General features: G+C 63.7%; 52 protein-coding genes and 1 pseudogene (1 of these 53 cut by a window edge). 9 read left to right on the forward strand and 44 right to left on the reverse strand.

From position 1 onward, the window contains the following. The 3 genes from EN990_RS01050 to EN990_RS01060 all read left to right on the forward strand — a co-directional run. The coding region (locus EN990_RS01050; protein ID WP_127388229.1) for a transporter substrate-binding domain-containing protein at positions 1-711 on the forward strand (711 nt) is incomplete at its 5' end. A 21-nt stretch (positions 712-732) separates the two neighbouring features. Beyond that, positions 733-1,455, forward strand: a complete 723-nt coding sequence (locus EN990_RS01055; protein ID WP_127368494.1) for an amino acid ABC transporter permease — start codon at positions 733-735, stop codon at positions 1,453-1,455. Between the two features lie 123 nt (positions 1,456-1,578). Beyond that, positions 1,579-4,044, forward strand: coding sequence for an FAD-dependent oxidoreductase (locus tag EN990_RS01060; RefSeq protein WP_127368495.1), 2,466 nt, complete (start codon positions 1,579-1,581; stop codon positions 4,042-4,044). A 195-nt stretch (positions 4,045-4,239) separates the two neighbouring features. Here EN990_RS01060 and EN990_RS01065 read toward each other — a convergent pair whose 3' ends face one another. From EN990_RS01065 to EN990_RS01095, 7 genes are all read right to left on the reverse strand, one after another. Then, the gene (locus tag EN990_RS01065; RefSeq protein WP_127385269.1) at positions 4,240-5,529 is read right to left on the reverse strand and encodes an FAD-dependent oxidoreductase; all 1,290 of its coding nucleotides are present in this window, start codon (positions 5,527-5,529) and stop codon (positions 4,240-4,242) included. Further along, on the reverse strand, positions 5,522-6,271 hold the full coding sequence (locus EN990_RS01070) for an ABC transporter ATP-binding protein (protein WP_127368497.1): 750 nt from the start codon (positions 6,269-6,271) through the stop codon (positions 5,522-5,524). The genes EN990_RS01065 and EN990_RS01070 overlap by 8 nt, the downstream gene beginning before the upstream one ends. Further along, a complete protein-coding gene (locus EN990_RS01075; RefSeq protein WP_063168748.1) occupies positions 6,195-7,025 on the reverse strand; it encodes an ABC transporter ATP-binding protein in 831 nt (276 codons plus the stop codon). Before EN990_RS01075 ends, EN990_RS01070 begins: the two co-directional genes overlap by 77 nt. Continuing rightward, complete coding sequence (locus tag EN990_RS01080) at positions 7,022-8,017, reverse strand: branched-chain amino acid ABC transporter permease (RefSeq protein ID WP_127368498.1); 996 nt, start codon at positions 8,015-8,017, stop codon at positions 7,022-7,024. The genes EN990_RS01075 and EN990_RS01080 overlap by 4 nt, the downstream gene beginning before the upstream one ends. Then, positions 8,017-8,967: a branched-chain amino acid ABC transporter permease gene (locus EN990_RS01085; protein WP_224620706.1), complete on the reverse strand. Its 951-nt coding sequence runs from the start codon at positions 8,965-8,967 to the stop codon at positions 8,017-8,019. The genes EN990_RS01080 and EN990_RS01085 overlap by 1 nt, the downstream gene beginning before the upstream one ends. Positions 8,968-9,117: 150 nt before the next feature. After that, positions 9,118-10,233: a branched-chain amino acid ABC transporter substrate-binding protein gene (locus EN990_RS01090; RefSeq protein WP_027160952.1), complete on the reverse strand. Its 1,116-nt coding sequence runs from the start codon at positions 10,231-10,233 to the stop codon at positions 9,118-9,120. Between the two features lie 139 nt (positions 10,234-10,372). Beyond that, entirely contained in the window at positions 10,373-11,146 is a 774-nt protein-coding gene (locus EN990_RS01095) for a GntR family transcriptional regulator (protein ID WP_063168746.1), read from the reverse strand. A gap of 111 nt (positions 11,147-11,257) precedes the next feature. Here EN990_RS01095 and EN990_RS01100 point away from each other — a divergent pair, with 111 nt between their 5' ends. After that, a complete protein-coding gene (locus EN990_RS01100) occupies positions 11,258-12,010 on the forward strand; it encodes an NAD(P)-binding domain-containing protein (RefSeq protein ID WP_063168745.1) in 753 nt (250 codons plus the stop codon). Between the two features lie 28 nt (positions 12,011-12,038). Here EN990_RS01100 and EN990_RS01105 read toward each other — a convergent pair whose 3' ends face one another. The 7 genes from EN990_RS01105 to EN990_RS01135 all read right to left on the reverse strand — a co-directional run bounded on the left by EN990_RS01105 (position 12,039) and on the right by EN990_RS01135 (position 18,266). Beyond that, on the reverse strand, positions 12,039-12,788 hold the full coding sequence (locus tag EN990_RS01105) for an SDR family oxidoreductase (protein ID WP_063168744.1): 750 nt from the start codon (positions 12,786-12,788) through the stop codon (positions 12,039-12,041). Positions 12,789-12,806: 18 nt separating this feature from the next. Continuing rightward, a complete protein-coding gene (locus tag EN990_RS01110) occupies positions 12,807-13,733 on the reverse strand; it encodes a 3-hydroxyacyl-CoA dehydrogenase NAD-binding domain-containing protein (protein ID WP_127369410.1) in 927 nt (308 codons plus the stop codon). Continuing rightward, a complete protein-coding gene (locus EN990_RS01115; protein WP_127369409.1) occupies positions 13,730-14,599 on the reverse strand; it encodes a hypothetical protein in 870 nt (289 codons plus the stop codon). Before EN990_RS01115 ends, EN990_RS01110 begins: the two co-directional genes overlap by 4 nt. Before the next feature lies 1 nt (position 14,600). Beyond that, positions 14,601-14,924: an NIPSNAP family protein gene (locus EN990_RS01120; RefSeq protein WP_063168741.1), complete on the reverse strand. Its 324-nt coding sequence runs from the start codon at positions 14,922-14,924 to the stop codon at positions 14,601-14,603. Between the two features lie 63 nt (positions 14,925-14,987). Next, on the reverse strand, positions 14,988-16,304 hold the full coding sequence (locus EN990_RS01125) for an acetoin dehydrogenase dihydrolipoyllysine-residue acetyltransferase subunit (protein WP_127385268.1): 1,317 nt from the start codon (positions 16,302-16,304) through the stop codon (positions 14,988-14,990). 14 nt (positions 16,305-16,318) lie between these two features. Beyond that, positions 16,319-17,293, reverse strand: coding sequence for an alpha-ketoacid dehydrogenase subunit beta (locus EN990_RS01130; protein WP_027035434.1), 975 nt, complete (start codon positions 17,291-17,293; stop codon positions 16,319-16,321). Position 17,294: 1 nt separating this feature from the next. Beyond that, the gene (locus tag EN990_RS01135) at positions 17,295-18,266 is read right to left on the reverse strand and encodes a thiamine pyrophosphate-dependent dehydrogenase E1 component subunit alpha (protein ID WP_158515799.1); all 972 of its coding nucleotides are present in this window, start codon (positions 18,264-18,266) and stop codon (positions 17,295-17,297) included. Positions 18,267-18,369: 103 nt separating this feature from the next. On the opposite strand from EN990_RS01135, the pseudogene EN990_RS01140 reads away from it, so the two are divergent. Beyond that, positions 18,370-19,115 (forward strand): annotated as a pseudogene (locus EN990_RS01140) (SDR family oxidoreductase). Positions 19,116-19,155: 40 nt separating this feature from the next. Here EN990_RS01140 and EN990_RS01145 read toward each other — a convergent pair. From EN990_RS01145 to EN990_RS01160, 4 genes are read right to left on the reverse strand one after another with little or no spacing between them, the layout of a single operon-like run. Continuing rightward, the gene (locus EN990_RS01145) at positions 19,156-20,895 is read right to left on the reverse strand and encodes a cobalamin-dependent protein (protein ID WP_127369683.1); all 1,740 of its coding nucleotides are present in this window, start codon (positions 20,893-20,895) and stop codon (positions 19,156-19,158) included. A 4-nt stretch (positions 20,896-20,899) separates the two neighbouring features. Next, the gene (locus EN990_RS01150) at positions 20,900-21,697 is read right to left on the reverse strand and encodes an alpha/beta fold hydrolase (RefSeq protein WP_127385267.1); all 798 of its coding nucleotides are present in this window, start codon (positions 21,695-21,697) and stop codon (positions 20,900-20,902) included. After that, positions 21,697-22,473, reverse strand: coding sequence for an aspartate dehydrogenase (locus EN990_RS01155; RefSeq protein WP_127370338.1), 777 nt, complete (start codon positions 22,471-22,473; stop codon positions 21,697-21,699). The genes EN990_RS01150 and EN990_RS01155 overlap by 1 nt, the downstream gene beginning before the upstream one ends. A gap of 11 nt (positions 22,474-22,484) precedes the next feature. Beyond that, on the reverse strand, positions 22,485-23,021 hold the full coding sequence (locus EN990_RS01160) for a cupin domain-containing protein (protein ID WP_127370337.1): 537 nt from the start codon (positions 23,019-23,021) through the stop codon (positions 22,485-22,487). Between the two features lie 150 nt (positions 23,022-23,171). Between EN990_RS01160 and EN990_RS01165 the strand changes: the two genes are divergently transcribed. Then, positions 23,172-24,776, forward strand: coding sequence for an FAD-dependent oxidoreductase (locus EN990_RS01165; RefSeq protein WP_206526334.1), 1,605 nt, complete (start codon positions 23,172-23,174; stop codon positions 24,774-24,776). Between the two features lie 227 nt (positions 24,777-25,003). On the opposite strand, the gene EN990_RS01175 is transcribed toward EN990_RS01165, so the two are convergent. From EN990_RS01175 to EN990_RS01260, 18 genes are all read right to left on the reverse strand, one after another. Continuing rightward, a complete protein-coding gene (locus tag EN990_RS01175; protein ID WP_127368980.1) occupies positions 25,004-25,816 on the reverse strand; it encodes an NAD(P)-dependent oxidoreductase in 813 nt (270 codons plus the stop codon). 3 nt (positions 25,817-25,819) lie between these two features. Next, positions 25,820-27,022 (reverse strand): pyridoxal phosphate-dependent aminotransferase, encoded by a 1,203-nt coding sequence (locus tag EN990_RS01180; protein WP_013530392.1) that lies wholly within the window; start codon positions 27,020-27,022, stop codon positions 25,820-25,822. Continuing rightward, positions 27,019-28,638, reverse strand: coding sequence for a hydantoinase B/oxoprolinase family protein (locus tag EN990_RS01185; RefSeq protein WP_127368981.1), 1,620 nt, complete (start codon positions 28,636-28,638; stop codon positions 27,019-27,021). The genes EN990_RS01180 and EN990_RS01185 overlap by 4 nt, the downstream gene beginning before the upstream one ends. Beyond that, positions 28,635-30,731, reverse strand: a complete 2,097-nt coding sequence (locus EN990_RS01190) for a hydantoinase/oxoprolinase family protein (RefSeq protein ID WP_127385515.1) — start codon at positions 30,729-30,731, stop codon at positions 28,635-28,637. Before EN990_RS01190 ends, EN990_RS01185 begins: the two co-directional genes overlap by 4 nt. Continuing rightward, a complete protein-coding gene (locus EN990_RS01195; protein WP_127367401.1) occupies positions 30,728-32,398 on the reverse strand; it encodes a thiamine pyrophosphate-binding protein in 1,671 nt (556 codons plus the stop codon). Before EN990_RS01195 ends, EN990_RS01190 begins: the two co-directional genes overlap by 4 nt. Positions 32,399-32,496: 98 nt before the next feature. After that, entirely contained in the window at positions 32,497-33,921 is a 1,425-nt protein-coding gene (locus EN990_RS01200) for an FAD-binding oxidoreductase (RefSeq protein ID WP_127388231.1), read from the reverse strand. Positions 33,922-33,981: 60 nt separating this feature from the next. Then, positions 33,982-34,740 (reverse strand): amino acid ABC transporter ATP-binding protein, encoded by a 759-nt coding sequence (locus EN990_RS01205; RefSeq protein WP_127385514.1) that lies wholly within the window; start codon positions 34,738-34,740, stop codon positions 33,982-33,984. A gap of 12 nt (positions 34,741-34,752) precedes the next feature. Then, positions 34,753-35,832, reverse strand: a complete 1,080-nt coding sequence (locus EN990_RS01210; RefSeq protein WP_064992567.1) for an amino acid ABC transporter permease — start codon at positions 35,830-35,832, stop codon at positions 34,753-34,755. A 3-nt stretch (positions 35,833-35,835) separates the two neighbouring features. Next, positions 35,836-36,999, reverse strand: a complete 1,164-nt coding sequence (locus tag EN990_RS01215; protein ID WP_127367975.1) for an ABC transporter permease subunit — start codon at positions 36,997-36,999, stop codon at positions 35,836-35,838. 79 nt (positions 37,000-37,078) lie between these two features. Continuing rightward, entirely contained in the window at positions 37,079-38,113 is a 1,035-nt protein-coding gene (locus EN990_RS01220) for an amino acid ABC transporter substrate-binding protein (RefSeq protein WP_127367976.1), read from the reverse strand. A gap of 86 nt (positions 38,114-38,199) precedes the next feature. Next, entirely contained in the window at positions 38,200-39,150 is a 951-nt protein-coding gene (locus tag EN990_RS01225) for a LysR substrate-binding domain-containing protein (RefSeq protein ID WP_013530401.1), read from the reverse strand. 70 nt (positions 39,151-39,220) lie between these two features. Further along, positions 39,221-39,970: an SDR family oxidoreductase gene (locus EN990_RS01230; protein ID WP_127367977.1), complete on the reverse strand. Its 750-nt coding sequence runs from the start codon at positions 39,968-39,970 to the stop codon at positions 39,221-39,223. Between the two features lie 12 nt (positions 39,971-39,982). Further along, positions 39,983-40,693 carry an SDR family oxidoreductase gene (locus tag EN990_RS01235; RefSeq protein ID WP_127367978.1) on the reverse strand — a complete coding sequence of 237 codons (711 nt, stop codon included), beginning with the start codon at positions 40,691-40,693 and terminating at the stop codon, positions 39,983-39,985. Between the two features lie 286 nt (positions 40,694-40,979). Next, positions 40,980-41,768 carry a FadR/GntR family transcriptional regulator gene (locus EN990_RS01240; protein ID WP_164753459.1) on the reverse strand — a complete coding sequence of 263 codons (789 nt, stop codon included), beginning with the start codon at positions 41,766-41,768 and terminating at the stop codon, positions 40,980-40,982. A 50-nt stretch (positions 41,769-41,818) separates the two neighbouring features. Next, positions 41,819-42,166 (reverse strand): RidA family protein, encoded by a 348-nt coding sequence (locus tag EN990_RS01245; RefSeq protein ID WP_013530405.1) that lies wholly within the window; start codon positions 42,164-42,166, stop codon positions 41,819-41,821. Positions 42,167-42,234: 68 nt separating this feature from the next. Beyond that, complete coding sequence (locus EN990_RS01250) at positions 42,235-43,041, reverse strand: SDR family oxidoreductase (RefSeq protein WP_063168722.1); 807 nt, start codon at positions 43,039-43,041, stop codon at positions 42,235-42,237. Beyond that, on the reverse strand, positions 43,034-43,846 hold the full coding sequence (locus tag EN990_RS01255) for a shikimate dehydrogenase (RefSeq protein ID WP_013530407.1): 813 nt from the start codon (positions 43,844-43,846) through the stop codon (positions 43,034-43,036). Before EN990_RS01255 ends, EN990_RS01250 begins: the two co-directional genes overlap by 8 nt. Positions 43,847-43,851: 5 nt before the next feature. Then, entirely contained in the window at positions 43,852-44,742 is an 891-nt protein-coding gene (locus tag EN990_RS01260) for a 2-hydroxy-3-oxopropionate reductase (RefSeq protein WP_064992566.1), read from the reverse strand. Positions 44,743-44,860: 118 nt separating this feature from the next. On the opposite strand from EN990_RS01260, the gene EN990_RS01265 reads away from it, so the two are divergent. Together EN990_RS01265 and EN990_RS01270 are read left to right on the forward strand one after the other, a co-directional pair. Beyond that, positions 44,861-45,619: an HpcH/HpaI aldolase/citrate lyase family protein gene (locus EN990_RS01265; protein ID WP_127367980.1), complete on the forward strand. Its 759-nt coding sequence runs from the start codon at positions 44,861-44,863 to the stop codon at positions 45,617-45,619. A 15-nt stretch (positions 45,620-45,634) separates the two neighbouring features. Beyond that, positions 45,635-46,852, forward strand: a complete 1,218-nt coding sequence (locus EN990_RS01270) for an FAD-dependent oxidoreductase (RefSeq protein ID WP_013530410.1) — start codon at positions 45,635-45,637, stop codon at positions 46,850-46,852. 179 nt (positions 46,853-47,031) lie between these two features. On the opposite strand, the gene EN990_RS01275 is transcribed toward EN990_RS01270, so the two are convergent. From EN990_RS01275 to EN990_RS01310, 8 genes are all read right to left on the reverse strand, one after another. Continuing rightward, a complete protein-coding gene (locus tag EN990_RS01275; RefSeq protein WP_063173765.1) occupies positions 47,032-47,763 on the reverse strand; it encodes an ABC transporter permease in 732 nt (243 codons plus the stop codon). A gap of 5 nt (positions 47,764-47,768) precedes the next feature. Further along, positions 47,769-48,476 carry an ABC transporter permease subunit gene (locus EN990_RS01280; protein ID WP_164753458.1) on the reverse strand — a complete coding sequence of 236 codons (708 nt, stop codon included), beginning with the start codon at positions 48,474-48,476 and terminating at the stop codon, positions 47,769-47,771. A gap of 77 nt (positions 48,477-48,553) precedes the next feature. Further along, positions 48,554-49,351: a transporter substrate-binding domain-containing protein gene (locus tag EN990_RS01285; protein WP_127367982.1), complete on the reverse strand. Its 798-nt coding sequence runs from the start codon at positions 49,349-49,351 to the stop codon at positions 48,554-48,556. A gap of 71 nt (positions 49,352-49,422) precedes the next feature. Continuing rightward, positions 49,423-51,432, reverse strand: coding sequence for a DUF2817 domain-containing protein (locus EN990_RS36560; RefSeq protein ID WP_127384594.1), 2,010 nt, complete (start codon positions 51,430-51,432; stop codon positions 49,423-49,425). Between the two features lie 22 nt (positions 51,433-51,454). Then, positions 51,455-52,981: an FAD-binding oxidoreductase gene (locus tag EN990_RS01295; protein WP_127367984.1), complete on the reverse strand. Its 1,527-nt coding sequence runs from the start codon at positions 52,979-52,981 to the stop codon at positions 51,455-51,457. After that, complete coding sequence (locus EN990_RS01300) at positions 52,978-54,099, reverse strand: aminotransferase class I/II-fold pyridoxal phosphate-dependent enzyme (protein WP_127367985.1); 1,122 nt, start codon at positions 54,097-54,099, stop codon at positions 52,978-52,980. Before EN990_RS01300 ends, EN990_RS01295 begins: the two co-directional genes overlap by 4 nt. Positions 54,100-54,141: 42 nt before the next feature. Further along, entirely contained in the window at positions 54,142-55,269 is a 1,128-nt protein-coding gene (locus tag EN990_RS01305; RefSeq protein WP_127367986.1) for a 2Fe-2S iron-sulfur cluster-binding protein, read from the reverse strand. Continuing rightward, positions 55,266-56,306 (reverse strand): aromatic ring-hydroxylating dioxygenase subunit alpha, encoded by a 1,041-nt coding sequence (locus EN990_RS01310; protein WP_013530418.1) that lies wholly within the window; start codon positions 56,304-56,306, stop codon positions 55,266-55,268. Before EN990_RS01310 ends, EN990_RS01305 begins: the two co-directional genes overlap by 4 nt. Positions 56,307-56,428: 122 nt before the next feature. Here EN990_RS01310 and EN990_RS01315 point away from each other — a divergent pair, with 122 nt between their 5' ends. Then, positions 56,429-56,989 carry the 5' portion of a LysR substrate-binding domain-containing protein gene (locus EN990_RS01315; RefSeq protein ID WP_013530419.1) on the forward strand. Its footprint extends 357 nt past the window's final position, so only the first 561 of its 918 coding nucleotides appear in the window; its start codon is at positions 56,429-56,431; its stop codon lies off the right edge, out of view.

Below are 56,989 nucleotides of genomic sequence, written 5' to 3' on the forward strand. Positions count from 1 at the left end.
CTGCAAGCCTGCGTCGATCCCACTTTCCCGCCGATGGAATTCATCAAGACGGCGGGCGAGGCTCCCGTTGGCGTCGACATCGACGTCATCAAGGCGCTGGCCGCGCACTGGAAGGTCGACGCCAATATCACGACGATGGACTTCAGCGGCCTGCTTCCCGGCCTGGAATCGAAGCGCTGCGACATCGTCATCAGCGGCGCTTTGCTGAAACCCGAACGGCTGGAGAAGCTGAGCGGCGTGCCTTATCTGAAGACCGGCGTCGTCATGATCGGCAAGGCCGACGATGCGTCCGCCTACAAGAGCTATGAGGATTTCTCCGGCAAGACCATCTCCGTCCAGTCCGGCACTTCCTATATAGGCCTGCTGGACAAGGTGAACGAGGACCTGGCCAAGGCCGGCCGCGACAAGATCACCATGCAGACCTATCCCAAGCAGACCGATGCGATGCAACAGGTGGTGCTGGGCCGCGCGGTCGCGACGATCAGCCAGGACACCGAATTCGCCTACCGCGACTTGCAGCAGCCCGGTGAGTTGAAGATCGTCTACTCGGCCGGCGCGCAGGATCAGTACGCGGCCTATTTCCGCAAGGATGAGGCTGACGCGGCGGCGGTCGCCGCTACTGTCAAGGAGCTTGCCGCGAACGGCACCATGAAGACCATCGCCGAGACGTGGAAGCTTCCGATGTCGACCATCAGTGGCATCGGTCAGTAACGGCGCGATCGGCAGGGTTCCGTGAGCTTTGACTTTGGCTTGTTCTGGTCGACACTTTTTTCCGGGACGTTCTTCAGGGCGGCGCTGGTAGCGCTCGCCCTGACAATACTCGCGCATGCGGCGGCGATCCTCCTGTCGCTGCCGCTTGCCTTGGCGCTCAACGGGCAAAACAAGGTGCTGCGCTGGGGAGCGACGGCCTATATCGCTGTTTTCCGCGCACTGCCGGCGCTTCTGCTGCTGCTGTTCGTCTGGAACGGCCTGCCGCAAATATGGCCGATCTTCCGCGAGACCTGGTTTTCGCCCTTCATCGCGGCCCTCCTGGCGCTGACGCTGAACGAGGCCGCCTATCAGGTCGAGATCAACAGGGCGGCGCTCAGCGCCGTCGAAGAAGGGCAGTTTCAGGCCGGCGCCGCACTTGGCCTGCGCAAGCCGCAAGTGTTCTTCCTGATCATCGTGCCGCAGGCGCTGCGCATCGCCCTGCCGCCGACCGTCAACGAGTTCATCACGCTGCTCAAGACCACGTCGCTGGCCTCGGTGATCTCATTGACGGAACTGATGGCGGTCACCCAGCAAAGCGTCGCCTCAACGTTCCGCTATGCCGAGTTCTACGCCGTCACCTCCCTCTACTACCTGGCGATGGTCTATGTACTGATGATCCTGCAGAAGCGGATCGAACGGCGCTTCGCCTGGGCCAAGCCCCACGCGGCCGGAAACGATACCGACAAAGTGCCCCATCACGCATGACGGGCACAAAACGGTGGGCCGCAGCGTGCGGCACGCCATTGACATCCATCGACGCGACGGCATGACGCTGCTCCGAAAGGGCGCCAGATGCCTGAGCCGCGCAGCAATTCAGGGGGACGCGTAATGTCAGGGGCTAGTTCAGAACAGATGCCGGAACAGGCTGATGTCGTCATCGTCGGCGGCGGCATTGCCGGATGTTCGGTCGCCTATCACCTCACCAAGCTTGGCATCACCGACGTCGTACTGTGCGAGCGCAAGCAGCTGACATGCGGCACGACATGGCATGCCGCCGGCCTGGTGACGCAGTTGCGGGCGACGCGACAGATGACGGAGCTGGCGAAATACACCGGCGAGCTGTTCGGCCGCCTCGAAGCCGAAACCGGACAGGCCACCGGCTTCATGCAGCGCGGCTCGCTGCGTGTCGCCAACACCGAGGCGCGCTTCGAGGAGCTGGCACGCGGCGCCTCGATGGGGCGCAATTTCGGCCTGCCGGTCGACATGGTCACGCCCGGCGAGATCAAGGAACGCTGGAGCCCGGTCAACATCGACGGCATCGTCGGCGGCTTCTGGTTCCCCAATGATGGACAGGTCAACCCCACCGACGTCACCATGGCCTATGTCAAGGGCGCGCGCACCGGTGGCGCCTGCATTCTCGAAAACACGCCGGTCACGAAAATCCTGGTCGAGAACGGCCGCGTTTGCGGCGTGGTCACCGACAAGGGCGAGATCCGCGCCGACAAGGTGGTGATATGCGGTGGCATGTGGTCGCGCGATCTCGCGGCACAGATCGGCGTGACGCTGCCGCTGCACGCCGCCGAGCATTTCTACATCGTCACCGAGACCATCCCCGGCCTGCCAACCAATTTGCCGGTGCTTTTCCTGGGCGACGAGTGCTCCTACTACAAGGAAGACGCCGGTAAGCTGCTGCTCGGCTGCTTCGAGCCGGTGGCCAAGCCGTGGGGCCATAACGGCATCTCGCCCGATTTCTGCTTCGACAGCCTGCCCGAGGACTTCGAGCATTTCGAACCGATCCTCGAAATGGCAACCAGGCGGGTGCCGCTGCTGGCGGATGTCGGCATCAAACTGTTCTTCAACGGACCGGAAAGCTTTACGCCGGATGACCGCTATCTGCTGGGCGAGACGGCTGAGGTCTCCGGCCTGTTCTGCGCCACCGGCTTCAATTCCGTCGGCATCCTCTCCTCGGGCGGCGTCGGCAAGGCGCTGTCGGAATGGATCCGCGACGGGCGCCCACCGGTCGATCTCGCCGATGTCGACGTGCGCCGCACCATGTCGTTCCAGTCGAACAAGAAATATCTCTACGACCGCACCACCGAAACGCTTGGCCTTTTGTTCGACATGCACTGGCCATACCGCCAGTTCGCCACGGCGCGCCACATCCGCAAGAGCCCGTTCCACGACCGCCTGATGGCGGTGGGTGCCTGCATGACCGAGGCCGCCGCCTACGAACGCCCTGGCTTCTTCGCTTTGCCCGGCATGAAGGCCGAGATCGACTATTCCTACGGCCGCCAGAACTGGTTCGGCGCCTGCGGCGAGGAAAGCCGCAACACGGCTGACAACGTTACGCTGTTCGACCATTCCTGCTTCGTGAAATACTGGATCGAGGGGCGTGACGCCTGCGCGGTGCTCAACCGCATCTGTGCCAACAATGTCGACGTACCCGCCGGCCGCGTCGTCTACACGCAATGGCTGAACGAGCTAGGCGGCATCGAAGCCGATGTCACGGTCACCCGCATCTCCGAAACCGCCTACATGGTCGTGACCATCGCCGTGTCGCAGCGGCGCGACCTGGCCTGGCTCAAGCGCCATATCCCGGCGGACGCGCATGTCTTCGTGCAGGATGTCACCTCCGGCCTGCCCATGCTGGCGCTGATGGGGCCGAAATCGCGCGATCTCCTGCGCGCCGTCTCGCCCGATGACTTCTCGGAGGCGGCGTTTCCCTTCGGCACCAGCCGCGAGATCGACCTTGGCTATGCGCGGGTGCGCGCCAGCCGGCTGACCTTCGTCGGCGAGCTTGGCTGGGAGCTCTACATGCCCGCCGAGTTCGCCGCCCATGTCTTCGACAAGCTGGCCGAGGCGGGCGCCGATTTCGGCCTGCGCCAAGGCGGCTACTTCGCCATCAATTCGCTGCGCATGGAGAAAGGTTACCGCCACTGGGGTCACGACATCGGCGAGGAAGACAGCCCGCTGCAGGCAGGGCTTGGCTTTGCCGTGGCGTTCGACAAGCCAGGCGGCTTCATCGGCCGTGATGCGCTGTTGCTGCAGAAGGAGGCGGGCAAGCCGCGCCGCCGCTTGGTGCAGTTGCGGCTGCAGGCCGAAGATGCGCCTCTCCTCTATCATCACGAACCGATCTGGCGCGGCGGCAAGATCGTCGGTTCGGTCACCTCCGGCGCCTACGGCCACCGCATCGGCGCCTCGCTCGGCATGGGCTATGTCGAATGCGAGGGCGGTGTCGACGATGCCTGGCTGGCAGCCGCCCCTCTGGAGATCGAAATCGCCTGGAAGCGATACAAGGCCATTGCGCAGCTCAAGCCGTGGTACGATCCGAAGGGGGAACGCCTGAGACCGTGACAGAACCTCCTTTTGGATCAGTCGGAGGCCCTAAGTCCCAGCCACGCTGAAGGTCCGCTTCGGCTTCCGCTGACGCCTGAAGCTACCAGTCCGCTTTCGGCCCAGTCGTGACCGAGCATGGGCTGTCTGATTGAGACTTCTGCCTCGGCCAGCTAGCCGCCGGCACAAAATCAGCATCGTCGGCCTATAATGTCATCAAGAGCTTCGATCCTTGAAGCGGTTCCAGAGATGCATGCGGTTCGCGACCTGCACGGCGACCGGATGGAACGGAACCGGTTTCATGTTGGTGACCGGCAAAGGCATCTGCTCGTCCCGGCGCCGGCCTGCCGCCCAGCGGCCGATTTCCTGGCCAAGAGACATTGCCAATGCCACGCCGCGGCCGGAATAGACGCCGCCAAACACGAGGCCGGGTGCCAGGCGATAGAGGCGAGGTCTGCGATCAGGCACCACGGCAAAGGTGCCATGCCAGTATTCCACGATCGGCGGTTCGCCGCCGAATGCGCGAAAAGCCTTGCCCAGCATGCTCGAGACCTTGGCGCGACCGCGGTCGGCCTCGTCAAACCAGAATGTATGCGTGCCGCCGCTCACCAGCCGGCCGTCGACGTCGTAGTGGAAATAGCGGATGTCGTTGCGCATGTCGGACACCGCGGGGTTGCCGACAAGGATCTGGGTGCGCAGGCCTTCCGGCAGTGGGTTTGTCGCGGCCTGGAAGACCTTGAACGGCATCAGTGTCTTCTTCAGCCCAGCCCAGAGGTCGCCGGTAAGCGCATTCGTGGCAAGCACCACTTCTGGCGCCGTGACGCTTCCCGTTGCGGTGAAGACGCGCCAGCCGCCTTCCACCTTCTCGATGCCAGACGCCGCGGCGTTCTCGAAGATGGTCACGCCTTCGCGCTCAAGGGCGCCGGCAAGGCCAATGGTCATGGCGAACGGATTGATGTGGCCGGAATTGTGCACCATCCAGCCGCCGAGATAGGGGCTGCCGATGCGCGCGCTGGCTTCGGCCCGGTCAAGCCAGGAGACATTGGCGCCGAAGGCTTTCCACTCTTCGTAGAACTGGCGCGCGCGGGCAAGCGTGGTGTCGGTGTGAGCGGGCTGGATCCAGCCTTCCTGAACCTGGTGGGCGTCTATGTTGAAGCGCTGCATCAGGCCGAAGGCTACGCCGGCCGCATCCGCAACCATGCGATTGTAGTGCTCACCGATCGTCTTGCCGTAGACCGCCTCGAACTCCGCCGGCGAGGCCTTGGAATGGTGGGAGATGACAAGGCCGTTGTTGCGGCCCGACGCTGCCGATCCGATCTCGTTGCTCTCAAGCAGGATGACATTGACGCCGCTGTCGCGCGCGCCAAGTGCCGCGGCCATGCCGGTGAAGCCGCCGCCGACCACCAGCACGTCCGTCTTCAGGTCGCCTTGCAGCGCCGGTGCGGCCGGGCGCCTGTTCGCGGTCTTGCGCCACAGATGCGGCGTCTTCCAGTCGACCTCAAACATGAAGGACGTCCTCGCTGGCGCCGCCGAGATAGTGTTCCCTCAGGGCCGAATGCGCGGCCATTTCCTGCGCCGGGCCATGCAGCTTCACCTTGCCGGTGTTGAGCAGGTAGGCGTAGTCGCCGCATTCGAGCGCCAGCTGAACGTTCTGCTCGACGAGCAGGATCGAAATGCCGTTGCGCGACAGGTCGAGGATGATGCGGAATATCTGGTGGACGATCTTCGGGGCAAGGCCGAGAGACGGCTCGTCGAGCATCAGAAGCTTCGGCTCGGCCATAAGCGAGCGCCCGATCGCCAGCATCTGCTGCTGGCCGCCGGACATGCGGCTTGCCATGCCGTTGCGCCGTTCCTTGAGCACAGGAAACAGCTCGAACACCTCGGCGCGCAACGCCTCGAAACTCTTCCCGCCGCGACCGATATGGGCCGCGACCAAGTTTTCCTCCACCGTCAGGCGCTGGAAGATCTGGCGGCCTTCCGGGCAGTGGGTGATGCCGAGACGCACGACCTGTTCGGGGCGCATCCCGGTGATGTCGCGGCCCTCGAACGCGATGCTGCCTGCGGTGGGCCGCGCCACGCCGGAAACGGAATTGAGCAGCGTCGTTTTGCCGGCGCCGTTCGGACCCAGGATGACGACGATCTCGTGCGGATCGACGTCAATGCTGATGGCCTCAAGAACGCCGACGCGCCCGTATCCCGAGCTGAGCCCGGCGATTCTGAGCAGCGGCCCGGATGTCGTCGATGTCATTGGCGGTTCCCAGATAGGCGAGTTGGACGTCGGTGCTTGCCTGCACTTCGGCGGGCGTGCCCCGGAAGAGCAGTTTCCCATGATGCATGACGATGATGCTGTCGCAGAGTGTCATGACGAGATCCATGTCGTGCTCGACGACGATCATGATCCGGTCGGGCGAACGCAACGCGGTGAGTTTTGCCGTCAGTTCCGCCGTCTCGTGGTGGTTCAATCCGGCGGCGGGCTCGTCGAGCAGCAGGACGCGCGGATTGGCGACCAAGGCGCGGGCGATCTCCAGCATGCGTTGTCGGCCATAGGGCAGGCCCCCGGCATCGACGTCGGCGTAGCCCTGAAGGTCAAAAAACCGCAGGATTTCCATGCATTTCTCACGCCGGCGCCGGCGCTGGGCGTTGGCATAGGGTGGCCAGATCACTTCCCTCCAGGCGGCCGCAACCTCGGCGGGATAGAAACAGACTTCAAGGTTCTCGATCGCCGACATCTGGTCGAAGAGGCGGATGTTCTGATAGGTGCGGGCAATTCCCGAATTGGCGATCTGGTATTTCTTGAGTTTGTCGAGACGCTTGCCGTCGAGCGTGATCGAGCCCGACGACACTGTGTAGGAACCAGCCGTCATGTTGATCAGCGTCGACTTGCCGGCGCCGTTCGGTCCGATCACGCCGTGGATTATGCCGGGAGCGAAGTCGGTCGACACGCCGTCGATGGCGACGACCTCGCCATACACCTTGCGAAGGCTCTGAAAGACCAGCGTCATTTTCCGAAAAGCCCTCGGATCAGTTTCTCCGGCCCGAAGCTGCGCGGCACGATGCCGGCCGGGCGCGCGATGATCAGCGAGATCATCAAAAGACCGAGGAAGAGGATGCGCCATTCGGCGAACTCGCGCAGCAGCTCCGGCAGCAGGATCAGGATTGCCGCGCCGGCGACGATGCCGAAGATGTTGCCGATGCCGCCGACCACGATCATCAGCACGATCAGCACCGATTCCTGCAGCGTGAAGCTTTCCGGGCTGACGAAACGCTGCGATGCGGCGAAGATCGCGCCGGCTATGGAACCGATCGTGGCCGAGGTGGCGAAAGCGGCAAGCTTGGCATTGGTGGTGTTGATGCCGATGCCGCGCGCGGCGTCCTGGTCCTCGCGGATCGCCGCCCACGCCTTGCCGAGGATGGAGCGCTCGAGCCGCCAGACCACGGTGCCGACGATGAGCACGGTGATCAGCAGCAGCCAGAAGAAGTCGATCGGCCGGGCAATCTGTATGCCGAGGATCGACGCCTTGTCCAGCCGGGCAATGCCTTGCGGCCCTCCGGTCAGCCAGTCGAGATTGTTGATGATGATGCGGATGATCTCGCCGAAGCCAAGTGTGACGATGGCCAGATAGTCGCCGCGCAATCGCAACACCGGAATGCCAAGCAATATGCCGGTGACCGCACCCAGGCAGGCGGCGACGAGCAGGATGAGCAGGAACGGCATATGCAGGCCGAGCTGCGGGCTTGCCAGCAGCCCATAGCTGTAGGCGCCGACCGCGTAGAAGGCGACGAAGCCGAGATCCAGCAGCCCGGTATAGCCGATCACGATGTTCAGGCCGATGCCGAGCAGGATGTAGATCAGCAGGCTGTTGAGGACACGGACATGGTAGTTGGGCAGGAAGGGCGTGGTCATGATCAGCGCGATCGCGATGGCGAAGACGAGCCAGGAGATGGTCCGGTTCGCACGCGGCCGGGCCGCGGCGAGAGTGTCGGCGGCGGCCATCAGAATTCCCTCTTGTACACGATGCTTTCCTCGGAGACGGCCTCGCCAAGTATACCGGCAGGACGGACCAGAAGCACGAGTATGAGGATCGCAAAGGCGAGAACGTCGCGATACTCGGTGCCGAGCACGCCGTTTGTGACAATGGGCAGCAGCGCGGTTCCCCACACTTCGATGAAAGCCAGGATGAAGGCGCCGAGCATGGCGCCGGGGATTGAACCGATGCCGCCGAGGATGGCCGCGGTGAAGGCCTTCAGCCCGATGACGGCGCCCATGCTGGGCGACATGATGCCATAGTAACTGGAATAGAGGATGCCGCCGGCAGCGCCGAGAAGCGGCCCGACGAAGAACACCATCGAGATGGCGCCGTTGACGTTGATGCCAAGCAGTTGTGCGGTCGGTCGGCTTTCCGATACGGCGCGCACGATGATGCCGATACGGCTCCGGTTGACCAGGACATGCAGGCCGAACATCAGCACGAAGGCGGCGATCAGGATGCCGATCTGCATCAAGGTGATGGTGCCGCCCATCACCTGATACCGGACGACGGGGAAGAAGCTGGGAAAGGCGACCGGCTGTGGGCCGGCCAGGATCTGCACCCCGGTGACGAGCGACAATGAGACGCCGAGCGAGGACAGCATCGGCGCGAGCCGGGTGGAGCTTCTCAGCGGTTTGTAGGCGACCCTTTCGATGCCGACGCCAATGAGCCCGACGAGGAAGATCGCCACGAGAAAGGCCGCGGTCAGCGCCAGCGCGCCCGACATCCCGACATCGCCGACCAGCAGGCTGAGCGCCAGAAACGCTACATAGGCGCCGAGCATGAACATCTCGCCATGGGCGAAGTTGATCATGCGCAACACGCCGTAGACCATGGTGTAGCCGAGCGCGATCAGGGCGTAGATCGAGCCGATGGTCAGGGCATTTACCGTTTGTTGAATAAGATTTCCCAGCATGGGCCGGCGTCCTGTGCCTGCAACCCCATGGACCGGTCGAACCGGGAAGGGGAATGGTCGACGTGGCCGCCCGTACTTGCGGCAGGCACGCCCGTCAACAGGTGAAGGAGCCGCTTCGCGCGTAGCGATGCGGCTCCGGCGGTCTGGCTGCTATTTCGAACCGACGAGATGGAAGCCCGTTCCCTCCACCTTGTAGAGGTAGGATGGGGCGACTTTGAGTTCGCCGGTTTCGTCGAATTCCAGCTCGCCGACGACGGTCTTCGCCTTGACTGCATGCAATGCTGCGTTGAGGTCCTCACGCGTGAGGCCTTTCGTCGTTTTCAGCACCTGTTCCAAAATCTGGCCCTGTACATAGCCGTAGATCGAATACGGGCCGGCTTCCTCACCATACTTCGCCTTGTAGAGTTTGGCGAAATCGGCGATCTCGGGGGAGGCATCCATCGGCGGCACCTGGATCGCGACAAGCGTGCCCTGGATATTGGCTTCGCCCGCCTGTTTGATGAGGTCCGGCGTGTAGCCGCCGTCCGGCACCATTAGCACGGCGGCGATACCTTGCTCGTGCATCTGCTTGGCAAACAGCGCAAGCTGCGGCATGACGGCGCCGAGATAGATCGCATCGGGCTTCTTGGACTTGATCTGGGCCAGCACAGCGGTGAAGTCCACGTCGGACGGCGCCACGGCAATGGTATCGAGGACCTTGCCGCCGCCGGTTTCGAAGTTCTTGGCGAAGATTTCGGAAATGCCCTGGCCGAAGACCTGCTTGTCGTTGACGATCACGGCAGTCTTGGCGCCGAGCTTGCCCAGCGCATATTCGGCTGGCAACAATGCGCCGGCCAGATCGTTGGCCACCGGGCGCACCATGAACTTGTAGCCCTGCTTGGTGAGAGACGGATTGGAGCCGAAGGTCATGGTCGGCAGCGTGCAGTCTTCATAGATCGGCAGCGTCGACTGGGCGACGCCGGAATTGAAGTTCACCAGGCCAAGCACGACCTTGTCATTGTCGCAGAATTTCTGGGCGACGAGCGTTCCCTCGCGCGGGTCGGCCTTGTCGTCCTGCTGGTCATAGGCAATGGTGACGCCATTGACGCCGCCATCGGCGTTCAGCCTGTCGACGTAGAGCTTGAAGCCATTGTGCCAGGTGCTGCCGAAATAGGCCTGCGCGCCCGAGAGCGGCGCGGACATTCCGACGGTAATCTGCTCGGCCATGGCCGGCGCTGCAAAAAGCGAGGCGCCGAGAAGAAGTGTGGCGATAGATTTTTTCATCATGGTTCCCCTTAGCTGCTGACTACGACAGGGGGAGGCCGTTGCGGTCTTCTTCCCCGTGTAAGCCCATCGAAGCAGACAAAGGGATCGTCGTCAAGAAAGTGTCGACACTATTGCGTTCAATTTTGTGCTCAGATATCGATTATGCGTCGCGAGCCCTTCGGCGACGCTTCAGCTCGGCGCCATTGTCGGGCGCGAAAACCTTGAGCAAGGCGTCCTTGAGCGCTTGCTGCGTGGCGGAGACGGTCATTTCGATATGTTCGCGCAACAGTTTCGCGCCGTTCTCGGCATCGCGCTTGACGGCAGCCTCGACGATGGCCGAATGGGAGGTGATCTGCGCCTTGTCATGCGAAGGATGTTCGATCTGGATGCGGCGGATGAAGCGGATGCGTGCATTGATGGAGCTGAGCTGGCCGACAAGTTCCGGATTTCCGGAGAGTTCGGCGATGAGCAGATGGAAGCCTTCGTCCTCGGCCAGGATGACATCCGGCGGCTGGTCCGGGTAGGCGTCGACGATCGCTTCCCAGTAGCTCCGCAGCCGGTCGATTTCGCTGTCGTCGGCGCGCTCGCACATCAGCTTGAAAGCAGCGCACTCGATGATCGAGCGGAACTCGTAGAGATCGAGCAGGCCCTCGGTGCTGAGGCTTCTGACGAAAAAGCCTCGATTGGGCGTGAGCGAAACGAAACCCTCGGAGGCGAGCCGGTTCAGCGCCTCGCGGATCGGTGTGCGCGAAAGGCCAAGGCCGCGCGAAAGCTGGACCTCGTTGATGCGCTCTCCGGGCTTCAGCTTGAATTCGACCAGGAGCTTGCGGATGGTGTTGTAGGCGCGTTCGCTGCTATCGGCAGCGCGGCGCGTCTCCGCTTCAGCGGCAAGGGACGGGTCGCTATCGGCACTGGTCTCGGCTCGTTCGGTCACGTCGGTTCTCATCTGATTTGTATGCAGGCTGTGTCGACACTTTGTAGAGCCGCCTTTCTTTCCCAACTTCGTGTGAATGGCAAGCAGCAGGTTCAAATCCGGGGGACAACAATGATTGTAGGCATTCTTGGGGTCGGGCATCTGGCGACGTCCATGCTGGCTGGGTTCTTGCGTTCCGGGCTTGATCCCGCGGCGATCGTGCTGTCGCCGCGAGGCAAGGCGGCGGCGCTCTCCGCCCGGCACGGTTTTCGGCTGGCAATCGACAATCGCGATCTCGTCGAACAGTCCGATGTCGTCATTGTTGCGGTGCGGCCCGTGCATGCGCCGGATGCGGTCGCTGGCCTGCCGTGGCGCACGGACCAAACAATGGTTTCGGTTTGCGCCGGCGTAGCGCTATCGCGGTTTGCTGTCGCGCCTGCGCGCGCGGTGCGCGCCATGCCGTTCACGGCTTCCGAAATCTGTGCCAGTCCGACGATCTATTTCCCCGACCTTGAGCAGGCGCGGGCGGTCCTCGACTGGCTTGGCCCCTCGATCGCTCTGGCCAGCGAAACGGACTTCGAGTTGGCGACGGTCAATGCCGCCATCTATGGCTGGGTGCAGGATCTGATCCGCAGGACGACTGAATGGTCGAGCGCGCGAGGTCTCGATCCGGCAATTGGCCGCCGGCTGACGGCGATGACGTTCGTGGCCGCCGGGCGGCTGATTGAGGAGAAAGACCAGCCGATGCATCAGATGCTCGAGGAGCTGGTGACACCGGGCGGCATCACCGAGCGGGGTCTGCAGGTGCTTTCGGCGCGCGGAGTGCCTGCGGCCTGGGAGGAGGCCTGCACGGCCGTGCTCGACAAATTGACCGAGCCGGACTGAGGCGCGGCGTCGCTGACGCCACGCATGCTCATCGTTGCGGCGCGGGCGGATAGGTATGGCCGCCGGGCGCCTGTTCGCTCGGCGCGACGGTCAGTTCGCTGATGTCGACATGATCCGGCATCCGCAGCGCGGTAGCAAGCACGGCGGCAATGTCGGCCGGGCCGAGCGGCCGCTGTTGCGAGTACATGCGCTTGCGCAAGCCCTCGCGGTCGCCGTCGAAGGCCTTCAGATAGAAATCCGTTTCCACACGGCCCGGGGCGATCTCGGTCAGCCGCACGCCGGTGCCCGCGAGATCATAGCGCAGGATGCGACCGGCCTGGGAAAGGCCGGCCTTGGCCGCACCGTAGGTCGTCGTGCCGGGAAAAACGCCGCTGGCAGCCGTGCTGGTCAGGTTGAAGATGTGGCCACGCTTGCGCGCGATCATGCCCGGCAGCAACATGCGGATGAGCTGCAAGGGTGCGGTGAGGTTCAGCGCCACCACCTCGGCTGTTTCCTCCGCGCTCTGTTCGTGCAGGGGGCGCACGGTCGCCAGACCGCCGGCATTGTTGACCAGGACATCGATTTCCGCCGCACCGAGCGCAGAAGCGATCGCCTCGTTGTCGCGCACATCGGCGACAAGCGGTTTCACGCGTGGCCCGAGCCTCTCCTGCAGGACCTGTAGCGCGCCACGGCTGCGCGCCAGCGCATGGACGGTCAATCCTTCCGCGATCAGGCTCTCGACGATCGCTGCGCCGATGCCTTTCGAGGCGCCGGTGACGAGGGCGGTGCGATAGGTCATGGCCATTCTCCGTGACGATTAGAGTGCACCGTGTGCGGCCACTGTTTTCAAAATGCCGACCAGGCCAGGCTCGCGCGCGGCCTTCAGATCCTCGTGGCTGCGCCCGCCTACCGCCGCATTTGTCGAAGCTGTGATCGAGCGGATGGTCTCGCTGTCAAGCTTTGCGTCGAGCAGCGTGTCCCAGATCGCCTGATAGGTCGGGCCATATTTGCGCAGGAAGTCCTCGATGCCATCGGCGTTGAGGCTGTTGGAGATGAACGAACCTTGCAGGGTCCATTTCGCGCCCGGCCCATACATGAAGGCACGATCCACGTCCTCGACCGAGGCGACGCCGTCTCGCACCAGAGCGATCGCCTCGCGCCACATGGCGCCCATCAGGCGCAAGGCGATATGGCCGGTCGCCTCCCGGTTGAGCGTTACCGGCTTCTTGCCGATGGCTTCATAGATGGCGCGTGCGCGGGCGATCGCTTGTGGATCCGATGTCTTGCCGCCGACGATCTCGACCAGCGGCATCAGATGCGCTGGATTGAAGGGATGGCCGAGCACGACGCGGCCGGGCAGGCGGCACTCGCCCTGCATGTCGGACACCAGCAGGGCCGAGGAGGAGGAGGCGATGACGACCTCGTCACCGACATGATCTTCGATCTCGGCGAGCAGCCGGCGCTTGAGGGCCAGGTCTTCCGGACCGTTCTCCTGCACGAAATCGACGCCTTGGAGCGTCTCGGCGAGCGTCGGAAAAAGATGGATCTCGCCGGGCGAGGGCGAGGATCCCTTCAACGCGTCTAGGTCGGCCATGAGTGCAGGCAGCACCTCGTTGAAAGCCGCTTCGCGCCGCTCTGTCGGGTCGAACACGCGCACCGCGTGGCCGGCATGGGCAAAGCAAGCCGTCCAGCGCTGCCCGATGACGCCGAAACCGACAATGCCGATGGTCAGTTTTTCCATCATCCGGCCCTCCTGCCGTCAAGCGCAGCGCGGAAGGCCTCGTTGAGGTCGTTCCACGGGATGAGAAGATCGATCCAAGCGCCGACCCGCCCGGTAGCCAGGATCGCCTCGTCCATCAGCGCACCGAACGGATAGTTGCCGTCCATCGCCGCCTTGAGCCGGAAAAGCAGGGCAGGCGTTTCCTCCATGTGGCAGAAATCGCGTAGCCGGGTCGCGGTCTTGTCGAGCGCGATTGCTGCCGCCTGGCGCAGCACCAATTCGTCCTTCCGGCCGCGCTCGGCGCGGATCCACCAGAGGAATTCGTGCAGCACCCGCGCTTCTGATTCCGCGGTGAAGACAGGCCCTGCCGGGTGCATGATGGCGCGTGACGCGGTGACCCGGCTGATGTCGGCGGGACAGAACACCCACAGCGCCTTGCGAGCGGCAATGATATCCTGTGGCAGCGACGATGGCGGCGAAGACTCGGACACGCCGCCATCCGACCGGACAAGCGTGCCTTCCAGGATGCGGCGGCCCTGGTCCTGTTTCAGTGTCGCGGCAAGTTCGGCAATGCCTTCCACCGGCGCGTCGAGATGGCCGAGAACGGTGATCTCGGCATTCTCCGCCTGAAGCGGCGCGAAGGTGATTTCGAGGAACTGCCGCACCGGCCAGTAGATGAATGCGCCGGCGGTCGCGGAAAGCACATGCGTAGCACCCTCGATATCCTCGACGAAGGGAGCATGCCAATAGATATGGCTGCCGGCGATCTTCGGCGTGTGCAGCTGCAGACGCATCGGCAAGGCCGAAAGCAGCGCGCGGCGCGTGCGCTCGGCATCGCCAGTCAGGCGCAGCGGCCAGCTGCGCCCCTCGGTCGAGAAAGTCAGGTCCATCTTATTTTCCCGGATTGAAGAACGAGACGGGTTTGAGGATCTGGTTGCGCATGTCGAGCAGATAGTCGGTCTCGATCACCTTGCGCCGGTAGGCCTGCCATTCCGGGTCTGCCTCCATGCGGTCGCGCCGCTCCTCCCGGTCGGCAAGGCTTTCATATCTCCACAGATGCACGGTGCGCGAGAGGTCGCCGATATGCGTCTGGAAGAAGCCGAAGGGCTCGCCCAGATAATGCCGCTGCATCGGCAGGCCGACGTCCTCGTAGAGTTTGAGGAAATGCGACAGCTTGTTGGGGCGGGCGGTGTAGGTGCGATGGTCGAAGATCATATCGGCACTCCTTCTGACATTCTGTCGTGGCGCCCTTGACGCGGGCGTGATGGTCTTGCCGGCTCAGCCGGCACTTCGCACCGTCTCGGCGATCAGCCGGGCGGTGAGCGCCGGTGCCTCTATCTGCGGTGCATGGCCGATGCCATCGAGAAGATGAACGGCAGTGAAGCCCGGCGCGCGGGCCGCATGGGCGACCGGAATGACGCGGTCGAGCCTGCCCCAGAGGAGCCGGGTCGGCACGGCAAGCTCTGCAAGCGCGCCCGCGAGATCGAACCCCTGCGTGCCGTCCGGGAACAGGCTTTCGGCCATCGCAGCGAGCGCGTCGCGATTGCCGGTCTTTTCCATCTGTCTGAGCGCGGCCTGCGCATAGCCGGTCGGTAAGGCTGAGGGGTCGCCGACCATCACCGCCAGCCACCGCTCCAAGGCCTGCACCGTGGTCGCGCGGGCAAGACCGGCGATGAAGCCGGCATTGATCTCGGGGCCAAGCCCGCCAGGGGCAAGGAGCGTCACAGAGCGCACCGTAAGACGGCCCAGCCGGGCGAGCGCGAGGGCCGCCGCACCGCCCAGGGAATGGCCGACGAGATGGGCATTGCCGACGCCCATCTCCTCCAGTTGGTCGCAGAGGAGGAAGGTGATCTCCTCGATGCTGCTTGCAGGTCTTACCGCTTCCACGCCATGGCCGGGCAAGTCGAGGCTGATCGTCTCGATCTCCGGACCGAGCAAGGGCACGACCTGCCGCCACACCGAGCGATCCGCCCCGAAGCCGTGGATGAGGACCACGGGCGCCGGCTGTCGGGTCAGCGTTGGCGCGGCAATGGATGGCGTCTGGGCCGTCGCCGGCGTTCGCTGGCCTGCGCTGTCATGTTCATTGGAGAGGGCGGCTAGGGTGGCATCGATGTCGCGCTTCTTGATGCGCCCGCGCGGGCCGCTTCCCGCAATGGCGGCAAGGTCGAGCCCGGCCGCAGCGGCAAGCCGCCGGGCCAGCGGGCTTGCGACTGCACGGCTGCCGGGCGGCCGGATGGAGGAAGGCGCTTCGCTGGTCACAGGATCGCGCGGATTGGTTTCGGCAGCCGTCGCCGTGGCCGGCGCGATCGAAGCGGATTGGCCAGCGATCAGCTTCTCGCCAACTATCGGTTTCTCGTCCGCGATCGTGCCGAGCACGGCGCCCACCGGCGCTTCCTGTCCCTCGGCGAAGAAGATCTCAGCCAGCCAGCCGTCGCGGTCGGCTTCGATTTCGGTCGCGGCCTTGGCCGTCTCGACGGTGACGACCAGATCGCCGGCCTTGACCGGATCGCCTGGCTTCACCGCCCAGGCGATCACCAGCACGGCTTCCATGTATTCGCCGCCGGCGCTGTCGATGCTGATCGGATGGGTCGCCATCGCCGCCGCCTCCGTCACTTCAGCGTCTTCAGCGCGGCGGTGCGGATCTTCTCGGCACTTGGCAGCATCGCCGTTTCCAGCGGCTCGGAATAGGGGATCGGCATGTCCGGCAGCGTGACGCGCGCGACCGGCGCGTCCAGCTCGTCGAAGGCGTGATCCATGATCGTTGCCGAAAGCTCGGCGGCGTAGCCGCAAAAGCGCCAGCCCTCGTTGACCACCACGGCATGGTGCGTTTTCGCGATCGAGGCGACGATGGCGTTGACATCCAGCGGGCGCAGCGACCGGAGATCGACGATCTCGGCCGAAACACCGTCGGCTGCGAGAAGATCCGCGGCTTTCAGTGCCTCGACCACCATCTTGGAGGTGGCGAATATCGAGATATCGCTGCCTTCGCGCAGGGTTGCCGCCTTGCCGAGCGGCACGGTCACATCGCCTTCCGGCACCTCGCCGCGGGTGTTGTAGAGCAGCTTGTGCTCGAGGAAGACCACCGGCTGGTCGTCGCGGATCGCGGCCTTCAGCATGCCCTTGGCGTCGGCGGGCGTCGAAGGAGCAACGACCTTGATGCCGGGTATGTGGGCAAGCATGGAATCGAGCGACTTGGAGTGCTGCGCGCCGGCGCCGGCGCCGCCGCCGCCCTGCGTACGCAGCACGAACGGCATCTTGACCTGGCCGTTCCAGATGTAATTGTAGATCGATGCCTGGTTGACCAGCGCATCGAGCGTCAGCGGCACGAAATCCGCATACATGATTTCCAGCACCGGCCGCGTGCCGGTCATCGCGGCGGTCACGGCCATGGCGGTCAGCGCCTGTTCGGAGATCGGCGTGTCGCGCACCCGCGTTTCGCCGAATTCCTCCATCAGCCCTTTCGTCACCTTGAAGACGCCGCCATAGCGTCCGATGTCCTCGCCAAAGACGAAGACGGAGGGGTCGGCCTGCATCTCTTCGCGCAGTGCCGCATTGAGCGCTTCGGCATACCGCATCATGGCCATGTCAGTGTGCCTCGCTGTAGGGGTTGCAGGCTTCGTCGAGCGAGAATTCGGGCATCGGGTCGGAGAGGGCCGCCGCGAATGCCTCGTCGACCTCAGCTCTGGCCGCCACCTCGATTGCCGCGAGTTTCGCCTCGCCGACGTCGCCCAAAAGCGCCTTGCGCGAGACGAGCAACGGGTCACGTTCCTTCCAGGCCGCAATATCCTCCGGCTTCTGATAGCCGCCCATGTCGGAAGTGGAGAAACCTTCGACGCGGTAGGTCTTGCATTCGACCATGCCGGGGCCTTCGCCGCGCCTGGCGCGCTCGACCATGGCCGACACGGCGCGGTAGACAGCCACCGCGTCATTGCCGTCGACGATCTCGGCCGGCATCGCGTAGCCGGCGGCGCGGATCGACAGGTCCTCGACCGGCGACTGGACTTCTGAGGGAACGGTCAGGCCGAACTGGTTGTGTTCGAGCACGAAGACGACCGGCAATTTCCACAGCCCCGCCATGTTCATGGCTTCGTGGCAGATGCCGGTTTGCGCGGCGCCGTCGCCAAAGACGCACATGGCGACATTGCCGGTGCCGAGGATCTGCATCGACAGCGCCATGCCGGTGGCGGCTGGAATGCCTGCGCCGACAATGGCATTGCCGCCGATCACGCCCTTTTCGGCATCGGCCACAAGCATGTGGCCGGCGCGCCCGCCGCAGGCACCGGTGGCCCGCCCGAAGATCTCGGCCACCACCGGGTGTACGGCCATGCCCTTGCCGATATAGACCGCGTGGCCACGATGGGTGGTGGCGACCTTGTCGCCGGCCTCCAGCACGGCGGTCGCGGCGACGCCGACGGCTTCCTGGCCATCGCAGCGATGGATCGGACCGCGCGTGCGTCCTTCCTTGTGAAGCGCCCCAAGGCCCTCTTCGAGATGCCGCACCAGCAGCATCCGGCGATAGATTTCCAGATGTTGTTCGACGGAAGGAGTGTTTTTCACCGATATCCCCGAGTTCGTGCCGAAATTAAATACAAAAGTGTCGACACTTTGCAAGCGCTTCTGCAAGATAGGGCAAAACAAGTTTGTGAAAAGGGGATCGATCATGCGTTTGGAGGGCAAGGCGGCCATCGTCACCGGAGCCAGCGCCGGTATCGGCGCGGCCGTCACGGAACTGTTTGCGAAGGAGGGCGCGCGCGTTCTGGTCGTCGATCGCGACGGCGCGCGGGCCGGCGAGGTGGCCGGCAGGACCGGAGCGCTGGCCTGGGAGGCGGACGTCTCGGACGAAGTCTCCGTGGCGACGATGGTGCGCCGCGCGCAAGAGGCCTTCGGCGGGTGGACATTCTGGTCAACAATGCCGGTTACGGCATACGCGGTTCGGTTGTCACCACCGCGGCGGCGGATTGGGACGCGCTCATGGCCGTGAACCTCAAGGGCGTCTTTCTCTGCTCCAAATATGTCATTCCCGTCATGGCCGCGGGCGGCGGCGGGGTGATCGTGAACACCGCTTCCAACGTGGCCCATGTCGGACTTGCCGATCGGGCGGCCTATGTCGCCTCCAAGGGCGGCGTCGCGGCGCTGACGCGTGCCATGGCGCTTGACCATGTTGCGGACAAGATCCGCGTCAACGCCGTGGCACCGGGTGTGACCTGGTCGAGCTATTTCGAAACCATGCTGGAAACCCATCCCGATCCTCAGGGGTTTGTCGCGGCATTGAACGCGCGCTCACCGATGAATCGCGTCGCGCAGCCGGTTGAAATCGCAAATGCAATCCTGTGGCTCGCCAGTGACGAATCCTCTTTCGCCACCGGCTCGATCCTGACGGTCGACGGCGGCATGACCGCCTGGTAAGGCACGCCCCTGTCGTTGCGTAAGACGAAGCCTGCCCGTTTCAGGCAACGGGCCGGATGGAACGCAGGGCACGCAGCATCTCGTCGAGGTCGGCGCAGGGCAGGCAGCCTAGGTCTGCTATATCCTTGGTCACGTCGACCGGCAGGCCCGAATTGGACTCCTTGGGCACTTCGTTCAATCGTCCGCCGATGAGCACCGGCAAGGCAAGTCCGCGTGCCGCCATCGCTGCTTTCACCGCCTGTGCATAACGCAGCGCCACGCCATTGTAAGTGCTGACGGCGATCGCATCGGCCCCGGTTTCGGCGGCGCGGGCGACGAGTGTTTCCGGGTCGACGGCCACACCGGCATCGGCGATGACGATGCCCAGGCCTTCAAGCGCCTGTTCGACGAGATATTTTCCGTGCTCATGCACGTCGGTCGTGCCGATGCAGACGGTCAGGGGTCTAGGGCTTTCCAGCGGCTTTTGCGTCGCGACCCAGGCGACGGCCTTGTGGTTGAGCTCGCGCGCCCATTCGGCATGGATCAGCGGCGTGCGTCCGCGGATGCCGTCCGCGCCCGGGCCGAACAGCGCCTCCATGCGCTTCGGCCCCATGCGGCGGATGGCGAACATCAGCGCGGCCGGGTCTTCGGTATCCACCCCGCGCTCGGCCAGCCCTTTCATGACGGCACCGGCAAAGCGACGCCCGCCTTCGACCAGCACATCGGCCATCGCCTCCACCCTGGCCCAGTCGAAGACGGGGTCGTAGAAGGGGGCGTGCAGCGTGAGCCGGTGCGCGAAGGTTTGTGCGTCGATGATCTCGTCGACATCGGGAATGCGCTGGTTCTCGGTTACCGGTACCGGATTGATCGCATGGCCGGAGGGCCATCGCCCGACAGCCAGTATGTCGGCCAGGAGATAACTCGCCAGGGTTGCGTAATTGCCTGCCGGGGTCGACTGGTAGGAAACGGTGTTGCCGAAGATCATGGTGCCCGGCGTATCGCTGACCCGCACCAGCGCGGCATGGAAGGCAGCGCGCGACAGTGGATCGCTGAAGTGGTGGCCGTAGCAATGGCCGAGCCGCGCGCCGATCAGATCCTCGACGATGTGCTTTTCGACGAGCACCATGCCGAGCGCGCAGGCCATGTCGATGAACAGTCCGGCGAAGCCGTCGTCGAGATTGGAATGGACAAGGATTTCGGCATCCTGGGCCGCGATCAGGCCGAGGGCGGTGACGGTCGCTTCGGTGGTCGCCACATCATCGTCCCAGTAGGGCAGCCGGAAGGTGAAATACTGCCCCAGATTGCCGATGGCCGTTGCACCGGCGGCGATGGCGGCGCGGGTGTTTTCCACAGCACCCGGCAGGCCGAGCATGAAGTCGCCGAAATGCGCGGCAGCGGGCGCGGCGTTGGTGATGCGGGCGAAATCCTCTGGGCCGGTGAGCACGATGCCGGTACCGCGCGCAGCCTTTGCACGCATGGCTTGGGGATATCCCATCGACCAGTCGAGTGTGATGCCGAAACGGTCGACCGTTACCCCTGCCTTGCGGCATTGCTCATGCACCTCGCCGATCGCGGCCACGGTGCGGTCGACGCTTCTGAAGCCGATATGGGCGTGCTGCATGACTCGCTTTTCGGCCGCTGCCTTGCGCTTCCATGCGGCTTCGGACGACATCCCAGTCTCGGTAAGGAAGCGGCAGCCGCCGAGGCGCCACTCGCGCGCCATGGCGCGCCCTTCGGCGAGGAGATCGACGCCAGGCTTGAGGCGCAGGTCGAGGAGGGCGGGAGCGATTTCAGCGGTCATGATACTAGCTGTCGGCCTTGGCAATGAAATGGCGAATGATGGCGGCAAAACCTTGGGGGTCGGCGAGGGGATGAAAATGCGCACCAGGAACTAAAACAAACCGGGCATCCGGTATCGAAGCGGCGATCGCCTCTGAAAGGGCTGATGGCGTCAGGATATCGCCGGTGGCCGCAATCACTTGAACCGGGGCGTCGATGCGCGGCAGATCGGCGAGGCGATCATGGTCGAGCAACATGCGAACGCGCGCAGCACTGACTGTCAGCGGCGCCAGGGTGCCAGGGGCGGCGGCGACGGCTGCGTCGAGTTCCCCGGCATGCGTTTCGAGGTAGGACGGTTCGTGGCAGAGCACATGGCCGAGGCGCTGATAGGTCTCGGCCAGGCCGGCCTCCAGCAGTTCGGCGCGAGCGCTGAAGAGCGTGCGGAAACGGCTGTCGGCTCGCGCCCAGGAACTGCTGATCGTGAAGCTCAGGCCAAGTTCCGAATGATCGAGCGCCAGCACCTGCGCGATGGCGCCACCAGTGGAATGCCCGACAATATGGGCGGGACCGCCCGTCTGCGCCAGCAGGCCGGCAATGTCGCTGGCGATCAGGGGAATGGAATAGGGGCGTTCGGGGCGATCGCTGCGACCGGCGCCGCGATGGTCGGTGACGATGACGCGATGGTCGGCCTCGAGAAGGCGTACCACGCCGGCCCAGAACCTTCCGTCACCGCCAAGTCCGGGGATGAGGATGAGGCGCGGGCCGGCGATTCCCGATGTCTGGTAGTGGATGCGGCAGCCATCGGCGGCGGTGAAGAAGGGCATCAGCTGAGGCCCTCCCTGTCGAGCAGCTCGCCGAGCGCCGCGACGAGACTGTGCGCCGTGAGCATCGAGGTCTTCGGATTGCTGGCTGAGGGCGTGTTGACGAGGCGGAAGGAAGCCGTGCCGGCGGTGCTCTCGACCTCGATTTCATGTGTGTTGCCGGCAGCCTTCGGATCGGCAACCACGCTTACGGTGACCTTGTCGATACCTGCAGCGAGCGCCACCGCGAAGGCGGCGTTGAGGTTTTTCGGATAGAGCTTTGCCGCTTGCGCGGGCGTGCCTTCGAAGAGGGATACCGCGTCGTCCTCGGCTGACAGGCCAAGGGTGGCAAGCTCGGTTATCCAGGCTGCCGGCGGCTTGCGCGAGGTGTAGCGCACTCGCGCTTCGGGAAGCGCGGCTATCGCCCTGAGGTAGTCGAGGCCGCCCAACGCGCCTGACGGCAGGACCAAGCGTGCGCCGCCGTTGCGTGAAGCATCGGTCAGCCTCGCGGCAAGGATCGGATCGGCGAACGCACCGATCGAAGCGATGATGGTCGGGATGCCGGCGTCGAGAAGCGCGGGCACATAAGCGGCCACCGCCTCCTGGCTTGCCGCCTCCACCACCGCCCGGGGGCGCGGACCGATCAGCGCGTCAAGCTGCGTGACAGTGCTGACATTCGCCGGCAAGTCGCGGCGGGTACCTTCGCGCATCAGCGCCACCCAGCAAACCGAGTCCACTGGGAAAGCTGAGACGATCTCGCGCGCGATCGTGCCGAAGCCGATGAGGCCGAGCGTCACCATCCGAGGCTTCTTCAGGGATTCTGCTTCAGGGGATCGAACTTGTCGGCGAGGTCTGCCCCGAACACCGTCTTGCGCTCGATTTCCAGGACGTTTTCGGGGCGCGGGAAATTGGACGGCACACGGTCACCTGGCTTGCGCGGCTTGCCGATCAGGCGAAAGAAATCCTCGAGCCCGTTCGGCACGATCAACCAGATCCAGCGCAGGCGCGTGTCGCCGTCGTTGATGAACATGTGTCGGACATTCTTCGGCAGGAACACCACGCTGTCCGGTTCCAGCGGATATTCCTTGCCGTCGATGACGGCGCGGCCATGGCCTTCGATGACATAGACCGTCTCTTCGTTGCGGTCATGCGTGTGTTCGCGCACATAGCCGCCGGGCGCTACCGACTGCGTGCCCAGCGCGAAGGGGTGCTCCATGCCGACGATGTGCGGCGCGAGCGCCACGTCGATATGGCCGTTTGCGGGAACCGGCTGCCAGTAGCTTTCGCGCGTTTCGGTTCCGGAAACATGGATGCCAGAGGGCGCGGGTGGAAGGTTGGTGTCGTCCATGGCTCTGCCTGTCGAATGGAGCTGCGAAGGTCGTTCGGGCGCGTTGCTGACCTGGAGAGGGTACAGCGCAAAAAGTGTCGACACAATAGTAGACAGATTAAATTTCGTGCCTCTATATAGTGCTGTGTCGATGATGGCAGGGGAATGCCGATGGGCGAGTACGATGTTCTGGTGATCGGTTCGGGATCGGCGGCCTGCTCGGCAGCGCTGCGGGCCGCCAAGGGTGGCCTCAGGGTGCTCGTCATCGAAAAGAGCGAATGGTTGGGCGGCACCTCGGCCATGTCCGGTGCCGGGGTCTGGATACCCGCCAACCATGTCGCGGCCGAAGCCGGCATCGCCGACAGCCGCGAGGATGCGCTCGCCTATCTGCGTGCGGTCGCGCCCGAAGGATGGGAGCAGAAGGAAGATGCGCTCTGGGGCGCTTTCGCCAAGGCCGCGCCGGACATGCTGCACTTTCTGTCCGTCAACACGCCGCTCGATTTTCGCTTGATCAACGAGCCCGATCCCTTTGCCGAAGCGCCGGGCGGGAAACTCTATGGCCGCATGCTCTCGCCGAGGCCGCTCAGCCGCCGTCTCCTCGGCAAGTTTGCGCGGAGTCTGCGCCGCTCCACCTTGCCGCACAGCTTTACCTACCAGGAGATCGTCGACCTCGATCTCTATCACCATCCCATCCGCGCCGGGTTCAAGGTCTGGCCGAAGCTTCTATGGCGATGGCTGACGAATTCCGGCGGCCAGGGCACGGCACTGATGACCGGGCTGATCAAGGGCTGCCTCGATGCCGGCGTCACCTTTCAGCCGGGAACGCGCGCCGTCACCCTGCTTCAGGATCCGGACTCACGCATCGCCGGCGCGGAGGTGGAGAGCAAGGGCCGGCGCACGAAGATCGTCGCGCGCCGCGGCGTCGTCATCGCAACCGGCGGCTTCGAATGGGACGCCGAGATGCGCGCACGCCACTTCCCCGGCGCCTTCGACCGGATCGGCAGCCCGCGCGGCAATGAGGGCGACGGCCAGAAGCTTGCGGCTTCCGTCGGCGCGCAATTGGACCGCATGGATCAGGCGAACGTCTATCCCTGCCTGCCGACGCGCTACCAGGGACAGTCGCACGGCTTGCCGATGACCTTCCAGGCCGAGCCGCATTCGATCGTGGTCGATCGCGAGGGAAAGCGCTTTGTCAGCGAAAACGCCTTCAACATCGGCGAGGCGATCGATGCGCGCGGACCGGATGGCGAGCCCGTCCATCTGCCCTGCTATCTCGTTGGCGATAATCGTTTCCTCAAAACCTCGCTGCCTTTCCGCTGGTATGCCTCCTACGAGCGCGACTGGATCAAGAAGGCCGATACCATCGCTGGCCTTGCCGCCAAGCTCGGGTTGCCGGCGGCGGCGCTGGAGGAGACGATCGCGCGCTGGAACGGCTTTTGCGAGAACGGGCACGATGCGGACTTCCACCGCGGCGATAATGGTTGGGAGGCATACAAGGCGCATGGCCCCGAGAACCGGCTGAAGCCGATCGACAAGGCGCCCTACGTCGGCATGACGATCAATCGCTCGATCCTCGGCACCAAGGGCGGGGCCCGGACCAACGAGCGGGCGCAGGTGTTGAGACCGGACGGCTCGATCATTCCCGGCCTTTATGCGGCAGGGCTTGCGATGGCCAACCCCATCGGCACGCGCGCCGTAGGGGCCGGCACCACGCTCGGCCCGAACCTGACCTGGGGCTTCATTGCGGCCGAGACGATCCTGCATCAGTACAGGTGATCGCGGAAGCCTACATGGCAGACGTCACCGAACCCCAGAAGCACACCGGAGGCATGGGGGTGATCGCCGGAGCCTACGGTCTTGCACGATCGCCGGTGTCGCCCTGGCCTGAACGTCCCGGAAGCGCTTCATGATCATTATTCGGCTGTCGCCGTGAATTGCAGGGAGCCGTAGGGGTGTTGGTGGATGTTTCGTCTTCGCCATCTAGCGGATTGGTTTTTTGATAGTTACGCCCGCTTGTCGTCCGGATGGCCAAGCTCGCAGAACCACCCGCCCAGATACTTCACCGATGGCGCCTTGGGATCCGGAATCTGCGTCTTCGCCTCGACCGCTGCGCGGAATGGCTCGGCGCTGTCTTGCGGGATGAACCCCAGATGGTTGGCGCCGCTGTTGTCGACCATTTTCAGCTTGTTGTCGGATATGCCGAACGAGATTGTGTGCCCGACGCGCGGCGCCGTCAGTGCTGCTTCGACCAGACGCACGCAGTCGGCGAAGGAAAGATACGACCACAGCATGCGTCGGTCGGCCGGTTCGGGAAAGGACGAGAAGATACGCAGGCAAGCCGTCTCAATGCCGAACTTGTCCCAGTAGAGCCGGCTCAGGCTTTCGACGAAATTCTTCGACACGCCGTAGAGGCTGTCGGGGCGCACCGGCGCATCGACGCCGATATGGGCTTCGACTTCATGATAGCCGATGGCATGCACCGAGGAAGCATAGATAATCCGCTTCACGCCGTGTTTCCGGGCGCCTTCGTAGATGTGGTAGGATCCGCGAATGCTGGAATCCAGGATCGTTTGCCATTCGCATTCAAGCGGCGCACCGCCGAAATGCACGATCGCGTCGCAGTCCTTGGTGGCCGCGATTGTCGCCTCCATGTCGGCGAGATCGAAGACCGCTTCTTCCTCGTGAGGAGCAAGATCGCCGAACGGTTCGCGACCCGCCAGGCGGATCGTTTTTGCCAGCGGCACCAGCCCCTTTCGCAGTTCCGAGCCAAGCCGGCCGGCGGCGCCGGTGATCAGGATGCGTTCGTAATGCGGCATGGTCTACTCCACTTGCGCGACGGCGGCGTTGATCCGCGCGATCGCCTCGGCAAGCACCTCCTCGCTGGTGGCGGTGGAGATACGAAAATAAGGTGAAAGTCCGTAGGCAGTGCCCGGCACCGAGGCCACGCGGCCTTCGTTCAGAAGATAGGTCGCCACCGCCGTATCGTCCTCCAGCATGACGCCTTTTGGGGTCCTGCGGCCGATCAGGCTGGCGCAACCGATATAGGCATAGAAAGCTCCTTCCGGCGGCGGCAGCGTCAGGCCGTTGATGCGCCTTATGCCATCGACGACCAGGTTCCTGCGCGCCTCGAATGCATCGCGGAAACGAGCCACCTCGTCCTGCGGGCCATTCAGTGCGGCGACCGTCGCCGCCTGGGCAATCGAGCAGACCGAAGTGACCGACTGGCTCTGGATGATCGACATCGCCTTGACGAGTGGTGCCGGGCCGGCTGCATAACCGACACGCCAGCCGGTCATCGCATAGGCCTTGGCCACGCCGTTGACGATGAGGCTTCGGTCCTTGAGGTCAGGGCAGGCCTTGCCGAAGGATACGAATTCGCGGTTATCGAAGATGATGTGCTCATAGATCTCGTCCGACAGGATGAGCACCTGCGGATGCCTGGCAAGGACAGCGCCAAGCGCCTTGAGATCGTCGGCCGAGTAGACCGCTCCGGATGGATTGCCGGGCATGTTCAGGAACAGCCACTTGGTTCTCGGCCCGATCGCCTTTTCCAAGAGTTCGGGCGTCAGCCTGAAGCCGCCGCTTTCCCTGCATTCGACCGTGACGGGCGTGCCGCCTAGCAGCTTCACCATCTCAGGATAGGAGACGAAATAGGGCGCGGGCAGGATGGCCTCGTCGCCGGGTTCCAGCGTCGCCATCAGCGCGTTGAAGATGATCTGCTTGGCGCCGTTGGCCACGACGATGTCGTCGGCCGTGTAGTCCAGTCCGTTCTCGCGCCTGAACTTCCCGGCCACGGCCTCGCGCACTTCCGGTGAGCCGGCTGCGGCGGTGTAGAGGGTCTGGCCCGCTTTGGCGGCTGCATAGGCCGCTTCGATGATGTGGGCAGGCGTCGGAAAATCAGGTTCGCCAAGGCCAAGGTCGATGACGTCGACGCCTTTGGCCCGTAGCGCCTTGGCCGCCTGCGAGGCGGCCATCGAAGCCGACGGCTTGACCACGGACAGGCGCGAGGAAATGTAGCTCATCGGCTTTTCTCCGAAATATAGCCCCTGGACACGTCCTGTGCCCGCGCCTCCGTACTGCGCCTGGAGGGATCGCCATAGCCGCCACCGCCAGGAAGTTCCAGCACCAGACGACGCCCTGCCGGAACGTGCTGCCAGCCCTTCGGGCGCATCAGCGTGCCATCGTCGAGCCTGACGATGCCGGCTATCCCGTCCTTGCCGCCATCGCGTCCCTTGGCCGGATGCCTGACCCGGTCGAACATGGCGGAAAAATCGAACTCGTGGCCTTCAGTGGCCGCGATTTCGAGGATCTGGCCGAGGCCGCCGCGAAATTCCCCGTCGCCGCCGGAATCGGGACGCAGTTCCTTGCGCCAGATGACGATCGGCCCGGTGTGCTCGGTCGCCTCGATCGGCATGGTATGGACACCGGACGGAAAGGCGGTGGCGGACAGCCCGTCCAACGTCGGGCGGGCCCCCATGCCGCCGGAATTGAACATCAGCACCTCGGCGCGGCGTCCATCGCTCCCGGCGACCGGCCTGACCGAGATGTGGATGTTCCACAGTGCCGCCGCCCCTTCGGCAAGGATCTGGCCCGGCAGCGCCTTGGCCAGCGCGCCCAGCACCAGATCGGGCACCATATGGCCGATGACGTGCCGCAGGGAGACCGGCGCCGGCCGCGGGGCGTTCAGGATGTTGGTCGGCGACGATATAGTGAACAGAGCAAGCGAGGCCGCATTGTTCGGGATCTCCGGCGCCACGACGCATTTCAGGGCGTAGCAGGCATAGGCCTTGCTGTAGATGATCGGAACGTTGATGCCCCATCGGCTTGTCGGATCGGTGCCGGAGAAATCGACATTCAAATGGTCGTCCTCAATCGAGACAGCTGCCACCAGCTTGACCGGCGTATCGTAGCCGTCGGTCACCAACTCGTTCGACCAGGTGCCTTTCGGCAGCGCCTTGATGCGCTCCAGCGTCGCGTCATGCGTGCGCGTGAAGATGAACTCTCCCAGCCTGTCCAGCGATGCCAGGCCGATCTCCTTCATCATGTCGACCAGGCGGCGATGGCCGACCTCGTTGCAGGCGGCCAGCGAATAGAAGTCGCCGACGACCTGGTTCGGCTCGCGCACATTGGCGCGCAGGATCTTCACCAGATCGAGGTTCACCTTGCCGCGCTCGGCGAACTTCATGATCGGGATCTGGATTCCTTCCTCGTAGACTGACTTGCCGTCGGCGCCGAAGCCACGTCCGCCAACATCGACCACGTGCGCGGTGCAGGCGAAGAATGCCACCAGTTCGCCGTTCAGGAACGAGGGCGAGACCATGGTGATGTCATGGAGATGGCCGGTGCCTTTCCAGGGATCGTTGGTGACATAGGTGTCGCCCTCGTACATCTCCTCGCGCGGGATCTCGTTCATGAACTGCAGCACGGCCTCGGCCATGGTGTTCACATGCCCGGGCGTACCGGTCACGGCCTGCGCCAGCATCTCGCCGCGCGGATTGAACACGCCGGCCGACAGGTCGCCCGATTCACGCACCGACGTGGAGAAGGCCGTACGCAACAGGGTCAGCGCCTGCTCCTCGACCACCGAAATCAGGCGATTCCACATCACCTGCATGCGGATTTCCAAGATGTCGCTCATGCCTGGACCCCTTTGCGGATCAGGAGGATCGACCCGTCGCTCTGTAGCGCGGCATCGAAGAGAGTGGTGACGACCGTCGACGTCTCACGCTCGACGATCACCGCCGGACCGCTGATGCGATCCCCTGGCGAAAGGTCGGCGCGTTCGATGATGGCTGAAACCTGGACGGTTCCGGTCGCCGGATCGAAAACCTCGCGCGTTTGCGAAGCGGCGACGGTCCTGGTCCCCATGGTGATCTCGTGCCTTGCGGGCGCCGGCCGCACGTCCTGCGCCTTGACCGACCAGGTGACGATCTCGATTTCCAATCCGTCGAGGCCATCAATGGCACGGCCGAAGAAGCGCGCATAATTGTCCCGGAAGGCGTCCTTGAGGCTCACCTCATCGGCGGGCTTGAACGCCCTGTCGGGCAGCGGCACCGGGATTTCCCAACCCTGGCCGGCATAGCGCATGAAGGCGGTGATCTCGCGGGTGATGGCATTGTTCGTGCCGGCTCGCACGAAGCTCTCGGCGGTCGTCTTCAGCCCGTCGAGCAGCGCATTCACCTCGCATGCATCGAAGCGCGACAGCCGCATCAGCTTGGAAGCCAGCGCCTCGTAGCCGAACGGCGCCTTGAGGAAACCGATGGCCGAGCCGACGCCGGCGCCTTGCGGGACAAGGCACTGTTCGACGCCAAGCTTCTCGCACAGCCGCGCCGCATGCAGGGGCGCTGCACCGCCAAAGGCGATCATGACATTGTCGGAGATGTTCTTGCCGTTTTCCACCGCATGGACGCGGGCGGCATTGGCCATATTCTCGTCGACGACCTCGCAGATGCCGAAGGCGGCGGAAACGGAATTGAGTAAAAGCCGGGTGCCGACATCGCGGGTGATCGCCTGCTCCGACGCCTGAGTGTCGAGCCTGATGGCGCCGCCGGCGAAATTGTCCGGGTCGAGCTTGCCCAGCACCAGGTCGGCATCGGTGATGGCCGGGCGGCTGCCGCCGCGCCCGTAGCAGGCGGGACCGGGTTCGGACCCGGCACTTTCCGGGCCGGTCTGGATGCGGCCCATGGCGTCGACCCAGGCGATCGAGCCGCCGCCGGCGCCGATCTCGATCATCTCGATGACCGGGATCGAGATCGGCATGCCGGAGCCTTTGCAGAAGCGATAGGTGCGGGCGACCTCGAAGGTCCGCGCCGTGCGCGGCGAATAGTCCTCGATCAGGCAGATCTTCGCGGTCGTTCCGCCCATGTCGTACGAAACGACGGAGTCCAGGTCGAAGCGCCGCGCCACGTCGGCCGCAAAAATGGCACCGCCGGCCGGACCGGACTCGACCAGGCGCACCGGAAATTCGGACGCGGTTTCCACCGAGATCAGTCCGCCGCCCGAGTGGATCATGAACACCGGACAGTTCGCCCCCATCTCCTTCAGCCGCACCTGGAGGCGCACCAGATAGTCGGCCATCTGCGGCCGGACATAGGCATTGGCGCAAACCGTGTTGAAGCGTTCGAACTCGCGCATCTGCGGCGAGACCTCAGCGCTGATGGAAATCGGTATGTCCAGCTTTCTGGCGAGGATCGCGCGTGCCCGCTGCTCATGCACCGGGTTCATGTAGGAATGGATGAAGCCGATGGCGACGGCGCCGAAGCCGCCCGCGGCGATGCTGCCGGCGATCTCGTCGAGCGCTGCTTCGTCCAGCGGCTGCAATTCCTTTCCGTCCGCGCCGATGCGCCCCTTGACCGTATAGCGATGCTCGCGCGGGATCAGCGGCGGCGGCAGCTTCAGGTTCAGATCATACTGTTCGAACCGGTTTTCCGTGCGCATCTCGATGACATCGCGAAACCCTTCGGTGGTGACCAATGCCGTCTTGGCGCCACGCCGTTCGATGAGCGCGTTGGTCGCCAGCGTGGTGCCGTGAATGACGATGTCGAGGTCCGCCAGCGTGATGCCGGCGTCGCGCACGACAATCTCGATCCCGTCGAGGATAGCCTGTTCGGGGGCGGCATAGTTGGTCAGGATCTTGGTCGAAAAGATCGTGCCGCGCACATCGACCACAATATCGGTGAACGTGCCGCCGATATCCGCGCCGAGACGAATGTCATTTGCCGTACTGGTCATGCGTTGGCCTTATGCGAAGCGAGCGCTGCGTCGCGCATTTGGGAAAGGGTTTGACGCGGCGTGATCGCCTCCGGGGAAATATCCAGCTCCAGGACCGCGCCGGTCGCGGATGCCAGCGCCCTGCCGAAAGCGCCGGCGAAATCGCTGGTCGCGCCGACCCGCTCGGCGTGGAAGCCATAGGCCCGGGCGATGCCGACGAAATCCGGGTTCTCGATGTTCGTTCCCGACACGCGCGCCGGATAGTGCCGCTCCTGATGCGCGCGGATGGTCCCGTAGATGCCGTTGTTCAGGATGAGGACGATCGGCTGCGCCCCGGCCTGCATCGCCGTCCCCAACTCCTGGCAGTTCATCTGGAAATCGCCGTCACCGGCAAAGCAGACCACCGTGCGTGAGGGAAAGGCCACTTTGGCCGCGATGGCCGCCGGCAGGCCGTAGCCCATGGCGCCGGATTGCGGTGCAAGCAGCCGCGCCTTTGGCCCGAATTTGAAGAACTTGTTTGGCCACACGGTGAAATTGCCGGCGCCGTTGGTCAGGATGACGTCGTCGGGCAGCGTTTCGCGCAGCCAGCGGCTGACTTCGACCATGTCGACCGGGCCCGGCTGGGCAGGCGCGGTGAACGTGCCCTCATAGCTTTGGCGTGCCTGCGACCGCCACGCGCCCCAGTCGCCCTTGACCGGCGAGAGCGCCTTGGCGAAGGCGTTCGGCCCGGCATGGATGCCAAGCGCCGGCACATAGATCTTGCCGATCTCGCGATCCGAAGCGTGGACATGGATCAGCTTCTGCTTCGGCTGGGGCACGGACAGCAGCGTGTAGCCATCCGTGGTCATCTCGCCGAAGCGCACATTGATCGCCAGGATCACATCGGCGTCCCGGATCAGCTTCTTGACATGCGGGACCATGCCGACACCGGCCTCGCCGACGAAGACCGGTGAGCCATTGTCGAACTGATCCTGGAAGCGGAACGCCGCGACCACCGGAATGTCGGAGGTTTCGGCGAAAGCCTGGAGCACGGCACGCCCGTCAGCTGACCAGTTGGCACCGCCGATCAGGATGACCGGTCTGCTGGAGGCGGCCAGCATGGACCGGGCCTCGGCCAGCGCATCGGCATCGGCCGCGGCCTCGAACACCCTGGCAGGCCCGCTGAGCGCCGCGACATCGGTCGGCGTGGTCAGCATGTTCTCGGGCAGGGCGATCACCACCGGGCCGGGCCGCCCGGTGAGCGCCGTGGTCCAGGCCCGGGCAATGATTTCCGGCAGGCGCTCGACAGCGTCGATCTCCACCGCCCATTTCGCCATCGTGCCGAACACCGCGCGGTAGTCGATTTCCTGAAACGCTTCGCGGCCGCGCATGTCGGTGCCGACCTGGCCGACGAACAGGATCATCGGCGAACTGTCCTGCATCGCCGTGTGCACGCCGATGGACGCATTGGCGACACCCGGTCCGCGCGTCACGAAGCAGATGCCCGGCGAACCCGTCAGCTTGCCATAGGCCGAGGCCATGAATGCCGCGCCGCCCTCGTTGCGGCACAGCACGTAGTCCAGCTTTCCACGAGTGTCGTGCAGCGCGTCCAGCACGGCCAGATAGCTTTCGCCCGGCACACCGAAACTCTTGGTCGCGCCGAGCGCGATCAGGCATTCGACAAGAAGGCGACCGCCATTGCGGATCATGCTGCGACATCCTTCATTCAGGCGGCAAGCGGATCGAGCCTGCCTTTCAGATTCATACGTGCACGCTGGCGCATCGAGACGAAACCAAGAAATGCCGTCTATTCGAAAGTTTTTCTTTCCCGAGAGGCGCGAACCAGGACGTCCGGGTTCATCGTGCCCAGCGGATCGAACGCGCCTTTGAGCCGCGCCATGAGCTCTCGCTCCACCAGGCCGCGATTGCGGTCGGCCATGACCACCTTTGCCCGGCCAAGCCCATGCTCGGCGGCAAAGCTGCCGCCCATCTGAGTGGCAAGAGATGACAGCGCCTCTGCGAACAGCTCGGCCTTGCCGTCGAAATCGGCACGACCTTCCGGCGGAGACAAATTGTAATGGATGTTTCCGTCGCCGAGGTGCCCGAACGGGTTTATCCGCACACCGGGAAGAATGCCGCCGCAGATCTTCGCGCCAGCCTCGACGAAACGGGCGATTGCACCTGGAGGGACGGAGATGTCGTGCTTGAGTTGCTCGCCTTCCAGCCTTTGTCCCTCCGGTTGCTCCTCGCGCAGCCGCCAGAATTGTGCCCGATGCGCACCTGTCGCCGCCAGCGCGCCGTCGCTAACCAGGCTCTGTTCCATGCCCCATTCCAGAGCCGAAGCCAGGATCTCGTCCAGGGGAACGCGTGACGACCCCGATGCCAGTTCGACCAGCAGATAGACGTCGCCCCGTGTCTCCAGTTGGTAGGCAAGGTCGGGCACGTGCTTGAGCGCCAATCGCAGGCCCACATCGGAGAAGAACTCGAGGCCAGTCAGGAATTCCCCGGCCTCGCCGCGCAGGAAGGCGCCGAACGAAACGGCGGCGGCAAAGTCGGGCAGGACCAGAAGGGCGCTCGCTTGCTGCCGAGGCTTGGGGTAGAGCCGCAGGATCGCGCGCGTGACGATGCCGAGCGTGCCCTCAGCGCCACAGAACAGCTTGCGCAGTTGATAGCCGGCATTGTCCTTCTGCACCGCGCGCAGTCCGTCCCAAATCCCGCCATCAGGCGTCACGACTTCGAGACCCAGGACGAGATCCTGCATCATGCCGTATCGGAAAGCCTGGCTGCCGCCCGCATTGGTGCCGATCAGGCCGCCGATCCTGGCGCTGCCTTCTGCGCCCAGATGCATTGGAAACATCAGCCCATGCGGCTCCAGCGCCTCGTGCAGCGTTGCCAGCACGACACCCGCCTCGACGACGATCGATCCGCTTTCCAGATCCGGCTTCCCGATCGCCGTCATGCGTGACAGCGAGACGATCACCGCATTGGGCTGCTCGGCGACGGCGGCGCCGCAAAGCCCGGTGTTTCCGCCTTGTGGCACGACTGCCAGTCCGGCCTCGCGACATAGTTTGACGACACTGGCAACCTCCGGCGTATTCGCGGGCCTGGCAACGCCCAGAGGTGCGACGCCGTAGCGATTGAGCCAATCGCGCCGGTAGGGCTCGGCATCCCGGCCCGAAAGCCAGCCTTTCGGCCCGAGAATCTCGTGCAGCGCGGTGGCGGGATCGGTCATTGATCTACCCGAGTTAGCTGAGGGCGTGCCGTCCGACACGTCCCGGATCGTTGCTTCCAATCAATGACCCAGCACCTGCGACAGGAATTGTCGAGTGCGCTCGTGGCGGGAAGAGGTGAAGAACTCGTCCGGAGGCGCTTCTTCGAGGATCTCGCCGCCGTCCATGAAAAGCACCCGGTCCGCCACGCGACGCGCAAAGCCCATCTCATGCGTCACGCAGATCATCGTCATGCCTTCCGAGGCAAGCGTGACCATGACGTCAAGCACTTCGGAAACCATTTCCGGATCGAGCGCCGAGGTCGGTTCGTCGAACAGCATGATCTGCGGCTGCATGCAAAGAGCGCGTGCAATGGCGACGCGCTGCTGCTGACCGCCGGACAATTGGCTGGGATATTTCATAGCCTGCTCGGGAATGCGCACCTTCTCCAGGTAGTGGCGGGCGGTTGCCTCGGCTTGCGCCCGCGGCTGCTTGCGCACGATCATCGGGGAGATCATGCAGTTCTCCAGCACCGTCATGTGCGGGAACAGGTTGAAGTGCTGGAACACCATGCCGACTTCACGCCTGATCTCGTCGATATTGCCGACATCGTCGTTGAGCTCGGTCCCGAGCACCGCGATGCGGCCGCCATTGTGCTGTTCGAGGCGGTTGATGCAGCGGATCATCGTCGATTTGCCGGAGCCGGAGGGTCCGCAGACGACGATTTTTTCGCCCCGTTGTACGGAAAGGTTTATCCCGCGCAGTGCTTGGAACGTGCCGTAGTATTTGTCGAGGTTTTCGATGCGGAGCGCCGGCTCACCGGTCGAATTGGTTGAGATCACCTGCACGCCTCCTTACCGTTCGCTGACCGACATGCGGCGCTCGAGAAAGGCGCCATAGCGGGACAGGCTGAAGACGAAGATGAAGTAGATGAAGGCGATGAAGGCATAGACTTCGACATAGGCGAAGCGCCATTCGCCGGTGCCATAGGCGGCATTGCCGGAAGCCAGGATCTCGAAGAAACCGACGATGACCACCAGCGAGGTCTCCTTGAACGAGATGACGAACTGGTTGATCGTGGCCGGCATCGCGTTGCGCATGGCCTGAGGCAGGAGGATGCGGCTGATGCGTTGCCAGTAGCGCATGCCGAGCGCCATGGCAGCCTCCTCCTGTCCTGTCGCAACGCCCTGCATGCCGCCTCTCACGATCTCAGCCTGATAGGCGGAGAAGAACAGAGCGGAGCCGAGGATCACGCGGTAAAGCTTATCGCCCTGCAGCCATTGCGGCAGCGCGAACGGCAGAACCACTGCAAAGGTGAAGAGGATCGATATCAGCGGAAGCGACCGGACCCCGTCGATGATGAGGCCGGTGGTCCGCGAAATCCAGGGCAGCTCCGACCGGCGCAGCAAGGCCAGGCAGATCGCCAAGGGGAAACCGATCAGGCAGGTGGTAACGAAGATGAACAGGGTCAGCGCCAGCCCGCCCCAGGCTTCCTCGCCGACATGGGCAAGGCCAAGCACGCCGCCTTTCATCAATACGTAGAAAAGGCCTGTTCCGGCTCCCCATACCAGCGCGATCCGGCGGCCCGTCCAGAACGCCGGGATACAGCTCAGCACCGTCATCACCACAACGGCGACGCAGGCCAGCGCCGAGCGCCATTGTTCCTCGTAGGGATAGAGGCCGAAGAAGATGATCCGCCATCTCGCTGCGATGACCGACCAGCAGGCTCCCGCTGCCGCCTGGCAGGCTTCCGGCCCGCCGCTGGTGGTGAAGACAGCCGAGAAAACCGCCCAATTCAGCAGCTTCCAGACCAGGAAGACCATGATCGTCAGACAGGCCAGCGACACCACCGCCTGAAGCGGCGTCGCGAAGAAGCGTCGCCTCAGATCCTCAAGCCTGCCGGGAGCGGGTGGAGCGACAATGACCATCTCCATCTCTCAGCCCCTCAGTTGATTGCCCTTGAGGGCAATTGCCTTGTTGATGCGGTTGAAGACGGCGGCAAGGCTGAGGTTGATGGCGAGGAAGCCTGCCATCAGGATGCCGATCGCTTCGAGTGTTTGCCCGGAATGGTTGATCGTCAGCGCCACAATCATGAAGAAGTCGGTGAAGCCCACGGCGATGCCCATCGTCGTCGCCTTCATCAGCCAGACATACTGATTGGCAAGGATCGGCAGCATGGCACGCAGCGCCAGCGGCAGCCGCACCAGCGTGAAGACCCGCCAGGGACTAAGGCCCAAGGAAAGGGCTGCCTCGACCTGGCCGGTGCCGACAGATTTGAAGCCTCCGCGCACGATCTCCGCAATGTAGGAGCCGCCATAGATGGCGATGGCGATGGCGAGGGTGGCGAACTCCGGAGGGATACGCAGGCCGCCTCTCAGATTGAGGCCTTGCAGGGCAGGGAAGTCCAGCAGCGGCGTATCCGGCAGACGTCCGAGAGCCAGAATGATGGTCGCGCAGGCCAGTGCCGCTGCGGCGGCGGCAAACTGGATGGTGCGCCGCTGGCCGATCGGCTGGGCAAGGAGCGACGTCCTGCCCAGCCAGGCCGGCAGCACGATGGCCGCGATCACAGCCATTGTGGCTGCGGCAAACGCGACACTGCCGACGTTCGGGAATGGGATGTAGAGTCCTCGGCTGGTGAGCAGGAAGCCCCAGGCTTCGTGCGCGCTGCGCGGCGTCGGCAGGTGCGTGATGATCGCATACCAGAAGAAAACCTGGAGGATCAGCGGAATGTTGCGAAAGATGTCCACATAGGTACGGCCGAGCAGCCGGGCCAAATCGTTCGAAGACGTCCGCGCCAGACCGACGATCGTTCCCACGATCGTCGCCAGTATCAGGCCGACGCTCCCCAGGAACAGCGTGTTGATGATGCCGATGAGGAAGTACCACCAATAGGGATCATTGGCCGTGGCGGGCAGCAGCGAGAAATTCACATCCCAACCCGTCGACTTGAACAGAAAGTCGAATCCGGAGGTGATCCCCTGATCAGCCAGGTTGCGGCGGGCGATCACGATGCCGGCAAGCACCATCGCGGCGATCGAGCCGACATAGAGGACCTGCAACAGCGCGTTGCGGACCTTTTGATTTCTCAGCAGGCTGACCATCCAAAGATCCTTGCCGAATTGTCGCCGACCCCGCCCGGCTGTGCCGGGCGGGGCCTGGAGCGGGTGAGTTAAGGACGGATCAGTCGATCACCAGCGGGAACAGGACACCGCCATTGTTCCAAAGGTTGGTCAACTCGCGGTCCATCTTGTAGGGCGAGTCCTTGCCGAGGTCGCGCTCGAAGATTTCGCCGTAATTGCCGACGTTCTTGATCACCTTGTAGGCCCAGTCATCATCGAGACCGAGACCCTTGCCCATGCCTGGCGTGACGCCGAGGAACTTGGCGACTTGCGGCGAGGTCGGCGTGGCCTTGACCTCGTCGACGTTCTTGGAGGTGATGCCTTCCTGCTCGGCGAAGATCAGCGTGCTCAGCGTCCAGTTGGCGATGTCAACCCAATTGTCGTCGCCTTGGCGCATGATCATGACTTCAGGCTCGACGGCGAGCACGTCGGGCAGGATGACATGGTCGTCGACCTTGCTCTTGGCGATGCGCGCAATGGCGAGCGTCGGGCCCCACTGCGCATAGAGATCGCAGCGTCCGGAGAAATAGGCCTGCTCGAGCTCCTCGGTCTTTTCGATGAGTACGGGTTCGAGCTTGATGCCAAGCTTGCCCGTATAGGCCGCGACCTGCTGTTCCTGCGACGTGCCGGCGGGAATGCAGATCGTGCCGCCGGCCGCATCCTTGAGCGACTTGAGGTTTAGCTCCTTGTGCGCCATCACCTTGGTCGTTCCGAGGTAATAGGACATGGAAAATTGCAGCCCGAGCTCGGTGTCGCGGCTGAGCGTGCCGCCCGACGCCTTGATGATGATGTCGACATCGCCCGATTGCAGGGACGGCCAGCGCTGCGCCCAGCTGATCGGAACGACCTTCAGTTTTGCCGGGTCGCCGAGCACGGCCGTGGCCACCGCCCGGCAGAGATCGATGTCCATGCCCTTCCAGTTGCCCTTGTCGTCAACTTCGGCGAAGCCGAGGTAAGACCCGTCATGGCCGGTGCAGTTGAGCACGCCGCGCGCCTTGACGGCTTCCAGCGTCTTGCCGCCGGCGGCTTCTGCCGGCGCTGCAAAATGCACAAGTCCAAGGGCCATGGCTGCGGCCCCCCATTTCATCGTCTTCATGTTCCGTCTCCACTGTTGAGGTTGTTTGGTTTCTTGTTGTTGGAGGCCCAAAAGTTCTTTTTCGGAGCTCTGTCTCAAAGCCGCTCCTAATCGGAAAGCGGGGTCGGTTTCGGCACGGAGGAAATCTTCAGATCGCTGCCCCAGTCCTGCTGGGCGAGCCATCGATGAAGGGCGGCGACCGCCTTCACGCGCAGGTGCCCGCGCGGGACGATCAGGTAGAACCCAGGAACTTCTTCCGGCCGCATATCGGCAAGGGCGTCGCGCCCGACCGGCGCGACCAGCGCGCCCGACCTCAAATCTTCCTCGGCGTCGATGACGGAGACGAGACCGACGCCGATGCCTTGCAGGGTTGCACGGCGCATGGTCGCGGCATCGTCGAAGCTGATGCTTCGGTTGCCGTCCGTCTGCTCGATGGCAAGGTGGCGTAAAATGTCTGGCCAAAGGCGCTTCGACTTGACGGTGTCCAGCAACGTGAACAACGTCAGGTCCTGCGCCGACTTGATGCTCTCGCCGATGGCCGGAGTGCAGCAGATGACCTTCGGATCAGGCACCAGCAGTATGGTCTCGTAGTCCGGCCAATTGCCGTAGCCCCACTGGACGGTCATATCGATGTCGTCGCGTCCGAAATCGGGCAGATCGACCATCGTCGTCAGGCGCAGATCCGCACCGGGCAATATCTCCCGGAACAGAGATAGGCGAGGCAGCAAATAGTGGGTCGCGAAATAGGGGCTCGCATTCAGGTTGATGCGGTCCCGGTAATTCGACTTGGTGACGCGGCGAACACCTTCGGAAAATTCATCGAACCCAGCTTTGACATAGTGCGAGAGAAGGATGGCAGACTCGGTCAATTCGACCGACCGCCCCTTGCGTTCGAACAGTGTCACCTGAAGCGTGTCCTCCAGTAGCTTGATCTGCTGTCCGACGGCCTGCGGCGTGACCAGCAATTCATCCGCCGCCTGCCGAAAGCTCTTGTGCTGCGCGACGGCGTGGAAGACGCGAAGCGCATTCAGCGAGGGAAGGCGAAGCTTGCCGGTCATCGTCTATTCCACCTCCTTTCGCTTGCGTTCCTGTTGGACAATTCAGCGCCGCCGGCGCCGCGAAAATAGCTCAGGCGTATATATAACCACCTGAAACAATTACATTTTCTCCCGTCATGTAGGTATTCTTGGGGCCGCCGGTCATGAGAACCCACTCGGCAATCTCCGCAGGCTCGGCGCCACGACCCAGCGGGCTCGCCTTGGCCAGTTCCTCGAGGAAGCCGAGGGCCTTGGCCCGCTCCGTGGCCATGCCTGCGGGGGCCACCGAATTGACCAGGATCCCGTGTTTTGCGACGTCATGGGCAAAGGAGCGCGTCAGGCTGACCACGGCGGCCTTGGTTGCCGCATAGTGGGCGTTCTGCGGATGCGCCTTGAAGGCATCGACAGAGGTCAGGTTGACGATCCGGCCACGCACATGGCTCTTCGGCTCCTGCGATTGCATGTGGCGAACGGCTGCCACCATCATGTGATAAGTGCCCTTGATGTTGATGCCGTTGGAGGCATCCCAATCGGCGTCGCTGATCTCGAGGAGCGGGCGGCGAGGGTAGATCGCGGCGCAATTGATCAGCGTGTCGATACGCCCGAGCTTCGAAACGATGGCGTCGAAGGCGGCTTGGCACTGAGGGCCGACCTGGATGTCGCACAGGGCGGTCGCTGTCGGCAGGCCGTTGGCCTTTGCCGGGGCGAGAGCGGCTTCGGCGGCGTCCTGGTTGATGTCGATGATGCCGATCTTTGCAGCCCCGGCCTCTACAGCCATCCTGGCCAAAAGCGCGCCGAGGCCAGCGCCGCCGCCTACGATCAGAACGGAAAGATCCTTCATTCCAGTTTTTCCTTACTTGGTGCCGCTTGGCGAGGTTGGCCATGTCGGCATGATGTCGAAACGGGTAACGTCGGCCCATGCGGGCAGGCCGAGTACCGCGACCACCATTCTGGCCACGTCATCCGGCTGCACCACTTTGCTGGCGTACATGGCCGCGCGCGCCTTTGCGTCGAGGATGTCCTGGTAGAGCTGCGTCTCGACACGGCCGGCGACGATCTCGGTGACACGGACGCCTGATGGGGAGAGGTCGGCGCGCAACGCGGCGGCAAAGCCTGATATCGCCGCCTTGGTGGCCGAATAGACGGCAATGTTGGAATATGCCGCGTGGCCCGCGGTGGAGCCGGTGAACAGGATGTGGCCAGCCTGCCGCTCGCGCATCTGCCGAACGACGAGGCGGGTAAGCAGGATTGCCGCGCTGAGGTTGACCTCCAGCGTGGTGTCGATGTCGGAGATTTTCATGTCGGCGAAATTGCCCAACGGTGGCATGATCCCGGCATTGTTGATCAGCACGTCGATGGTCAGATCCGCCAGAACAGCTTCCAGCGCCTCGCGATCGGTCACGTCGACGGCGATGGGCACGATGCCGGATCGCTCGGCCTGCAACGCCTTGAGCGCGGCCTGGCTGCGCCCGACCGCATAGACATCGTAGCCGGCGTCGCTCAGTGCGATCGCCATGGCCCGCCCTATGCCGCTTGTTGCACCTGTGATGAAGGCTGTCGTCACGTTGGCTTCCCTGATTGCCTGATTCAGTCTGCGGCCTGGGCCGATGCCGCAAAACCAAGAAAACCAGCAAAAAGGAAAGATAAACTTTCGAATTCTCTTCTCCCGCCCGAAACCTGGACAGGTGGTGACCTCGGCGCCGAGGCTGAAAACCGAAGGAAACGACGGGAAAACGATGTTCTCAGCCTGTGGGAAACGGTTCAGGTCAGCTGGCGGAGCAAAAACATGGCTTTCGCAATACGTGGCTAATTTGAGTGAGTGCGAATGCCTGGGTGATCGAAGCCGGGGCCTATCCGCCGGTCGAAACAGGTCTTTTCATATCGGTAAAGAGCGAGGCCGCAGCCGCCTGCTGCTCTGCCTCTGTCGCCGCGACGCCCGAAGCCCGTGCCAAAGCGCGCACACGCCCGAGGCTGTTGTGCAGATGCTTGCGCATGGCCTGGCGAGCGGCACGACCGTCCTGCCTTTCGATGGCATCCACGATGGTTTTGTGCTCGTTGTGAATGCGTGCGTAATAGCTGTCCTTGAGCGCCGGCGTGACCACGTAGCCCAGTTGAAAGCGTGGAACGATCATCGGCCTGAGATAGCTCAGGAAGCCGTGGATGAATTCGTTGCGCGCGGCTTTGGCGATCGCCAGATGGAAATCATAGTCGTAGTGGATCTGGACGACAGCGGGATCCGCTTGCTGGGCGTCGACCTGTTCCATCAGGGCTCGGATTCCACTCGCCTCCGCATCGGTGCGCCGTTCCGCGCATAGCCCGGCGGACTCCACCTCGACACTCAATCTCAGTTCGAGCAGGGCAATGGTTTCCGGCAAGGTCCTCAGCGCCTCGTCCGGTATCGAGAAATTGCGCGGCGCCGGCGTTTCGCTGACGAACATGCCGCGGCCCTGCTGCGGCACCACCATCCCTTCGGAGCGCAATCGCGCCACCGCTTCCCGCACCACCGTCCGGCTGACGTCGTACTCGGCACAAAGCTCCGCCTCGGTCGGCAATTGCGCGCCGGGAAGCAGAGATCCGGAACGGATCTTTTCGGACAGACTCTCCGCCACGACAGTGGAAAGCGGTTTGCGCTTCGTCATCAGTCTCCCCTTAGCCAGATTCGCGATGATGCCCGAACCGGCAAGGCCATTCAAACCGCCGCGGTGACGATCAGCTCGACCAGCATTCCAGGCTTGGCCATCCGTCCTTCGCCGGAAGAGCGCGCGGGTGCATGCTCCTTCGGCATCCATCCGTCCCAGACCGTGTTGACCTCGTCGAAATCCCTGATGTCGTCCAGCCACATCTGCACGTGAAGGATGCGTGTCTTGTCCGTACCGGCCTTGGCAAGCAGGACGTCGACCTTGCCAAGCGCCTCGCGCATCTGGTCGGCTGCGGACTGACCCGGCTTTGCGACCTGGCCGGTGAGGTAGAGGGTGCCATTGTGGATGACCCCGTGGTGGATGCGGGTGTCGAAGTCGAAGCGCTTGATGTCACTCATTGGATTGTCCTTGTCAGATTTCCGGCCTCCGCCGGATGGGTCAGATTTCCGGCCTCCGCCGGATGGGGTCAGATTGCCGGCGTCTGGCGGATGGGGTTTCCCTGCAGATATTGTGCGTAGGGCGCCTGAACGAGCCAGCCGGCGTCGACGGGCAGGGTGACGCCGGTTATCGATGCGGCCCGGTCGGAGCAGAGGAACAGTGCGGCCTCGGCAACGTCGCGCGGCTCGACGAAGCGGCGCAGCGCGGTGGTCGCCTGGATGGCTTCGGGGTTGCGCTCACCCTTGGCGATCCTGGCTTTCAGCCCGTCCGAAAGCGTGTAGCCGGGTGCCACCGCATTGACGCGTACGCCGTGCGGACCGAGCTCGGCGGCCAGGATCTGGGTCAAGGCCAGGACGGCATGCTTTCCGGGCGTGTAGGCGGGCAGGGACAGCGGCGCGAAGGAGGCAAGCGAGCCGACGTTCAGGATCGCGCCTCGCCCGGCAGCCGACATCAGCCGACCGAACACCTGGCAACCCAGCAAGGTGCCGCGATAGTTCACTCGCCACATCCTCTCGTCTTCGTCCAGATCCTGGTCGAGGACGTGCTTGCCACTCTGCAGGATGCCGGCGCAGTTGACGACGACGTGCGGGGTACCGAACGCGTCGCTGACGGCCTGCGCCAGCGCTTCCACCGAGCCGGATTCGGCGACATCGGTCTGGACAAACAGCGCGCGCGGTGCGCCGACCGCCGCGCAGGCGCCAACCGCCTCATCGCCCCGTGCCGCATCCCTGCCGGCGACCACCAGATGGTAGCCGTCCTCGGCGAAGCGCAGCGCTATCGCGCGTCCGATGCCGGAAGTGCCGCCGATGACGACGGCCGTCAATGTCTCAGCCATTGCCGCGACCTTTGCCTTCGATGTCGAAGAATTCGGACATGGCCCGGACCTGGAAATCCATCATCGGGCGCCCCGGCTGAATGCGGCAGCCAATCTCTTTCGCCGCCTTTAGCAGGGGGGTCTCGGCGGGCTCCATGATGATGTCGACGACCGTCATGTCCGGGGTCAGCCGGCTCACATCCAGCGGCAGCGGGTCGCCGGCGTGCATGCCGACCGGCGTGGCGTTGATCGCCATATGCATGCCGGAAGGCTCGGCCTCTCCAACCTGGATGCGGCATTTCGGGAAGACCTGCGCGACCAGCGCCGCCAGTTTTTCGGCGCGACCGGTATCGATGTCGGCCAAGCGGATTTCCTCGGCACCGGCTTCGGCAAGACAATAGGCCAGGGACGCGCCGGCGCCGCCGGCGCCGACCTGAAGGATGCGGCGGCCGGCAATCTCATGTCCGCCTGCCTTGAGGCCATCGATAAAGCCGACGCCGTCGAAATTGTCGGCGTACCAGCTGCCATCGGGCAGCCGGCGCACGGAATTGGCGCTCTGCACCCTCGCGGCGCGGTCGTGAGCGGCGGTGCATTTGTGATAGACCGCAACCTTGTACGGCACCGAGATGATCACGCCCCTGATATTCTCGGCTGCCGTAATGCCGGCCCAGAAGGCCTCGAAATCCTCCGGGCGGCAGCTCAAGGGCACCATGAGGCTGTCGAGGCCCTTCTGCTCGAAGATCTCGTTGAATATGCCGGGGCTCTTGGCATGGGCCACGGGATGGGCCAGCATCACGAAGATCTCGGCCTTGCCGGTTCCGCGCATCGGTTTTACTCCTTTTCTTTTGACAGTTCGTGGCCGCTGAGGATCTCCAGCGCCTGGACGAGGGACGAGTGGTCGGCCTCCGCGCCGCCTGGTCGGGCTGAGCAGGCGCTCATCAGTTGTTGCGCCATCGCGGTGTTCGGCAGCGAGACGCCAAGCGCGCGGGCGCTTTCGAGCGCGAGGTTGAGATCCTTCTGGTGAAGCCGCATGCGAAAGCCCGGGGCGAAGGTCCGGGCGATCATGCGCTCGCCATGCACCTCCAGCACGCGGGACGAGGCAAAGCCGCCCATCAGCGCGGCGCGCACCTTTGCCGGGTCGCAACCGGCCTTGCTGGCAAAGACGAGCGCTTCCGCCACGGCCTCTATGTTGAGCGCGACGATGATCTGATTTGCGATCTTGCAGGTCTGGCCGGCGCCATTGTGCTCGCCGATCAAGGTGATGTTCTTGCCCAGCGTCCGAAAGATCGGCAGCGCGCGCTCGAACTCTGCGGTCGGCCCGCCGACCATGATGGTGAGGCTCGCCGCCTTGGCGCCGACCTCACCGCCCGAGACCGGGGCGTCGAGGTAGCCGGCTCCCGCTTGCCGCAGTTTCGCTGCGAATTCCGCAGTGGCGATAGGGCTGATCGAGCTCATGTCGATGACCAGCTTATCGGCCGACAGCCCCTCCAGGACGCCGTTTCCTCCAAGCAGGACACGCTCCACATCTGGCGTGTCGGGCAGCATGGTCACGATGATCTCGGACATCCGCGCCACATCGCCAGGAGAGGCGACGACCGATGCCCTAAGGTCCTTCGGCAGAGGGGAGCGGTTCAGGACCGTGAAGATCTCATGTCCCGCGTCGACGAGATGGTGCGCCATCGGTGCTCCCATCACACCGAGCCCGATGAACCCGATCTTCATTCTTGAACCCCTGTACGAAGGTTGGTGCGTATTACATCTTGCAGCAAATTATTGCCGTATGATATAGGACATCATACAAATTTCAACGTCCTTTCGCTCATCGGAGACCGACCGCAAAATGCAAGAGCGCCTCAACACGCTGAAGGCTGCCGTATCGGCCGGCCGGGCCCATATCGGCATCTGGTGCTCGCTGGCTTCGGCCCTGACGACGGAAATTGTCGCGGGCTCCGGCTGGCTGCTGATCGATGGCGAGCATAGCCCCAACCATCTGCGCAGCATCATGGCCCAGTTGCAGGTCATGGGCGGCTTCGACAGCGAGGCCGTCGTCAGGCTGCCTTCCGACGATCCCAATCTGATCAAGCAGGCCCTGGATATCGGTGCGCGCAGCCTGACGATCCCCAATGTGCGGACGGCCGATCAGGCCCGCGCCATTGTCGCGGCTATGACATATGCGCCTGGTGGATTTCGCGGCTTCTCGGTCGGTCACCGTGCCAACGGCTTCGGTCGCATCGCCGGTTACCACGCCAAGGCGCGTGAGCAGCAGCTTCTCGCGGTACAGATCGAGGATGAATTGGGCGTCGCCAATGCCGCGGAAATTGCGGCAGTGGACGGCGTCGACGTTCTCTTCGTCGGGCCCGGCGACCTTTCCACCAATATGGGTGCGATGGGCAATCCCGGGGCCGCACACGTTCAAGAAGCGATCGCCTCGGTGCGCAAGGCGGCAACGGCGGCAGGCAAGGCCAGCGGGATCCTGGCTCCCGCAAAGACCGATGCCGACCGCTACATCGCCGACGGCTTCACCATGGTTGCCGTTGGTTCCGACCTCGGCCTGCTGGCGCGGGGCTCGGATGCCTTGGTCGCTTCGTTCACTCAGTAGACCGGAGATACAGCCATGCCGATCCCCCGGTACAAAGCGCCGTCACGCACCGCCTACGACATCGTCATCGTCGGCGGCGCCGTCATCGGTTCGTCCACGGCCTACTGGCTGAGCCAGGCGCTGGGCAGCGGCGCCTCGATCCTCGTGGTCGAACGCGACTCGAGCTACGAATTCTCGTCGACGGCGCTCTCCACCAGTGCGATCCGGCAGCAATATTCCAATCCGATCAATGTGAAGATCAGCCAGTTCGGCATCGAGATCATCCGCGGATTTCAGGAGCGTATGGCACCTTTCTACAAGGACGAACCGGCGCCCGACCTCGGCTTCAAGGAGCATGGGTATCTTTACTGCTGTTCACCCGACGGCGTCAAAGCGGCCCGCGAGCGCGTCGATCTGCAACGCAGTTTTGGGGCCCACACGGTGTTTCTTGAGCCGGGCCCGCTGAAGGATCGCTTCCCCTGGCTCAATGTGGAGGATCTCGGTGGCGGTTCCTGGGGGGCCAGGGAAGAGGGCTGGTTCGATTCCGTGGGGCTGATGAACGGTTTCCGCCGCGCAGCCCGCGCCAGCGGCGTCGAGTATATCGACAATGCCGTGACAGGGCTGGATATCGCCGATGGGCGGGTCATCTCGGTGCGCCTCGCGACCGGACAGACGGTTGCCTGCGGAACATTGGTCAACGCCGCGGGCCCGCGCGCTCAGCAGGTGGCCGCCATGGCCGGCCTGTCGATCCCGGTCGCGCCCTACAAGCGCTACAGCTTCGTCTTCGCCAGCGCCAACCCGATCCCCGGCCGGATGCCCAATGTCATCGACCTTTCCGGAACATTCGTGCGTCCCGAAGGCGAGCTTTTTCTCACCGGCAACACGCCGCAAGGCGACGGACCGGCCGGCTACGACGACTTTGAAATGCACCATGAAGAGTTCGACGACTACATCTGGCCGGCACTCTGGCACCGCATTCCGTCTTTCGACGCACTCAAGGTCCAGACCAGTTGGACCGGCCACTACGAGTACAACATGCTCGACCACAACGGCATCGTCGGCTTCCACCCGCAGGTGACCAATTTCATGTTTGCCAACGGCTTCTCGGGGCACGGGCTGCAACAGTCGCCAGCCGTGGGCCGGGCCGTTTCAGAACTTATCGTTCACGGGGCTTTCCAGACGCTCGATCTTTCGCCGTTCTGTTACGAGCGCATAGATCGCAACGAGCCGTTTCTCGAGGAAGCAGTGATCTAAAGCGAGACGATCGGTCACCCATTTTATCTCGGGCATTCAGCGTCCAATGAAATTGGATCTTAGTCAGAGACGTCGTGAAAACTACTCGCTTCTCGCCGGCCTTGTTTCCAACGACTGACGAGTAGCCACTCGACCGTCAGTGACAATTGGTTTGGGATCGCTCTATCTTAGCAGGGGCGTCACGAACCCACGGTCGATCGATTTGGTTGCGGCGCTGCCAGATCTCGGCCAGAGGAGGCCTCGTGACGCATGAGAAAACGCTCTATGGCGCGGATGATCGCGATCAACAGCAGATTGATCACAAGGTAGAGCACGCCGGCAATGGCGAAGATCTCGAAGATTGCGAAGGTCTGGCTCATCAGCCGCTTGGCGTAGCCGGTGATTTCGAGCACCGTGATCGTCGAGGCAAGGCTGGTCCCCTTGACGACCAGGATGAGCTCATTGCCATAGGCCGGCAGCGCCTGGCGGATGGCGAGCGGAAACTCGATGCGCCGGAACCGCAGCATGCGCGACATGCCGCATGCCTGCGCCGCTTCGACGAGGCCAACCGGAACCGACATCAATCCGCCGCGCAGGATCTCCGACGTGTAGGCAGCCGTGTTCAGCGCAAGCGCCAGCACGGCGCAGCGCGCGCCGTCGCTGATCAACCACCACAGAGCTGCGTTGTCCTTGATCAGGGAAAGTTGGCCAAGCCCGTAATAGAACAGGAAAATCTGCACCAGCAGTGGCGTCCCGCGAAAGACATTGGAATAATATTTGGCAAAGCCTGACAGGAAGCGGTTCGACGACAGCCGCATCAGCGCCAAACCGAGGCCCAGATTGAAGCCGATCAGCACCGAGACGAACGTTAGTGCCGCTGTGACCCACAGGCCCTTGAGCAGGACGGGAACCGCTAGCTGGATGAGATCCATCATAACTACTTTCTCGTCCTCACCCTGAGTAGGCGTTCGATGGCGTCGAACCCGGCCTGGCTGACGAGCGTAATGGCCAGATAAACCACAGCCGCGATCAGGTAGAAGATGAACGGGTGGCGGGTGGAATTGGCGCCAATGAAAGAAATGCGCATCAGCTCCTGAAGGCCGACCACCGAGACCAGGGCCGTGTCCTTGATCGTGGTCTGCCAGACGTTGTTGATTCCGGGAACCGCGATGCGCAGCATCTGCGGCGCGATGATGCGGCGAAAGATCCGGCCGCCCGATAGCCCGAGCGCGCGCGCGGCCTCGATATGCCCATTGGGGATCGCGCCCAGGGCCCCGCGCACGACCTCGGTCGAATAGGCGCCGGAGATCGCGCCGATGGCGATGACCGCGATGACGAACGCATAGCCGCTCTCCGCGACCCCGGCATAGCCGAAAGCGGTCACGACCTTGGTCACGAATTCAACCGAACTGAAAAACAGGAGGTAGATGATGAGCAGCTCGGGCACGCCGCGCACCAGCGAGGTATAGGCATCAACGAGCAGCGAGAGCGGAAATATCCGGGCCCATTTGATCAAGCCGCAGACAATGCCGATCACCAGCCCGGCCGCCATGCTGACGAGACCCACCAGGATCGTTATCGACGCGCCACGCAGGATGGCGGTCACCCAACCCGCTTCCCAAACCTGCCAGAGACCGAATTCCATCTGAGTTGCCCTAGTCTTGTCGTGCCAATGAAGTGCATGCGCCCGGAGATCCGGGCGCATGCGAGGGTTCCAAGGCGTTATTTGCAGGGCCGGGAAATGTCCGTCTTGAACCATTTCTGGCTTGCCTTGCCGACCGAGCCGTCCGCGATCAGCTCGCAAAGCGCCTTGTCGATCTTGGCCTTGAGTTCGGTGTTGTCCTGCGCGATGCCGACGCCGATGCCTTCGCCAAGCGTCGGGTCGTATGTGCTCTTGATCTCAACACCGACCAGTTGGAAGTTCTTGCCGTCAGGCTTGTCCAGAAAATCCTGCAAGGCGGATTGATCGGCGAAAGCCGTGTCGATACGGCCGCTCGCCAGGTCGATCTGCATCTGGTCAAGCGTGTCGTAGGTTTTCAGGTCGGCATTCGGTGCACGCTTCTCGAGGAAATGCGCGTGGGTCGTGCCAGCCTGCACGCCGACCTTCTTGCCGTCGAGCGACTTCAGCAGCGTGTCGACGTCGGTGATCGCGGCCAGATCAGAACCCTTGGCCGCGACGAACATGTTGGCCAGTTCGGCATAGCCGACGCTGAAATTGATCTCCTTCTTGCGATCGGCGGTGATCGACATGCCCGAGATGATGACGTCGAAGCGCTTGGCCTTCAGCGCCGGGATCAACCCGTCGAACGCCTGCACGACAAAATGGCAGGTCACCGCGAGTTTGGTGCACAGCAACGCGCCGACATCGGCGTCGAAACCGGTGACGTTGCCACTGGCGTCGGACATGCTCCATGGCGGGTAGGCGCCTTCCGTTCCGATGGACAACTCGCCTTCGGCCGCCAATGCGTTTCCCATGCTTCCCGCGAGACATGCGAGCAGCGTCAAGACTTTCAGCTTCATATCAGTTCCCCTTGTTGTTGGTCTTCATTGCCGTTGTCCGGTGCGAACCGGACGCTTCGAGGATGCTTCCCTCACAGTGTCCGAGCCAGGAATTGGCGCAGACGCTCCGAGCGCGGGTTGCCGAACAGCTCCGCGGGCGCACCCTCTTCCTCCACCTTTCCCTGGTGGAGAAACAGAACCTTGTGGGAGACCTCGCGCGCGAACTGCATCTCGTGCGTTACGAGGATCATGGTGTTGCCTTCCTCCGCCAGTTGACGGATCACGCGCAGCACCTCGCCGACCAACTCGGGATCGAGCGCCGATGTCGGTTCGTCGAAGAGGATGACTTTGGGACGCATCGCGAGCGTTCGGGCGATCGCGGCGCGTTGCTGCTGGCCGCCTGATAACTGGCCCGGATAATGAGCGTGCTTGTCGGCGAGCCCGACCTTCTTCAACAAGGCGTGCGCATGTTCGATGGCCTTCTCGCGGGGCTCCTTCAAGACGTGCCGGGGCGCTTCGATGATGTTCTCCGCCACCGTCATGTGCGGCCACAGATTGAAGTTCTGGAACACCATGCCGACGCGGGCGCGGATGCGTTCGACCTGCGCCATGTCGGCTGGCCCAAGACGGCCGCTCGACAGCGGCTTCATCTTGATCACCTCGCCATCGATGGCGACCTTGCCGCCATCCGGCTGCTCCAGAAGATTGATGCAACGCAGGAACGTGCTCTTGCCCGAGCCCGACGAGCCGATCATGGAAATGACCTCACCGGCATGGGCGGTGAGATTGACGCCCTTCAACACCAAAAGCGAGCCGAAGCTCTTGTGAAGCTCGTCGATCTGCACGGCCGGCGTGGTGATCTTTGCCTTGTCAGCGGGCGCCGGATCGGCCGCGACGGCAGGAAGGGTTGGCGGCGTCTGTTCGCTGCTGGTGTCCTGGGTTATCTCGACGGCTCGCAGGTCCGCCAGCGCACGATCGAAATAGCGCAGGCTGCTGGACAGGCAGGTGCGTTGCCAGTCTGGGTCATCCGGGATGAAGGCGCAACGCAGAGCGTCGCGGATCCGCTTGCCCAACGGCGAATCGAGCTTGCCGAACAGATGCAGCCAGTTGTCGGCCTGGACCGCTTCCATGACAGCCGGCCCGTCCAACGTGCCGCATTCAACGACAAGCGGCAGCACGCGCGCGTTCGGCATTGCCTTGCGGACGGCATCGGAGACATAGCCGGTCGCCGTTGCCGTGATGCCGGTATCGGTCTTGGCGCCCTGGCCTGTCAGGACTGTCGCCAGCGCCGGCCCGAAGATGGATTTGCCCCAGGCAAGGCCGTCATGCTCGGAACTCGCCACAGAAAGCAGAGCCGGATAACCGTAAGGCCCGGCGCCGGTATGCAGGTCGAAGACGATGGCCTGGCGCGCCGCGCCGGCAAAGGTCTTCAGAATTTCGTTCAAGGTGCGGTTCGACCAGACCGGGCCGCCACCGCCGTAGAACATGCCGTCGGCGAACTCATACTGGCCGGCTTCGACGATCGCCGCCAGCCCGGCATGCCCAAGCCTTTTGCGCGCCACGGCGAGCTTCTCGTCGGCCGCTATGCGGTCCGGTCCCTCCCACTCGCGATACGCCATGGCGTCGTGCAGGCCGGCATAACCGTTGTTGACGGGAGCACTTGAAGACCAGTCGATGAAGTTGCGGTTGAGGTCGACATTGTCCTCGTTGACGCGCCGCGACCAAGCCGTACCCCAGGGATTGATGAGGTGAATGGCAAGGATGGCTGTGTCGCCGGGCAGGCGCCGCAGGTGCTTCTGGCCGAGCCAGGCGGTCTGGCAAGTCGAGCCGAACGGGCCCTCGACACCATGCGTACCGGAGATGAGCACGATCAGCTTGCGCGCATCGCGGCGGCCAAGCAGCGCCACATCCGTCGCCAGCGTCTCGCCATCCGGGCCGTTCAGCGGATGAACATATTCAGACAGTTCCGCGCCGGCCCGCTCGGCGGCTTCGCGAAATCTCCTGCGAAGGACGGCGAAATCACGGGCATAGGCGGGGGCTGGCTCATCATGGCGCATGGTCGATCCCACCGGATCGCTGGCGGTTGCGGTCAATCCGTTCATTCCCTGTCGTTCCACCGTGGGGCTATTCATCGTTGTGATCGCTCGTGTTCTGAGGTGGCAATCGGCGCTCATTGCCGGAAAGGAGCGGCCTGGAGGACCGGACAAACCAGGCGTCGGAGGGAAGCACCTTGTCGGGGTTCATGATCGACTGATCGTCCAGCGCTCGTTTCACCCGCTCCATCACGGCGAGCTTCGTCGGGTCAACCGTCGCCAGCAGCGAATGGATGCGCTTGGACCCAACACCGTGCTCGGCGGAAAAAGAACCGCCAATCTCCCGCAGTTGTTGGTACAGGACGCTCTCGGCAGCCTCCGCTACGTCAGGCGCCAGCGGACCCTGACGGTTGAGGATGATATGCAGGTTTCCATCGGCCAGGTGACCGAATACATAGGGCGCCAGACCCGGTTCGATCGCTGCGAGCCGGGGCAGGATTCTGTCGAGGTAGGCCGGAATTTCCGACAGAGGCACCGACACGTCGAAGGAAGGCGCTTGGGGATGGGCGCGATAGAGCACGCCGGTGTCCTCGCGCAACCGCCACAGGTCTTCCTCTTGCCGCCGCGAGCCGGCAATGATGCCGGTGGCTTCAGGATAGCGCTCCATCACTTCCGAATAGATACGCTCGAAATCTTCGCGCAGCGCCTCTTCGCGCGCGCCGCCAAGCGACAGCAGCAGGAACAGTGTCTGGTCGAGCGGCACGCTCGGTTCGGACCATTCATGCGCGGCTGCGGCCAGGCTGAAATACGAGGTCCACATCGCCTCCGCCGCGCGCAAATGTCCCGCATCCGATTCAAGCGCCAGACGAATGACTTGCAGCGCCGCTTCGACAGACGGCAGCCCGAAAAGCGCGGTGGCGGTGGCTCGCGGCGAAGGGTCGAGCTTGACGACCACGCGGGTCACTATGCCAAGCGTGCCCTCCGCACCGATGAAGAGATGCTTCAGATCGTAGCCGGCGGAATTCTTCACCACCCGCGTCAGATCGGAATAGACCGATCCGTCGGCCAGCACGGCCTCCAGGCCAAGGACGCGGTGGCGCATGACCCCGTTGCGAAAGGCCATCACGCCACCCGCATTCGTGGACACCATGCCGCCGATCGTCGCCGAACCGCGCGCGGCAAGATCGATACCGGGCTCCAGCCGGTGCTCAAATGCGGCAGACTGCAAAGCTTCGAGGGTAACACCGGCACCGACCACCGCCACGCGCTCGACCGGATCGAGCCGCTCGATCCGGTTCATGCGTGCCAGGGAAAGAACGATCTCGCCCGGCCGCGGGACACTTCCGCCGACCAGGCCGGTCCGCCCGCCCTGCGGCACGATCGGAATCTCATTTTGACTGCAGATGCGCACCACCGCCGCAACCTCACCGGTCGATGAAGGCGCAACGACGATGCCGGCGGCGCAATCCATCCCGTTCGAACCAAGGTCGATCGCCCCGGCATCATCACCGGTCCGCACATTCGAGGCGCCAACGACATGGCGGATCGCGTCGACAACCGACAACGGCACCGCTTGCTCGATCCAGTTCGTTTGCCTGGGAGACGCGTGGCCGCTCATCGCCCAGCCAATCCCTGAAGCGCCGTGATCAGCCGGTCGTTGTCGGCCGGCAAGCCGATGGTGGCGCGCAGATAGTGCTCGTAGCCGGCTTCGCGCCACGCCTTAACGATGATCCCCTGCTTCAGGAGACCGGCGGCAACGCTGGAGCTGTCGCCCTTGCAGTCGAAGAACAGGAAGTTTGTCTGCGACTGGGCAACCCGGAAACCAAGGCCCGTAAGTGCGGCGGCGGTGCGCACGCGCTCGGCTCTGACGCGGCCCGCCGACGCCTTCATCCAGCTTTCGTCGGCCAGTGCCGCAATTGCGGCGACCTGCGCTGCCGCATTGACGTTGAACGGCGTCTTGGCGGCCGCGATCACTCTTGCCAGTTCGAAGCCCGAACAAACGGCATAGCCAACGCGCAGCCCCGCCAGGCCATAAGCCTTCGAAAGTGTGCGCAGCACGACATGGTCGATGCTGCTGTTACGCAGGACCTCGATGCCGTCGGGCGCGCCGGGATCGGCGAATTCGAAATAGGCCTCGTCCAGGACAAGAAGCGTGCCGGGCCGCACGGCGCCGATCAGCCGTCGCAGGCCAGCGTGGTCGAGACCCGGCCCGACCGGATTCCACGGCGAGGATATGAAAACGATCCGTGGCCCAACGGCGATCGCCGCTTCGAGCGCGGCAAGATCGAACCCCATCTCGGGTGTCATCGCAATCTTGACGACATCGGCACCGGCAGCCAGCGGCTCTATCTCATGCAGCCCGAAGCTCGGCACCGTGGTGACGACCGAGGCGCCCGGCACCAGGACGGCGCGCGAGATGGCGGCGATCATCTCCTCGGAACCATTGCCGGCAACGATCATGCCAGGATCGATCGCCAGTTTTTCGCCAAGCGCCGCCCGCAGCGCCGTGCAGGCCGGATCGGCATAGCGCCATGGCTCGAAGGATGAGGAGGCCAATGCGGCCATGACGGCGGGAGAACACCCATCCGGGTTCTCGTTGCTGGCCAGCCGGGCGACATCGTTGCGGCCACTCAGCGCCCGCGCCATCGAGATGTTCATGCCGGCATTGTAGGGCGGCAAGGCGGCGATATGCGGATTGAGCGGCAGGCTCGACGCTGGTTTGACCGACTGTTCCAAATCCCGACTTCCGTTTCCCCGCGCCCACGCGCGGCAATCTTGTCAAATATCGAGGACGACTGATCCGCGCGGCTTGGAGCAGCACAACAGCACTTCGCTGCTTCCAAGCTCGTCCAGCGGTTCTTCGAAATAGGCGATGTCGCCCGAGATCAGCCGCGACTTGCATGTGCCGCAGATGCCGGCCCGGCAGCTGAATTCCGGCAACAGACCTTGGTTCTCGGCGAAGTCGAGCAACGATACGGCCGAGCCATCCCAGACGGCCGTCAGGCCCGACTTCCGAAATTCCACGGTTGTCGCTTCCCCGGCCGGCTCGATCCTTGCCGGCTGCGCTGGAACCGCGGGAACTCGCACTGCATCGGGCTCAAGCAGCGTCGCCGGGCCGAAGAATTCGTAGGCAATGCGATACCTTGGCGCGCCAAGCTCGCGCAGCATGACGTAGATCGCCTGCATGAACGGCGGCGGGCCACAGAGGTAGAAATCATAGTCATCGATCGGCAGCAGACGCTGCAGCACGTCCCGCGAAATCATGCCTTCGCTATGGAAGCGCTGCTCGGCCTTGTCGCGCTCGGACGGGTGCCGGTAGCAGAAGTGTGCGGTCAGGCCGGGACGGGTCGAGACCAGGCCGGTCACCTCATCGCGCAAGGCATGCACATCGCCGTTGTCGCAGGCGTGAATGAAGACGGCACGGCGGTCCGGCAACGAAGCCAACGCATGCAGCATCGGCACCATCGGCGTCAGCCCGACGCCGCCGCTGAGCAGCACGACTGGACGGTTGCTGGCCTTGTCGAGCACGAAATCGCCGCGCGGCCCTTCCGCCTGAAGCACATCACCGACGTCGATACGGTCATGCAGGAAGCACGAGCTTATCCCATCGGGAAGCCCCGGCCCGGGTGCTGCCTCACGCTTCACACTGATCCGATAGGAAGCGCTGTCTGGGGAACAGGAGATACTGTAGTTGCGCAGCACATATCCCCTTTCGCCGGCGGCCTCCCGCGCTACCGGAATCCGGAACACCAGGAACTGGCCCGGCTGGAAGTCGCGCCAGTCCTGTGGATCGACCGGCTCGAGATGGAATGAAGTGATGAGGGCGCTTTCGCGCACCTTCGCGACCACTTTCAGGTCGCGAAATCCGCTTCTTGCGATGGTGTCGCGAGCGGTGAATGCATTCATTCGGCAGCTGCCAATTGCTGGCTCTCGCTGGCGATCAGCTTGGCCAGGTTCCGGCGAAAGCGCAGCGGTCCGACATCTATCTTCAGATCGAGATTGGGCGTGCGCTTGTTTGCCATGCCCTTGTGCACGGCATTGAGCACGGTGCGGTCCTCGTCGAAGGCGCCGCGCACAGAGGTGGCGAACTGGCGGGAAACCTCCAAATCGTCGGGGGCGAAATTGCGCATCTGGAACCAGTAATATTTCGTCTGGTTCTCATCGACCGGCGTCATGAAGTTGTAGCTGTCCATGAGGAACACGTCCTCGTGCAGCGGCTTGCCCTCGCCGCCGGTGCGGGCCGGCACGAAGATCGCCTTGATGATGGCGTTGGAGGGGTAGCGCACTTCGTAGTGCTGCTTGCGGTCGCAATTGCCTGAGAATTTGAGGAAAGGCGCATAGAAGGGCGCCGGCGCGGCATCGACCACCCAGCGCCACACGGTCACGCCGTCCGCGCCTACGGTGGTTTCGAGTGGCGCATCCTCCATCGCCTGAACGCCGCCGAAGGAGGACTGGTGGACCCAAGACACATGCGAGGGGTCGAGCAGGTTGTCGGTCATGTAGAGGTAGTTGCAATCGAGCGCCATGGACTCGCCGCGATTGACGCCCCATGCCGGATCGCCCCAGTGGTCGACCGCGAAAATCAGCGCGGGGTCGGCCTTTGCCGCTTCGCCCATCCATATCCACAGCAGCCCGTAACGTTCGGCGATCGGATAGGAACGAACGCATGCCACATGCGGTATCTTTTCAGCACCGGGCACGCGCGTACAGGTTCCGGTGCTGTCGAAGGTCAGCCCGTGATAGCCGCATTCGACAGTGTCGCCCTTGATGCGGCCCATGGACAGCGGCAGCTTGCGGTGGGGACAGGCATCCTCGAGCGCCGCCACCACGCCATCGGTCCGGCGGTAGAGGACAATATCCTCGCCAAGTATCCGGGTCGGCACCAGCCTGTCGGCGACCTCATGGTCCCATGCGGCAACGTACCAGCAGTTTCGAAGAAACATGGCGTCCTCCCGAGCTTGTGACGCCTAAACGAATATCTTGCGGGCCTGGGACGACATAGGGCTTGCATCTGCGTTCTATTTTAGAAAAACTAAATCAAGCTGACCCCAGGATCGTTGCCCAGGTGAAGAAGACGCCCCCACTGCGTGCGATACAGGCCTTCGAGGCTTTCGGGAGGCGTGGCAGTGTGACGGCGGCCGCCAACGAACTCGGCGTCTCCGTCGGCGCGGTCAGCCAGCAGATCCGCAAGGCCGAAGACGCCCTGGAGGCGCGGCTTTTGGAACGGCGCGGCAGGAGTGTCGCCCTTACCGCGCTGGGCCGCGTTTACCACGCAGCGGTTGCCGTCGGCTTCGAACACATTCGCGACGCCCAGGATCTCATCGAACAGGCCCGGTCCGCGGACACTTTGACCATCTCCTGCCTGCCGTCGTTGGCCAGCAAATGGATCGGCCCGCAGCTCCTGGATTGGCAGGTCGACCACCCCGGCGCGACCGTGCGGCTGGTGGGCGCCGAGACGGAGCCAAGGCTGGGCGCCGAACAAGTTGACTTCCGTATTTCGTACGGCACGAAATATCGTGATTTCGAGCACTACACCGAACTGTTCACCGACTGGGTGGTGCCGGCCTGCTCGCCGACGCTGCTGGCGAAACATCCGGTCGGAAAGCCCGCCGATATTCTCGATCTG

Origin of the sequence: Mesorhizobium sp. M7A.F.Ca.US.005.03.1.1 (assembly GCF_003997975.1) — a bacterium.
Classification (GTDB): domain Bacteria; phylum Pseudomonadota; class Alphaproteobacteria; order Rhizobiales; family Rhizobiaceae; genus Mesorhizobium; species Mesorhizobium ciceri.

Excerpts from the sequence above, each read along its gene's own strand:
- EN990_RS01270 (WP_013530410.1), top strand. The coding sequence starts at position 45,635 with ATGCCGATCCCCCGGTACAAAGCGCCGTCACGCACCGCCTACGACATC.
- EN990_RS01245 (WP_013530405.1), bottom strand. The coding sequence starts at position 42,166 with ATGAGTGACATCAAGCGCTTCGACTTCGACACCCGCATCCACCACGGG.
- EN990_RS01175 (WP_127368980.1), bottom strand. The coding sequence starts at position 25,816 with ATGCCGCATTACGAACGCATCCTGATCACCGGCGCCGCCGGCCGGCTT.
- EN990_RS01105 (WP_063168744.1), bottom strand. The coding sequence starts at position 12,788 with ATGACCTATCGCACCGCCCTCGTCACCGGCGCCTCGAAAGGCATCGGC.
- EN990_RS01145 (WP_127369683.1), bottom strand. The coding sequence starts at position 20,895 with ATGACCGCTGAAATCGCTCCCGCCCTCCTCGACCTGCGCCTCAAGCCT.
- EN990_RS01065 (WP_127385269.1), bottom strand. The coding sequence starts at position 5,529 with ATGTTTGAGGTCGACTGGAAGACGCCGCATCTGTGGCGCAAGACCGCG.
- EN990_RS01195 (WP_127367401.1), bottom strand. The coding sequence starts at position 32,398 with ATGATCCGCAATGGCGGTCGCCTTCTTGTCGAATGCCTGATCGCGCTC.
- EN990_RS01275 (WP_063173765.1), bottom strand. The coding sequence starts at position 47,763 with ATGGATCTCATCCAGCTAGCGGTTCCCGTCCTGCTCAAGGGCCTGTGG.
- EN990_RS01085 (WP_224620706.1), bottom strand. The coding sequence starts at position 8,967 with ATGCTGGGAAATCTTATTCAACAAACGGTAAATGCCCTGACCATCGGC.
- EN990_RS01125 (WP_127385268.1), bottom strand. The coding sequence starts at position 16,304 with ATGGCGACCCATCCGATCAGCATCGACAGCGCCGGCGGCGAATACATG.
- EN990_RS01110 (WP_127369410.1), bottom strand. The coding sequence starts at position 13,733 with ATGATGGAAAAACTGACCATCGGCATTGTCGGTTTCGGCGTCATCGGG.
- EN990_RS01215 (WP_127367975.1), bottom strand. The coding sequence starts at position 36,999 with ATGGTCAGCCTGCTGAGAAATCAAAAGGTCCGCAACGCGCTGTTGCAG.
- EN990_RS01120 (WP_063168741.1), bottom strand. The coding sequence starts at position 14,924 with ATGATCTTCGACCATCGCACCTACACCGCCCGCCCCAACAAGCTGTCG.
- EN990_RS01185 (WP_127368981.1), bottom strand. The coding sequence starts at position 28,638 with ATGAGCGACATCTTGGAAATCCGCATGCAGGTGATGTGGAATCGCCTG.
- EN990_RS01260 (WP_064992566.1), bottom strand. The coding sequence starts at position 44,742 with ATGAAGATCGGGTTCATCGGGCTCGGTGTGATGGGAGCACCGATGGCG.
- EN990_RS01190 (WP_127385515.1), bottom strand. The coding sequence starts at position 30,731 with ATGACCAGTACGGCAAATGACATTCGTCTCGGCGCGGATATCGGCGGC.
- EN990_RS01225 (WP_013530401.1), bottom strand. The coding sequence starts at position 39,150 with ATGACCGGCAAGCTTCGCCTTCCCTCGCTGAATGCGCTTCGCGTCTTC.
- EN990_RS01210 (WP_064992567.1), bottom strand. The coding sequence starts at position 35,832 with ATGGAGATGGTCATTGTCGCTCCACCCGCTCCCGGCAGGCTTGAGGAT.
- EN990_RS01115 (WP_127369409.1), bottom strand. The coding sequence starts at position 14,599 with ATGGACCTGACTTTCTCGACCGAGGGGCGCAGCTGGCCGCTGCGCCTG.
- EN990_RS01165 (WP_206526334.1), top strand. The coding sequence starts at position 23,172 with ATGGGCGAGTACGATGTTCTGGTGATCGGTTCGGGATCGGCGGCCTGC.
- EN990_RS01265 (WP_127367980.1), top strand. The coding sequence starts at position 44,861 with ATGCAAGAGCGCCTCAACACGCTGAAGGCTGCCGTATCGGCCGGCCGG.
- EN990_RS01285 (WP_127367982.1), bottom strand. The coding sequence starts at position 49,351 with ATGAAGCTGAAAGTCTTGACGCTGCTCGCATGTCTCGCGGGAAGCATG.
- EN990_RS01240 (WP_164753459.1), bottom strand. The coding sequence starts at position 41,768 with ATGACGAAGCGCAAACCGCTTTCCACTGTCGTGGCGGAGAGTCTGTCC.
- EN990_RS01220 (WP_127367976.1), bottom strand. The coding sequence starts at position 38,113 with ATGAAGACGATGAAATGGGGGGCCGCAGCCATGGCCCTTGGACTTGTG.
- EN990_RS01280 (WP_164753458.1), bottom strand. The coding sequence starts at position 48,476 with ATGGAATTCGGTCTCTGGCAGGTTTGGGAAGCGGGTTGGGTGACCGCC.
- EN990_RS01150 (WP_127385267.1), bottom strand. The coding sequence starts at position 21,697 with ATGCCCTTCTTCACCGCCGCCGATGGCTGCCGCATCCACTACCAGACA.
- EN990_RS01155 (WP_127370338.1), bottom strand. The coding sequence starts at position 22,473 with ATGGTGACGCTCGGCCTCATCGGCTTCGGCACGATCGCGCGCGAGATC.
- EN990_RS01310 (WP_013530418.1), bottom strand. The coding sequence starts at position 56,306 with ATGTTTCTTCGAAACTGCTGGTACGTTGCCGCATGGGACCATGAGGTC.
- EN990_RS36560 (WP_127384594.1), bottom strand. The coding sequence starts at position 51,432 with ATGAACGGATTGACCGCAACCGCCAGCGATCCGGTGGGATCGACCATG.
- EN990_RS01090 (WP_027160952.1), bottom strand. The coding sequence starts at position 10,233 with ATGATGAAAAAATCTATCGCCACACTTCTTCTCGGCGCCTCGCTTTTT.
- EN990_RS01255 (WP_013530407.1), bottom strand. The coding sequence starts at position 43,846 with ATGCGCGGAACCGGCAAGGCCGAGATCTTCGTGATGCTGGCCCATCCC.
- EN990_RS01060 (WP_127368495.1), top strand. The coding sequence starts at position 1,579 with ATGTCAGGGGCTAGTTCAGAACAGATGCCGGAACAGGCTGATGTCGTC.
- EN990_RS01295 (WP_127367984.1), bottom strand. The coding sequence starts at position 52,981 with ATGAGCGGCCACGCGTCTCCCAGGCAAACGAACTGGATCGAGCAAGCG.
- EN990_RS01230 (WP_127367977.1), bottom strand. The coding sequence starts at position 39,970 with ATGAAGGATCTTTCCGTTCTGATCGTAGGCGGCGGCGCTGGCCTCGGC.
- EN990_RS01305 (WP_127367986.1), bottom strand. The coding sequence starts at position 55,269 with ATGAATGCATTCACCGCTCGCGACACCATCGCAAGAAGCGGATTTCGC.
- EN990_RS01160 (WP_127370337.1), bottom strand. The coding sequence starts at position 23,021 with ATGGACGACACCAACCTTCCACCCGCGCCCTCTGGCATCCATGTTTCC.
- EN990_RS01100 (WP_063168745.1), top strand. The coding sequence starts at position 11,258 with ATGATTGTAGGCATTCTTGGGGTCGGGCATCTGGCGACGTCCATGCTG.
- EN990_RS01070 (WP_127368497.1), bottom strand. The coding sequence starts at position 6,271 with ATGACATCGACGACATCCGGGCCGCTGCTCAGAATCGCCGGGCTCAGC.
- EN990_RS01250 (WP_063168722.1), bottom strand. The coding sequence starts at position 43,041 with ATGGCTGAGACATTGACGGCCGTCGTCATCGGCGGCACTTCCGGCATC.
- EN990_RS01080 (WP_127368498.1), bottom strand. The coding sequence starts at position 8,017 with ATGGCCGCCGCCGACACTCTCGCCGCGGCCCGGCCGCGTGCGAACCGG.
- EN990_RS01200 (WP_127388231.1), bottom strand. The coding sequence starts at position 33,921 with ATGACCGATCCCGCCACCGCGCTGCACGAGATTCTCGGGCCGAAAGGC.
- EN990_RS01075 (WP_063168748.1), bottom strand. The coding sequence starts at position 7,025 with ATGACGCTGGTCTTTCAGAGCCTTCGCAAGGTGTATGGCGAGGTCGTC.
- EN990_RS01180 (WP_013530392.1), bottom strand. The coding sequence starts at position 27,022 with ATGAGCTACATTTCCTCGCGCCTGTCCGTGGTCAAGCCGTCGGCTTCG.
- EN990_RS01130 (WP_027035434.1), bottom strand. The coding sequence starts at position 17,293 with ATGGCCATGATGCGGTATGCCGAAGCGCTCAATGCGGCACTGCGCGAA.